This is a genomic window from endosymbiont of Galathealinum brachiosum (assembly GCA_003349885.1).
Classification (GTDB): Bacteria; Pseudomonadota; Gammaproteobacteria; order SZUA-229; family SZUA-229; genus SZUA-229.
Map to the genome: position 1 here is coordinate 692,054 of QFXC01000013.1, position 57,671 is coordinate 749,724.

Below are 57,671 nucleotides of genomic sequence, written 5' to 3' on the forward strand. Positions count from 1 at the left end.
ATTGGTAAGACTAAAAAGCTGATAGACAGATAGATGAGTCTGAACCGAGTTGCCCTCCGCAACTATAAACAGTAAACATCTCAGGCAGGTCTCCGGACTTATGAGGCTAAATAATATGAATCGCCTTCCCACATTTGTAGTGGCTTAGTCAGTTATTACACTAACTTTGACTCATGTTTACTCAATTACCGTTGCGGGGGCAGTGCCAGATTCTTTTACTCAAGGCAATAATCACTGGCTTCCCTATTATCCTGATTGCTCAGGACCTGAAACTGGGGCGACTATACCCCATGAATTTTAGAATAACAATTGAATTAGTACAGCTTATTAAGCATCTCCACTTTAACCCATTGTTTTAATTGATTTTATTTTTTATATTTTGAAAAAATCTCACATATTTTTTCGGCACCATCAAGAATTCGAGGCGTTTGTCTTACTATCAAACCGGCATCTATGGCATAAACATGATTATTTTTAACTGCCTCAATAGCTTCCCAACGCAGCCATTCACTTAACCAGTCTTCTCGCCCCTTTGCCATACCCGCCAATATTACATCTGGATTTTTTTTCATAACACTTTCCATATCAATAGTGGGTGCAATATTATCCATGTCTGCAAATACATTAACACCTCCACAAAATTCAATGACATCATTGACCAGATGATCTTTATTAATCGTCATCAATGGCTGGTTCCAGACCTGATAAAAAACTCTGATTTTGTCATTATCGCCAACTTTATCAGAATATTTTTTTCTAAGACTCTTAAGGCGCTTAAGATATTCATTTGCCTGCACTTCAGCAACATGTTCTGTTCCAAGCAACTTACCCAACACTCTTAGAGATTCTGCCACATCTTCAAACTCATCCGGTTCATTATTAAATATTGGTATACCCAGATCTTTAATGCCATTAATCATGTCGACCGGATTTCCACTTTTCCAGTAAATGATAAGCTCTGGCTGTAAAGCTAAAATCTTTTCTTTATCAACTTTTTTATAACTTCCTATTCTGGGTATTTTTTTTGCTCTCTCAGGATAATCACTAAAACTAACGGTACCTAATACCTGTTTGTCAGCTCCTGCCGCAAAAAGTAATTCAGCTACATGGGGCGCAAGACTAATAATACGTTTCACCGGTTTATCAAAAGTTATTTTTTTTCCGCTGTCATCAGTAACCACTATTTCTGATAATGCATTCGTCGATACAACGGAAAATATCAATATAAATATTACTTTCAACTTCACTAATTACTTCCAGATGCTTCTGATTTGAATTTATTACACAAAGACTATACGCTCCATGACTTTATCTCAAGTTGCTTTATTTAAATAACGGGACGTTACAACCTCACCATGACCTCTAAAACACTTATGATTCAGGGCACAACCTCAGATGCGGGTAAAACAATCCTCGTTGCAGGATTGTGTCGAGTATTAAAAAACCATGGCATTAACGTAGCGCCTTTTAAACCACAAAATATGGCATTAAATAGTGCAGTAACGGCTGACGGCGGTGAAATTGGCAGAGCACAGGCAGTACAGGCTCAGGCCTGTGGTATTGAGCCTACTACTGATATGAATCCTGTGTTGCTAAAACCCAATACAGATGTTGGCGCACAGGTAATTATTCATGGTAAAGCATTACAGGACATGGATGCTAAAACATTCCATAACTATAAATCAATTGCCATGAAAGCTGTTTTAGATTCACATCAACGTTTAAGCGACCAATATGAAGTAATTATGGTTGAAGGTGCCGGTAGCCCCGCAGAAATTAATTTACGTGATCGTGATATTGCCAATATGGGATTTGCTGAAGCCGTTGATTGCCCTGTCGTTCTAATTGCCGATATTGATAGAGGTGGTGTATTTGCGCACCTGATTGGTACTCTTGAATTATTATCTGAATCAGAACAAAACCGCATCAAAGGTTTTGTCATCAATCGTTTTCGTGGTGATATAACATTACTGCAGTCAGGCCTTGACTGGCTGGAAGAAAAAACAGGAAAACCTGTTCTGGGCGTTTTACCTTATTTGCACGGTCTGCATATTGAAGCAGAAGATGCTATTAATAATCTATCAGTTTGCACTGAAAACAAAGAAAAAACATTAAAAGTTATCGTGCCTGTTTTACCCCGCATTAGCAATCATACCGATTTCGATCCCTTACGCTTACACCCTCAGGTTGATTTTGAATACGTTTCACACAACTCACCGATCCCACCCTGCGACCTGATAATTTTACCCGGCAGTAAAAGTGTACGAGCTGATCTTGAATTTCTACAGAACAATAACTGGGCAGAAAATTTACAAAAACATTTAAGATATGGCGGAAAAATAATAGGCATTTGCGGTGGTTTTCAGATGCTTGGCAACAGTATTTATGATCCATCAGGCATTGAAGGAAAAGCCGGATTTGCTGATGGATTTGGTTTTTTTGATATGCAAACTGAAATACATAGAACAAAACAACTACATAATAAAACGGGAAGACTTTTTCTAAATAACACAAAAGTATCTGGTTATGAAATTCATGCTGGCATTAGTAAAGGTCCGGTTTTAGAACATCCGGCTATTATCACTAATAACGGTTCTGACGGTGCTGTTTCTTCAGATAATAATATTATGGGTAGTTATTTTCATGGTTTATTTAATGAGACTGAAGCTTGTAATGCGATTTTGGAATGGGCAGGGCTACGGGAGGTGGAGTCTGTGGATTATTTAGCTTTGCAGGAAAGGGAGATTGAGCGACTGGCTATTTCTATTGAGGAGCATTTGGATGTTTCTCGTATTTTAAAATTAATTTAATTGCACATTTATGATTTTTGGCTACTGGATTAGAGCGTGTAAACATACTAGTGGCCCAAACAACTAAAACACAATAGCCATCAAAACAACCACTTCCACAAACTCAATCGCTGCACCAATCGTATCCCCGGTCATCCCACCAATAAACTTAACCATCAAATACCGCAAATACCAGAGCACACAAGCTACAACCAGAATCAAAACTACAGCCTGCACAAAACCCAGAAAAAACAAACTAACAATAGATACAACACTCAACACAGTCCAGGCTAACTCTCGTGGTAAATACGCCGCCATAGCACTACCCAACCCCTGCTCTCTTACATAAGGCGTAGTTAAAAACAACGTTAAAGGAACACAACGAGCAATAACAGGTGCAGCAATTAATAGATAAATTTCATTATTTAAAATCAGGCTATTAATAGCCGAAAATTTTATTAACAAAACCAGCACCAGAACAATAACCGCAATGGGCCCAGCCTGTGGGTCTTTCATTATTTCTAATGCACGTTTTTTATCGCCATGACTACCCACCCATGCATCCGCACTATCCGCTAAACCATCTAAATGCAGCCCTCCGGTAATGATCACCCAGACAGATAAAATAATCGCCGCAACTAATATTGAGTTTTGTTCCGCTAACAATGAAGAAATAACAAATATACACAACCCGATAAGAAAACCTACAACCGGATACCAGAGCAATGACCTGGCAACGTTTTCATCTGTCCACTCAATATTAAAATTAAGTGGAAACCGAGTTAGAAACTGAAGTGCAATTAAAAAAGCGGTCATAATTAAAGTTTATTAACTTGCTGATTAATAAAATGCAGGCTCAAATTTCCGTCATAACTGGTAACTCTGGTTAAACCTGCATAATCAATATTTATTTTTTGAGACTTTTTAAACGTTATGGACAATATTTCTGAAATAATCTGCCTTATCACACCGCCATGTACGACCAGCAGAATATGTTCATTTTTATGTTTGTTCGCTACATGTTCAAACGCACTATTTACACGACTCTTAAAATCTGAAAATCCTTCTGCATTGGGTGGTGTATTGCTCTCAGGGTCTTCCCAGAACATACTCAGTTTTTCCTGATCGGTACGCCATAAATCTTCCGCGGTTAGTCCTTCCCAGTCACCAAAATCTATTTCACGTAAATCATCTTCTATCTCCAGGTCCAGACCATTTTCTTTTGCTAGTGTTTGTGAAAAATCTGCACAGCGTATTAAAGGAGAACTAATAATCCGTTGATATAACTGCCCTTTAACAGCTAACTGCATATGTTCCCAGCCCTGTTTACTAAGAGATGCATCCGTAGACCCCAGAAAACAGTTACCTTTAGTTGTTTCTCCATGACGTAATAAATCAATAGTTGTTAACTTCTGCATTATTTACATATTATCTTTATTTGAAACACTTGCCTGCTCAAATGTTGCCATATTATTATGCAGCACACAGGCCATTCTCATTAATGGAACAACGATAGCTGCACCGCTGGCTTCACCTAAACGCATATTCATATCAAGTAACGGTTTAACATCCATTACCTGCATAATCATCGCATGCCCTGGCTCCGCAGAAGCATGTGAAAAAAACATCCACTGTTTTACCTGAGGTTTTATCTTTATTGCCATAAGAGCTGCAACACTACTTATAAAACCATCAACTAAAACCGGTAAGGAGTTTTGTGCACAGGATATATACGCACCAACAAGCGCTGCAATTTCAAAACCGCCTACCGACTGCAAAACACCTACTGGTGATTTCATGTTATCTTTATGTAACTCAATACTTTTCTGTATTACAGAAGCTTTATATGAAACTCCATCTTTATCAAGCCCTGTCCCAGGGCCGGTTAATTTTTCAGCGCTTTCATTCAATAATGCACAGGCAATTGCAGTAGCTGATGTTGTATTTGCAATACCCATATCACCGCCAATAAATAAATCAGCTGATTCGTTTATCGCACGTTTAACCGACTCACTCCCCACATTCAAAGCTTCTAACAATTGACTCTGTGACATTGCAGGTCGTTTACTGAAATTTTGTGTACCCGGAGCAATACGTTGATTGTATACCGACAACATCTCCTCATGATCATTAACGGTACCCGCATTAATCACTTCAAGTTTAGCATCTAGCGTTTTAGCTAAAACACTTATTGCTGCGCCACCCCTGGCAAAATTTTTCACCATTTCCAGTGTTACCACCTGAGGAAATGCAGATACATTTTCCTCAGCAACACCATGATCTGCAGCAAATACAGCTATATGCACATTATTAACTGCAGGTTTATCAGTAAACTGCATTGCAGATAACTGTATAGCAATATCTTCCATTCTACCTAATGAACCCGGTGGTTTGGTTAAGCTATTCTGACGCTGCTTTGCAAGTATTTTAAATTTATTACTAACATCTTTAACCGGGTTATCTAACCAACTTTTTTCAACCATTTACATTCTTCTTTTGTTTTACTCTTATCGACACTCATTCGAAAGTTATTTATTTAAATAAAAATAACAGAGAACCATTATTTTAAAACTTGTGGCAGCCCCGCTGTTATAAATACAACACGTTCACAAACCTGTGCTATTTTCTGATGTAACCGTCCAGACTCATCCACAAATTTTCTACCCAGCTCACTCATTGGCACAATACCCTGCCCAACCTCATTACTCACGAGTATTAAATCAGATTTCAGCTCAGTTATAACGTTTATCAATTCATTCTGTTTCTGTAGAACAAAATCTTCATCATCTATTGCCATGCAGTTACTCAACCACAAAGTCAGGCAATCAATTAAAAGACAATTCCCCGGATTATTGTTTTCTATTAAAACATCAGGCAGGTTTACAGGCTCTTCAATTAACTGCCAGTGTTCGGGTCTCTGTTGCTGATGCAGGCGTATACGCTGGCTCATTTCCTCATCACCTGCTGTTGCGGTAGCTATATAAATGACCTTTTTATCACTCGCTTTTGCTAACTGCTCAGCATAGGTGCTTTTACCTGATCTGGCCCCGCCTAATATAAATTGCTTCATATTTGATACTTTTTAAAAATCTCACATTATTTTTTTATTATCAGGTCACTCTGATTTTTCGGGTTACACCCTGTTTTATCCTGATAAAAGCTTTTTATAATTTCAAAATCCGAATCAATATCGCCTGTTGTCTCTACCATTTTACCTACACCTATTTTCTTATTTTTATAATCAAGATATGCCAGTGCTATAGGCACATTCGCGCCATCAGCTATATGATAAAAACCTGTTTTCCATTTATCTGTCTTTGACCTTGTTCCCTCGGGCATAAGACCAAGAACAAAACACTCTCTGGAATTAAATAAATCAATATTTTTTTGAATAAAACCCGATGCTTTGCCCCTGTTAACTGGCACGCCACCCATTGCAACGAATATAGGTCCAAACGGCCCCCAGAACATACTGTGTTTTGCTACCCAGTTAAGCGGCATATTCATAGCCCACTTAGCTAACATGCCCATAATAAAATCCCAGTTACTCGTATGCGGGTACCCGATCAACACGTATTTATTAATGGCTGGTAACTGTTCATCCAGCTGCCAACCAAGCATTTTTAATATTATTCGACTTAAAAATCTCATTTTTTGTTATCAACTTAAACTTTTGTTTCTAATATTGGTCTTTATTCTTAGCGTGTAAATGATAAAATTTGCCGCAATCTTAAATTACAGCCTGTTATCGGAGAACACATTGTCGCAGCATAACGCTATTTCACAACTCAGAGAATATGTTGGCCAGCAAATACTTGGCCAGTCAACGCTTGTCGACCGACTCATTATAGCGCTTTTAGCAAATGGTCACCTGTTAGTAGAAGGCGCACCTGGCCTGGCAAAGACACGCGCAATCAAAGTACTGAGTGAAGGTGTTGAAGGAGAATTCCACCGGGTACAGTTTACACCGGACCTGTTACCAGCAGATTTAACCGGCACAGAAATTTATAGGCCTCAGGACTCTTCATTTCAATTTCAGAAAGGACCTCTGTTCCATAATCTGATTCTTGCAGATGAAATTAACCGTGCCCCCGCCAAGGTTCAATCGGCATTACTTGAAGCAATGGGGGAGCGCCAGATTACTGTGGGCTCCGTAACCTATGCCTTACCCGAGTTATTTCTGGTAATGGCCACGCAAAACCCGCTGGAACAGGAAGGCACATACCCCTTACCTGAAGCCCAGTTAGACCGTTTTTTAATGCATGTATTTGTAGATTATCCGAGCGCAGCAACTGAACGGGATATCTTACACCTGACTCGATCTGAAGCACGTCAGCGACTTAGCGAGCCCGCTAAACCTGAAAATATAATGCTGCAAACCGCTTTATTTGATGCACGTAATGAAGTGCTCGATATCTATATGTCAGATGAGCTTGAAAACTACCTGTTACAACTGGTACTCGCTACACGTGAACCGGGTAAATATGATGAGAAATTAGCCGACTGGCTGGAATATGGTGCATCTCCTCGTGCTTCAATCGCACTTGACCGCTGTGCCCGCGCACACGCCTGGCTTGCGGGCCGTGATTTTGTTGGCCCTGAAGATATTCAGGCTATCGCACATGATGTATTACGCCACCGCATTATTTTAAGTTTTGAGGCCGAAGCGGAAGGCATTACCAAAGATCACTTCATTGACGAACTAATATCACGTATCGCTGTACCTTAATGACAAGAGAAGCATCAAAAACTGAACTGACTGCTGATGATATTGTACGCATTAAGCAATCTACCCTGATTGGACTGAACCGGGATGCCCGACAACTTCCACTAAACTCCGCAAGTATTCGTGCCCAGTTTAACGGCCAGTATTTATCGACTTTTAAAGGTCGCGGCATGGAGTTTGATGAGTCACGTCCCTACCAGCCCGGTGATGATATTCGCTCAATGGACTGGAAAGTCACCGCTCGCACCGGCAAGGCACACTCAAAAGTATTTAGAGAAGAACGTGAGCGCCCTGTTTTATTATGGGTCGATTATCGGCAGCCCATGTTTTTTGGCACACAACAACATTTCAAATCTGTGCTGGCAGCTAAAATATCTGCACTACTTGCCTGGAGCACAGCACATCATGGCGATAGATTAGGCGGTCTTATCTTCTCGGAAAGCTCACACATTGAACTTCGCCCAAGTAGAGGTAAATCGGCAAGTTTGCACTTTATAAAACAGCTTGCCCAACATACCGCCTGGGATAATTCATTAAACACTCACGAACATAGCAAAAGTGCAGCCGATGCACTGGCTCGATTACAGCGAGTAAATAAACCCGGTTCTTTGATTTTTCTTATCAGTGATTTTCGTAATATGGATGATTTAAGCTGGTCACAGATATCCCGCTTAAACCATCACTCGGATATTATTTTAATTTCAATCCACGATCCGCTTGAGCAACAACTGCCTCCTGCCGGCAATTATAAAATCAGTAATGGCGAGACTGAGCTTAATTTAAATACCTATAATAAAAAGCAGCGTAAGGAATATCAAAATCGCTTTCTGAACCAGCAACTGGAACTGCAAAACACCTGTCGAAAACAGGGTATGCACTATTTAAGTGTATCCACCATTGATGACGTTTTACCTACACTGCAACAAAAACTAGGGATAAGTCCGATTGCCGGTAAAAACAGGGTGCGAAGAAAATGAACGAATTACCTCTTCGCGACATTCACCTGCCGGCAGAAATAAGCTGGTGGCCACTGGCTATTGGCTGGTGGTTATTACCAGTATTAATAACATTAAGCATATTTTTAATCATTAAATTCATAAAATATAAACGACTAAACAGAAAAGTTGCCTTTAGAAAAATTGCACTTAATGAACTCAATCAATTACGTTCAAAATTTAAAGACGAGAACAACTCAATTGAATTGATACGTTCTGTTTCATCCCTGTTACGGCGCATAGCACTAAGTTATTTACCTAGAGAAAACGCGGCCAGTTTAACGGGTAAAAACTGGGTATCATTATTAAACGATCTCAGCACACAAACTGTATTTACAGATAAAACCGGCTCACTACTTGAGCAGGGCCCATATATGAAACAATGTGAATTTAATCATAGCGAATTACTTTCAATATGCGAAACATGGATAAAAACTCTGCCAGAAACAAATAACACTGATAGCATTACAGGTGTTACATCGTGATATCCATAAGTAACATACAGTTTATCTGGCCCTGGATATTTATATTATTACCCTTGCCTCTTTTAGTACGATTAATATTACCCGACAGTGATAAAAATCAGGATGCGCCTTTACACATTCCTTTTATAGAAGACTTTAATTCCGCGCCCCAAAATGCCGGCTTTATAAACAAAAGTAAACTACTTACTGCACTGGCAGCACTGGCCTGGATTTTACTTATTTTTGCCGCTTCCCGTCCTCAGTGGTTAGGTGAGAGAATAGACATACCCGTAAGTGGCAGAGACCTGATGATGGCTGTCGATTTATCCGGCAGTATGGCCGCAGAAGATTTTGATATAAATGGCCAGACAATCAATCGATTACAGGCGGTTAAAATTGTTGCGGGTGAATTCATAAAACACCGTGAAGGTGATCGCATTGGTTTGATTTTATTTGGTCAACAGGCCTATTTGCAAACACCGCTTACATTTGACACACAGACAATTAATACTATGTTGCAGGAATCATTAATTGGCATTGCCGGAAAAATGACCGCTATTGGTGATGCGATTGGCCTTGCCATAAAACGGCTGAACGGAAAGAGCGCTGATAAACAGGTATTAATACTACTGACTGATGGTACCAATACTGCAGGTGAAGTTCCCCCGTTAAAAGCAGCAGAACTTGCAGCTAAGGAAAATTTAAAAATTTATACCATTGGCATCGGTGCAGCTTCCCGTGAAGTCGGTAGTTTTATGTTTAAACGAACCGTAAAAAACAATGAAATAGATGAAAAGACGCTTAACGAAATTGCTGAAATAACCGGCGGAAAATACTTCAGGGCACATAATACAAAAGAATTAAATAAAATTTATTCATTGATTGATGAGCTGGAACCGGTAGAGCAGGAAACACAGAGCTTTCGCCCTGTCATGTCTCTTTTTATGTGGCCTTTAACGGTTGCATTTATTCTCTCCCTGCTTATTGCAATAGCCCCTTTTATGAGTCAATTAACACATAAAGTAACGGGACTGTTTTCAAAGGGGGCTGCTAGCAATGGATAGTCTACTATGGATTCAGCAGTTTCATTTAATTCGCCCTTACTGGTTACTGGCTTTGTTTCCACTTGCCCTGTGCATCTGGTTATATAGTCGCACGCAAATTCATAGTCGTAACTGGGCATCCGTCATCGACAAGCGATTGCTGCCCCATTTATTACAGGGCGTAACTGAACAGAAAAAATCAAAGTCTATTATTTCCTTATTTCTGCCTTTGTTTGTTATCGGTTTCATCATTATTTTTGCGCTTGCAGGCCCAGCATTTGAAAAGCGGCCTCAACCGGTTTTTAAAACCCAGTCTGCACTGGTTATTCTTTTAGACTTATCCCGTTCAATGGATGCAACCGATATAAAACCCAGCCGATTAAGCCGGGCACATTTCAAGATAAATGATATTTTAGACTTACGTAAAGAAGGCCAAACCGCCTTAATTGCCTATGCTGCAAATGCCTATACGGTAAGCCCGCTAACCGATGATGCAGACACCATCGCCTCACAGATACCCGCTTTAGAAACACATATAATGCCCGCACAGGGCAGTCGCCTTGATATTGCACTTGATAAAGCATTAGCGCTTTTTAATAATGCAGGCCATTCTAGAGGTGATATTTTAGTTATAACTGATAGCATCAATTCAAATGACCAACATGCATTAAAAAGACTAAGTTCTAAAAACTTTAAGACATCTATTCTGGCTATAGGAACAACTGAAGGCGCTCCCATTGCCAGTAAAAATGGCGGTTTTGTAAAAGATAGTAGTGGATCAATCGTTGTGCCTAAATTAGATGTCAGTCACCTGAAAAGCGCAGCATTATCCAGCGGTGGGAAGTTTAGTTTATTAACCTCTAATGACAATGATATCACTCACCTATTGTCATCTATCGATATCAATAGAGACGCACCAAAGGATAATCAATCAGAAGAAAATGCCTTAAAATTTAAAACCGATACCTGGCATGAAGAAGGCCCATGGCTGTTATTACTGGTTATCCCTTTTGCGGCTTACGCCTTTCGCAAAGGTCTCATATTTGTACTGCTTATTTTCATACTACCCCTGCCCCAGCCTGCGCAGGCATTTGGCTGGTCTGATTTATGGAGTAACAACAACCAGCAAGGTAAAGCGGCCTTACAACAGGGAAATATTGAGCAAGCTGCTGAACTATTTAACAATCCCGAATGGAAATCTGCGGCTCAATATAAAGCAGGAGAATATCAGCAATCAGCTGATCTTCTAAAAAACATTGATACTGCTGATGCTAATTACAATCGAGGCAATGCATTAGCAAAAACAGGTAATCTGCAAGCGGCGATTAAAGCCTATGATCGAACACTAGAAATAGACTCACAGCATGAAGATGCTAAATTTAATAAACAGTTACTGAAAAAAGCCCAGCAAGACAAGAAAGATCAAGAGAAAAATAGCGATGAAGACAAAAGGGATGATCAGAACTCTGATTCTAAAGATAAACAGGATCAAAATGAGTCTGGTGAACAATCTGAAAATCAGGACTCGTCTCAGAATGACTCACAGAACGATTCACAGGAAAACTCTCAACAACAGTCAGAGAAAGACGATAAAAACAACAAATCAGATTCTGAGAACAAGCAAAAGAATAATGAAGAAAAAGAGAGCGAAGCTGAACAAAAAGAAGCATCAGAGTCCGAGAACGATCAGAAAAACAAAGAAGAGAATCAGGCCTCTCAGCCTTTAACTGAATCTGAAGACACCCCTGACCTTGAAAAACAGCAAACACAACAATGGCTTAAAAAAATACCTGATGACCCGGGTGGCTTATTACGCCGTAAATTTAAATATCAATATAGTCGCGAACAAAACCAGAACGAAAAAAATCCATGGTGATTTTCAAACGTTTTAAACACTATTATCAAAATATATTATGAAACTATTTATTAAAGCATTTTTCTTACTTTTATTATTAATCTCATTCAATGCACATGCCGTTGATATCAATGTGAAAGCTGACCGCACTCAAATTGAAATTAACGAAACATTTACACTTATTTTTGAGGCCGATGGCGACACCGACGACGAGCCTGACTTTTCACCTCTTGAAAAAGATTTTCAGATATTAGGTACAAGCACCGGCAGTAATATAAGCATCATTAACGGTGAATATAAACGTTCAAAAAAATGGAATATTTCCCTCGTTGCACGTCGTAAAGGCAATATAACAATTCCTCAAATATACTTTGGCAACGATGTAAGCCCGAGTTATCAGATAAGCATCAAAGAGCCACAAAAATCAACTGGCAAGCCAGGGGAAACACTAATTTCAGAACTGATTATTAGCTCTGACACTGTCTATCCGCAAGCTCAACTTATTGTGACCCAACGATTACTCAGCTCAAGTAATCTCGCTGGTTATGAGTTTGCCCCATTAAAAATTAGCGGCGTTGAAAACACAAAAGAAACACTGGGAGAAGTTAACCAATATCAAACCAAACTTGGTAATACGCCATATCTGGTGCTTGAACAGCGATATGCTATTTATCCTCAATCAGCAGGTAAGTTAGTAATTAACCCAAGCATTGCTACTGTTCGTGTAGCCATTCAAAATTCACGAGGCAACCGATCCACTTTCGATCCATTTCGTAGTAACACAAAAACCATACGTCGCTCATCAGACAAGAAAATAATCACAGTTAAATCGATACCCGATTCATTCAAAGGCAAACACTGGCTGGCGGCAAAAGAAGTTCAGTTAGTTGAAGAATTCCCTGAAGCAACAAGTTTTAAAGCCGGTGAACCCATTACCCGAACACTTTTATTAATTGCAGATGGCCAAAACGCATCTCAGCTACCTGAATTCAGCATTACCAATATAAAAGGACTTAAGCAATATCCTGATAAACCCTTACTGAAAAACAATTTAAGTGAAGATAGCATTACCGGCATTCAGCAAATTAAAGTTGCACTGATACCCTCATCTTCAGGTAGCTACACCCTGCCAGCTATATCAATACCCTGGTGGAATACTCAAACAGATAAATTAGAAATCGCCAGTATAAAAGCCCGAACATTTACGGTTGATAGTGCATCGTTTTCTGAAACAACAGACATAAAACCAGATCAACCGGAACCTGCGAGAATAACATCACTCCCTGAAAAAGAAGCCGACATCAGAACAGGCATGCCAGCAAACGTCACAAATCCAGCCGATAAAAGCCTGCCCTGGATCATTACTTCACTTCTACTGGCAACGGCTCTATTATTCACGCTATTTTTATTATGGAAAAGCAAACGCAGAAATTCTTCTCAGGTTAAAAACACTCAGACAGATAACACATCCCTGAAACAGGCCTTAACTAAGCTTGAACAAAGCTGTAATGAATCTGATGCAAAAGCCTCTAAGGATGCTCTGTTATTATGGGGTAAATCATTATTTGAAAATGAATCCGTTCATTCCATTGCAGACCTGTCCGGCAAAGTAGATAACGAACTCACGATTCATATAAACGCACTTAATTCATATTTGTACCGTGATAACAGTGACCAATGGAAGTGTAATGAGTTGTTTAATCTTTGTGTGAAATTCACTGAGAACTATAAAAGTAAACAGTCAACAACAGGCCATGAAGATAAACTCGAAAGTTTATATAAATAAATTAAGCTTAACAAAACATTAATAAGCTTGATGAAAACTATTTAAGTCAGCCATTGTCAAAAACACAATCTTTAACCTGAATTTACAGCAGAACATTATGAAGTTACCTGATTTTATTAAAAATACCCTTATTATTACATTACTCACATTCTCTACTTCATTGTCCGCAGTTGAGTTACCAAATTCCGAGTTATTAGGTAGTGACGGAAAAAAACACCACCTGAAAGACTATCTGGGCAAAGGTAAATGGACAACTATCATAGTCTGGGGCCCCAAATGCCCCGCCTGCACTGAAGAAATGCCTGAAATTCAGAGCTTATATGATGATAAAGACAAAACGGGTATTAATGTACTGGGACTTGCAGTCGACTTCCCCAGTTTTTCATATGCAAAGTTGAAACAGGTACAACAGTTCGAAGAGGACTATTTCATCACTTTTCCTAACCTGCTCATTAGCTCTGCACTATATTATGAGTTAGGCCTGGGCCCATTAAAGGGCACACCAACAGTTATACTCGTTTCCCCTGAAGGAAGTGTATCCGCCGTGCAATTAGGTGGCGTACCCAGAGACATCATAGAAAAATTTATCACCAAACAGAATGCAAAAGCGTTAAATTTATCTCAAAAACAATAAAACAGAACAAGCTTATGCCTCTGTAACGTATACTCTATGACTCTTCAAAGAAATGGATATCCGTTATGTCAGATAAACCAACCATGGGTGTTGAAGTTAATGTCCGTTCAAATGGCACACCCGAATTAAAAACAGCTCATTCTAAAGGCCCTGAAACTCAGGCTAACACCCCCTTTTGTATAGCGATACTGGGAGACTTCAGTGGTGGTTTAAAAAACACATCTGATCTTAAAAACAAACGGCGCCTAATTGAGATAGATCGGGATAATCTGGAAGAGGTTATGGCCGATTTTAAAATCAATTTGAATTTAAATTTATCTGATAGTGAAACAATCAATATAGCCCTTAACGAACTGGATGACTTCCACCCTGATGAGTTATATGAAAAACTCGAATCATTTAGTAAATTAAGAAGCTTACGTCGCCGCTTAAAGAGCAAGAACAACTTTGCTGATGCCGCTGCTGAAATACAGGGCTGGATACCCTATATTAAACAAACGCAAGCCACTACAGTTGAAAAGACCTCATCTGATAACAGCCCTGACTCGGCCATCAACTCTGACAACCTGCTAGATGACATTCTTGGTTCTCATCAGGAACAGTCAGGGAATAACACCGCGACAGAAGCAACTCATATTGATAAATTAATCAAAAGCATCGTAGCCCCTTATGTAGAAGCCGCCACTGACCCAAGACAGGACGACATGATATCGATGGTTGATAAAGCCACCGAATCTCATATGCGTGATATTTTACATCACCCTGATTTTCAGTCTATGGAATCGGCATGGCTTTCTTTATACTTTTTAATTAAACGCATTGAAACCGGTTCGAAGTTAAAATTATTTATTTTAGATATCACAAAAAAGGAATTACAGAACGACCTTGCTGTAGATGATATTTCAACATCAGGCGTTTACAAATTATTTTGCGACCCGGCTGAAGGAGATGCACCGTGGAGCGTATTACTGGGTAACTATAGCTTTACAGACAGCATTGAAGATGTTTTGTCACTCGTAAATATTGGTGCCATCGCTCAACAGACTAACGCGCCATTTATTGCCGCTGCTAATGAACACCTGGCCTGTTGTGAATCTTTTTCTAAAACACCTGATTATGAAGACTGGAACCATATAATCAGCGAAGGTACTCGAAAAGCCTGGGAGATGTTAAGGCAATCACCTGTAGCATCATACATAGGTCTTGCATTACCTCGTTTTTTACTTCGCCTGCCTTATGGAAAAAAAAGCAAACCAATTGATACATTCACATTTGAAGAACTGACTGATGAAAACGATCATGAATCTTATCTATGGGGAAATGCTGCTTTTATAAAAACAGAATGCCTTGCCAGAAACTTTTATAACAATCACTGGAATATGCGGTTAACCGAAGTTTTTCAAACCGATAATTTGCCCGTACATTATTTTCAGGATGATGGCGAGACTGTAAATAAACCCGTAGCTGAAATTATGCTGACTGAAAAAGGTGGTGAAATTTTAAATGACAATGGATTAATCTCTTTATGGTCTGTTAGAAACATGGACTGCATAAGATCAACAGACTATCGTTCTATTCATAAAAACTCTCTTAACATATCAGGACGCTGGGATTAGTTAAGCAATACAGTTATTTCTTAGCCAATTAACTTATTATGATAAATTTAAAAGCATTGATCTCAATTACTTTCATCACTTACGCTGGGTTTTCTCATTCTGATGAAACTGATTTTTATGAAAATTTAATTTATGACAATGTAATCCAGACTCATTATTCAGCACTCATAAAAAATGCTTCCGCAGACCCTGTAATAGACATACGCACTGACTCAGGAAAAACAGGATATATCACATATCGTTTTATCGCTGAAGTTCAACATATATTCAAAGGAGCATCAAATAATCAGATTGAATATCGTGTAACTTATGAAGCAGGTATTAAACCTATTATTAACAACAAAATACAGATCATTAGCCTTTGTCGTTCAGATGATAATACATTTTATGTGCCGGGAAATGGTTATAGAATTGATGCAACTGAAAAATTAATCAACATCGCTAAACAGGCAACGAACAAAAACTCTTCCCTTAAAAATATTTGTGAGGGCATTTAAAGATTCAAATATATAACTAAACTTTACCCTTCCACGGAATAAGTTTTCTTTCAGCAATACGCATCAACATATCAATGCTATACCCAATAACACCAATTAGAATAACCCCTATCAGAACAACATCTGTTTGTTGAAATTTTGATGCCGCAATAATCATTTTTCCTGCACCTTTTTCTGCTGCGACTAATTCTGCTGCAACCACTGTGCCCCAGCAAACGCCCATAGCAACTCTGGCCCCGGTAAATATTTCTGGTAATGAATTAGGAATAATTACTTTTGTTAACACCTGAAACCTAGATGCTCCAAGTGAATAAGCCGCATGCACTTTTGAAATATTGACACCGGATACCCCCGCGCGTGCAGCGATAGTCATAATCCATAAAGCCGCGAGAAACAGCAGGCTAATTTTTCCTGTTTCCCAGATACCAAACCAGATAATGATTAACGGAATAAGTGCCAGTGGAGGGATAGGGCGCATAAACTCAACAATCGGATCAAACCAGCCTCTGAACCAGCTATTCAACCCCATCGCATAACCGAGTGGGATACCCACCAGACTTCCCAGTAAAAACCCCGCTATAACTCTTAATAATGACCAGCCAAGATTCTCAGTCAATGTTACATTTTGATAACCATCTCGACTAATTTCAATCAGACGAGTAAACACCGCTTCCGGTGCAGGCAACCAGACAGATTCCATCTGCCAGCCTTTATCCGGCACAAAACTCAGACTGCCTTTGGTTGTCATTTTCACAACGCCATTATCAACTTCTACAGACTGTTTAGGCTCAATGGCCTGATTATTAATAGCAGTAACCCTGTAACCTTTTACCTTGCCACCTTCATCATTTTTCTGAACCTTGATAAGCGCGCTACGCCATGCCACTACTTTCATAACATCATCTTTAGCAAAACCTGCCTGAACTTTGTCAGTTATATCGGGTTTGCTAAATTTTTCATCATTATGTTTAACGCGTATATAAACGGTAGCATTGTCAGATTTGTTTTGCGCATTCGTTGCGGTATATATAAAAGAGGTATCGCCCGTAAACGGGCCGGGCACATGAACAGGTATAAGAGTTGAACCAGTAAATGCCGCCCATATAATAAATAAAACAATAATAGAAAAAACAGATGCAACCCGGTTTGGTTTTACTGAACTTTCATCCCCAAAAGTAACGGTTTTTCTATCACTTGAAGTTTTTTTAAAAAATGAATTCTGAACAAATGTATACGCAACATAGGCTAGAACAAACAAACTTATATAGATTGCGAGAATTAACATGGCTTATTCTTTTCTGCCCATAATGTCTTCTTCCATTTCCCATATCATGGAAAGAATCTCTTCTCGTTGTTTAGTGTAATCTTCACACTTTTTAACTTCACGTAAACCAGTTTCAATCGCACGCAGTGCAAAAGGCAAGTTATATTCCTTATGAATATGACCGGGCCGTGGTGCCATAACCAGAAGTCGCTCACCTAGCAGTAATGCCTCTTCAACCGAATGAGTTATGAGAATAATTGTCTTGCCGGTTTCTTTCCAGAGTTTGAGTATGAGGCCCTGCATTTTTTCCCGTGTTAATGCATCCAGTGCACCAAGTGGTTCATCCATTAAAATCACATCCGGATCATTGGCAAGACAGCGTGCCAATGCAACTCGTTGCTGCATACCACCAGAAAGTTCGTATACATTTTTATCTGCAAAACCATGCAATCCAACAGTTTCTAAAAGCTCATCAACAAGTTGGCGGCTCTGATCAGCCGAAACGCCTTTCATAGCAGGGCCAAAAGCAATGTTTTTACGCACATTCATCCATTCAAAAAGTGCGCCTTGCTGAAATACCATACCTCGTTCTGCACCTGGCCCGGTAACCTGTTTTTCATTAAGCGTTACCTGACCTGAGCTTGGCGCAAGAAACCCGGCAACAATATTTAAAAGGGTGGTTTTCCCGCAGCCTGAAGGCCCAAGTATTGAAAGTAACTCACCTTTATTTAAATCGAGTGAAACATTTTTTAACGCCTCAACAGATCCGCCATCCGGCAGATCAAATACCATTGAGACATTGTTTATTTTTAAACTGGAATTATTCAAAATAAGTTTCGTTATCTATTCAAACAAGTTACATTTTTGAAGCGGCTTCAAGGTAACTGGAATCCACTGCACTTTCATAATCAGACCGCGCTTTCGGTATAACGCCCTGCTTTACAAAAAAATCACCCACTTCTTTAAGAAATTTCTGTGTGCCACCGCCCAGCCATTTTTTACTGAGTTGCTCGTTAATACCTGGAAACTTAAATCCAGCCATTGTTTCTTCACCTGCTTCAATATCCATGCCCGCTGCTTTCGCAATCACCGGCAACATATCAGCTGCCCCGTTGGCAGCAAACCGGGCATTCATATCAGCCGTAACCTTAAGAAACTTTGCCAGTACTTCAGGATTTTCCTGAGCCCATTGCGATGAGACTGTCGTCGCATCAAACACCTGAATTCCCAGTTTTTCTTTTTCTGCTCCGGTCATAAGCACATTGCCATGCTCTTTCATACGAAGCAAAGCCCCTCCCCAGCCACAGACCATATCAAGATTACCGTTAGCAAATGCGGCAGCACTATCTGCAGGCGCCATATCTACAATTTTCATGGTCGATGTATTTACACCCAGATGCTGCATCTGTTTTAAGAAACCATAATGAACTGCCGTACCAAGTGGGATAGCAATCTGCTTACCCTCAAGCTCTTTTGCATTATCTTTATCTATTTCAAGACTGGAGCGGACAACACAGTTATCGTTTTCAGAATAAGATACCGCAACATCAACAACCTGTAGGTCCTGCCCCGCAGACGCCGCAATAACAAAGGGCGGAATCCCCTGAGAGAAAGATATTTGCACATCACCAGACGCCATTGCTGCTGACATAGCTGTTCCTGCGTCAAAAGACACCCATTTCACATCTAAGCCGAGTTCTTTATCGTAAATTTTCTTCACCTGGGCAAACTGACTGGGTGTAGGCCACTCAAGAAAATAAGCCACCGTTAGATCTGCTGCCCGAATTGTCGATGCATACATGAGTGAAACTGAGAAAATTATTGAGACAATGTAAATATTACGTAATAAAGCTTTAATTGATTTCATATTGTGACTTTCTAATTTAATAAAATAATTTTAATACATATTACATGAAAAAGTTTTAAAACTTTACTTATTAAGTCTATTCCACAGCCTATTTCTTACATAAGCCTGATATGCCCCATAACAACAATCCCGCAATGAGCAGAAGCATTTGTAATGAAGCATATGCGGTTATACTTTGAGGGAGTGATGGCAGCATCAAACCAGCAACCAGACCCGACATCATTATTTGCGAAAAGCTCTGAACAGCAGAGGCTGCGCCCCTGTTATCTGGAAAACAGTCTAATGCCAGTATCCCTAAACCCGGCATAGACAACGCGACACCAAATGCGTATATAACGATGGGTGCAATTATCCAGATTGGTTCAGGTAAAAACAAACTCGACTGAGTAGAATTTGCATGGATAACACTGGAATGCATAACATTAATTACCATACCAATAAACATAATCACAAATGCCAGATTAATCGTTTTCACACTTGACCAGTGCCGGGTCAGTTTACCCGCTAAAAATGAACCCACAATAATACCCGCAGTCATGGGCACAAACTGTATCCAGAAATCTGTGCTTTCGAGTGACAGAAAATCAAACATCACCGTGGGTGCCCCGGCAATATATACAAACAGCCCACCAAAACTAAAGCCCAGTGAAATCACAATAGTTAAGAAACGAAGATGCAATAACGTTCGTGCGTAAATTCTTAATACATGAAATGGATGAAAAGACTGTTGCTTAGATTTATGTAATGTTTCACTCAGTATAAAACTGGATAACAGCAACATGGTGACGCCATATAAACATAAAAAATAAAATATACTGCGCCAACCGAATAACTCATGTAATAAACCGCCAATAATCGGCGCAATCGCCGGTGCTAGAGCAAATAACATCAACACATAAGCCATAACCCGTTGAGCATTATTACTGTCATAAACATCTCGCACCATTGCACGACCGGCTACCAGCCCCCCACTTGCAGCCATACCCTGAAAAATGCGAAATAATAAAAACTCAGAATAGTCAGTTGCTAACGCACAACCCAGCGATGCAATTGAATAAAAAAAAAGAGAACCCGAAATAACATGTTTACGACCCAGCCTGTCAGATAACGGCCCCCAGAACAAACTGGATATGGCCGTTGCGATCATATAAAAAGCAATAGACTGGGAAAGTTGAGACCGACTACTGCCAAACTCAGCTTCAATAGAAGGGAAAGAAGGTAAATAGGTATCAATGCTGAATGGACCAATCATCGACACAAACGCGACGATGACAACCATTGCTATTAAATTATTATCCTGTTTCACAAAGCTCTCTTAATTTTTATAACATAAGAAAAATATTATTTCTTATGGGCTTTACTTTTAAACTCTCTCTTTTTATCCGTTAATGCCTGAAGAAAAAGCACAATATCTTCAACCTGTGAGTCCGTTAGTTTTTTATCCAGTTGTAAATACGCCATTTCTTTTACCGCATCATTTAGCTTTTCAATTTTTCCATCATGAAAATATGGAGCAGTTAACGCCACATTTCGAAGCGATGCGACTTTAAATGTCAGCCGGTCATCTTCATCGCCAGTGAGCGCAAATAAACCAGTATCACTCTGATTCTCATAGGGGTTTTCTTTGCCCAGGGTTTCATAGGTCTCACCACCCAGTAATTTTCCATCATGACATGATTTGCAATCAAGTTTGATAAATGACTTTAGGCCTCGCTGTTCCGACTGATTTAATGCACTTGCGTCCCCATTCATAAAATCATCAAAACGTGAAGGGGTAATTAAGGTGCGCTCGAATGCAGCTATAGCTTCTGCAATATTCTGATAGGTAATAGCCGGTTTATCTTTTGGGTAAACACTGGAAAACAATTTTTGATACTCGGTTATACCGCGTATTTTCTTTTCGACCGTTTGCTCATCCGGCATCCCCATTTCCACCGGGTTGAGAATCGGGCCTTTCGCCTGCTCGACTAAATCTTTTGCTCGACCATCCCAGAACTGACTATCCTGCCAACCCGCATTTAACACGGTCGGGCTATTACGTGTTCCAAACTCACCTTTTGCACCGGGGGACGTAGACAGGTTATCCACACCCGCCATTCCATTTTCAAGCTCATGACAGGATGCACAGGCCTGTGTATCATTAATTGAAAGGCGTTTATCAAAGAAGAGTTTTTTACCCAGGGCTATGCGTGCTGGCGTATCATTTTCAGCGCCGGGCATGCTGGCAGGCAATGGCGAGAAATAACGATTTGCACTGCGCATTAATCGATCAGTTTTATCCGCAAATGCACTATTTGTAAATATCAGTATAAAACCCAATGTAAACGCGGGCGTAAACCCTGTGATTTTTTTCATATTCATACGTCATATCCAAGTTTAAGAAAATACCCATAATCTATCATTAGTTGCTTTCAATTTGTAACATGCGCAATCAACGACTAACATTATCATATCAGCTCACAGAACCTATAAACATGTCTAAATATATAGAAATTCAATGTAATGAAGCAATGAAAGACATCATCTGTAGCTCATTAAGAAACTTTGCTTATCTGGCTTACCCTAAAGCTCATAATTCTGAGTGTAATCTGGTTGCCAGTGATGCATTGCTGAATGCTGCTGATTACTTTGAAAAACACTTTTCCGAGTGTGGCGCAGGTTTATTAAACAGGCGAATGCGCATGATGGTAAAAACAGCCATTGAAACACATTACAAAATTCTTTCTGAACTTAAAAATCACTCAACCGAAAAACAATGTGAAGTTATGCTTAAAGTTTGCAAAGGCGATCTGGTAAACAACGAGGAGCTGATAGAAGCTGAACAACTTGATCAGCAGTCTTAATTTGGCCGTATATAGTAAACTTTAATTATATTTACCAAGCGCTTTATTCAGGCCACTCTCCACCTTATCATTAAAACAAGCAAATATAATATGCTGTAATATCGTATTCTGTTTCGAAGCTTTTACTTCATCAACCGCAATTTCACAGGCACGTTGAACTGGAAAACCATAAACACCACAACTAATCGCCGGAAATGCGAGAGATGACAATTCATTCTCAATAGCCAGATTTATACACTCACGATAACAGGATGCCAGTAACCGCTCTTCACCATTACCACCACCCATCCAGACCGGACCCACGGTATGAATCACAAATTTTGCGGGCAAGTCATAAGCTTTTGTCATTTTTGCATAACCCGTTTCACAGCCGTTGAGTGTACGACATTCTGCCAGCAATTTTTCTCCCGCTGCACGATGTATTGCGCCATCTACACCCCCACCCCCAAGCAGTGAATTATTCGCCGCATTTACAATAGCATCAACTTTGAGCCGTGTGATATCGGTTTGTAGAATATCTATTTTCATATCACTGGCACACCAATTAGATATGGGTGTATAACTAAAACAAATACGGCATAAGCAACTAGACCTGCAATAAAACTACCAATATCATTTTTTACCGGGTACTTTTCTGTTTGCAGTAACGCCCCTCTTAAATTTGCCGACACTATCGCAAACAAAGAATAAATAGCAAACGAGCCAAACAGAGTTATTGATGCGAGATCACCGTTTGCGAATAAATGAACACATGACCAGAGAAACACGCCAAAAAGCATCGGGTGGCGTATGAATCGCTTAATATTTGATTTCATATCCGCCGCAACAAACAAATAAAAAACAAGCAGCATAGTCACTATGACTACCTTTCTACTCCAATATGGTGGCTCCCATATCGGTTGATATTCTGCCTCGGACATACCATATATAATTAGAACCAGACCCAGTAGTGCCGTAATAGAATACAGTCCTTTATACCTGGCCTCCCCTAAACCATTTATCGCTTTCTTTCGAAAGTTTACAAAACTGGGCACCAGATGCACCCCAAAGAAGATTGTTATTCCGAGCAGTAAAATATCCATATTTCCTCTTGCAGTTAATAGTGAGTTAATTATTCGGAATTAAATATTAATCGGTTATGAATAATATACTCTATTATTGAAGTATACTGTTTTTTGAACCGGTAAATTCTCGACTTTAATATACTAGAGGTTGAATAATGCAACTATCTTTAAAACACAGGGCTTTCACGTTACTAGTGACTACTTTGATTATCGCTGGCAATATTGGCTGTGCTCAAGTTCGTAAACTAACTTATTCAGAAGACTTTACTTATGTAGAAGACAGGGAAGTAAAGAGCCTAATGAGAAAGATGAGCAAGGGTGTTGAGAGACTCGGACAGATTGCCGAAAAAGCATCTACAAATAACAGGACTCAACAACAACAGATTATTTCGGAACTAGGTGATTTACAAAGCATCGCTGCTCGACTCAGCGCCGGCCATACACAAACCAATCAATTATTTATAAGAGATCATATTGAGCAGTTTATTACTGACATTGGAGAAGCCAAGATGTTTGCGAAAACGACTCCGCCTGATTATTCAAAAATTGGAGATATTGTAAATAGTTGCGAAGAGTGTCATACGTCGCGTTAAAAAACAGAACTGATTAGTACCAGATAATTATTAACTCTAATATTACAGGTCATTATTCAGCCGGAATAGCAAAGAAAATAATATATAGAAGAATCAGTGCAACACTCATGAATAACATACGTCTCCATACAGTCATGCGTGAATCTGGTGAGCAGTCACGATAACAAAAATTAAGCGCAAGCAGTGCCTGTAAAAAATAATAAAAGGCGAATGCACGAGATGCGAGGGTGATAATTTCAATTAAATCAACGGCCCAAACCAGTAAAACAGCACAAATTGATATACCCAGATAACTAATGCGTGTAGATAGTTTTTTACCACTATTCTCACTTAACAACCCACCACCACCACCTGTGTCAGCAACTGCTGCACTAAACTGACTCATCAATGCCGCACCTATCAACATAAAGGGCAATACCAGTGCTGCCTGACCCGTTACATCAACAATTTTGGCTAATTGGACATGTTGAAGATCAAGATACTGAACAACGGGTAAAAAGAGGATGACTGAAACTACATAGAGTATCCCTGAAATGATTTGTGCTTTTTTCATTGTCGCTACGCGCACCTCCGGACTGTATTTTTCACCAAGGAAACGCGACGTTTCAAAACCTTGCACGACCAGTAATGCACCTGCAAGTATACGTACCTGCGTGCTAACATCACGTTGTGGATAATCGAAACTTAAGCTTCCACCTGATGTATAAAACACATAAGAAAAAGCACCTAAACCCAATAATAATGACACCACAATAGAAAGCTGCACAGTCATTGATACAGCTTCTAGTTTTTCCAGCCCACCTAGTCCGCGTTGATACCCAACGAACGAAATAAAGAGAATAATGACTGTAGTTAACCATCGTTCAGCATCAATATTGTCGACACCGAGATAGCTCAATAAAAAGGAAGATAGAAGCGACAGATAAAATGCAACGGCGACCATATAGGCAAGAACCAGCGCTATATCACCCAGATACTCTACCTCTCTTGTTCTTTGTGATAATGAACCATCCTTTATCCGTGGTTCGACATGCATAATATTAAATCGTATTACACTACCTATGGCGTACGCTAGTATGACTATACCGGTTACAGCCACAGGTGAAAGTATACCGACAACACTGGCCAGTAACGGAGACATAATCAGGAAACCACTACCGATAATTGATGATAACGGTGTCAGGGTTGCCTGCCATGACTCGCTTTTTTGGAAATTGGGTCTTCGAAGGTAATAAATAGTAAACAATGCTGCGAGAATTAATCCCGAATTGAGAATCATGCTTGAGGCACTGAGTAATGAATCGGTGTTCATAGTTCAACTCTAGTTGTAAAAAATTAGATTACAATAAGTCCAATGCAATTATTATTGGCTATTCCCCAGTAATTAGCATCAAAGCTTTGATGAAGCTCTTACATATAATGCTCTTAGCACCCTCCAATAATAGAGGTAGACTAGTATTTATTATTTTGATCAGTATTACACTTTAAACAGTGCTATTCAAGAAAACCGTTAATCCTATTCTGCCCCTGATTTATTCTTAATTGTTATTACGTCAACTGTAAGAGACTCTACATTTTTGTTCTCACGCAAAGCGTGAAAATGATATCACCTCTAACTCTGCACTTGAACAAAGAGTTTATTTACAACCTGTTTTTGAGGGATTGATTTCTATTTCATCTAATACAACCTGACTTAAACCATTTTTTAATAATTTTATAAATTCTGCTTCTGCCACTGGTCTGGAATATAAATAACCCTGAGCATAATCACTATTTATCTGTCTTAATTTATTATCTACATCTGCGGTTTCTATTCCTTCCGCTATTACATTCATACCCAAATTATGGGCCAGACTATTTAAGGTGGAAACAATTTCAAAACTTTTTTTGTCTTCACACATGGTACCGACAAATGTCTGATCTATTTTTAAAGTATCGATAGGAAAATGGTGAAGATAACTAAAGCTTGAATATCCAGTTCCAAAATCATCTATTGCTAATGTCACTCCCAGTTGTTTTAAGTTTTTTAATGCTTCTAATGCCCGGTCTGGATTTGCCATTAATAATGTTTCGGTTATTTCAAACTTCACATTCGCGGGCACTATTTTTAAATTATTAAGTACATTTGAAATATCTTTAATTAAATCAGGGTGCTCAAACTGCCTTGCTGACAAGTTGATACTGACATATAAAAAAGAACCCTTACTGCCTGATGTTTTTAAAAACCGAATTAAGGCTTCGCAGGCTTCTTCAATAATCCACTGCCCTAGTGGCACTATTAACCCACACTCTTCTGCTTTGGGTATAAAATCGGCTGGAGACACAAAACCTAAGACCGGATTATTCCACCTTATTAACGCCTCACAACCCGCTATATGATTATTTTTTATATCAATTATCGGCTGGTAATAAAGCTCAAACTCATTATTTTCTATTGCATTGCGTAAATTATGTTCAAGATTTAATGTGCTTACGGTAGACATCACCTCATCTGGGTGTGCCACATGATTTTCATCACTGTGTGTGCTGGTATTCACTGCACCCATTATTCTGTCTTGCATTTCTATATATTGCTTCATTAATGATTTAACAATATTAGTTGTATTGTTAAACATTGACTGATATTCATCTTCAGATGCATGGTGTGTTATGCCTTCTACTACATGCATCATTCGAGCATGCATATCACGGTATCGCTCCATTATCACCTGCAGGAAAAATCGTACGGTTGGATCTGATATATCAATTTTATGTTTTATATATTCACGGGGTATAACAATAAGCTGTGAGTCTTCAATAGCAATTGCCGTTGCATTTCTCACGTGATCATCAATGAGCGCCATCTCACCTAATAAATCACCATCCGTTAACAATGCAATAATGAGTTTTTTTTCGTCTTTAATTATTGAAACTTCAACCATACCTTTTTCAATAATATAAGCGCAGTCTGCAGGGTCACCATCAGAGAAAATAAGAGAGTCGAGGGGGTAGTCTTTTTTATATTCAGTACTTATCATTTTACTAAACCACAACTGAACGGGTACAAGCTAGAAATCTATTTATCTAATTTCCAATTAAAAGTATAGCAAAGCTTTTTTAAAAAATTGTCGTCTATAATCATAATATATGGACATACAAGAACAAGAACAGTCATAGAATACATTTATGGTTATGATCATGAAAAATGATATCAAGTCTGCCGTTTCTGAATTAATTCATAAAGAGATGGAATTATCATCATTACCGGATATTTATATTCGTGCTTCAGAAGTACTTGACGACAAAAACTCTACCAATGAACAAATAGCTGCGGTTGTTCAAATCGACCCGGTTATATCAGCCCGTTTACTCAAAGTTGTTAACAGTTCATTTTTTGGTTTTGAGCATAATATTGCCAGTGTATCTCAGGCAGCCGCAATTCTTGGCCGAGCAACCTTACGAAATATGATTTTAGGCGCTGTAATATCAGGCGTTATATCCCGTATAAGTATTGATGTTTTCCCCATGGATGATTACTGGAATCACAGTGTGCGCACTGCCGTACTCACAAAACTACTGGCAAACCAGTTAAAAGGTCTGGATGCTGAGGCGCTTTTCATTGCGGGTTTAATTCATAATATCGGTAAACTGGTCATTGCACATGAGTTACCTAACGAATCGATGAGCATACAGCGCCATATTATTAATGATCAGCTTGAGACCCATATAGCTGAAATACAGTTACTTGGTTTTGATCACTGTGAAGTAGGGGCTGCTTTAATCGCTTACTGGGGGTTACCTGATATTTTTATCAATACGACCCGTTATCACAATTACCCGTCAGATACTGTTGATTACAAAATAGAAACGCTTGTAATATCAATTGCCTGCACCATTTCACACCTCTCATCAAGTGCTCAGGAGATTGATTTAGATACATTAATTGATGAGCATGAACACTGGTTAACTAGTGGGTTAACTAAAGAACAAATTATAGATACTGTTGAAAACCTGGAAGAGCATTTCAAACTGGCGATTTCTATTTTGTGATTCAGGGCCGCATTATGATGACTTATCCTGATGATGTTTGCATTTTTCTACGGCTCGCTTCTATAAATCGGCAGCTTAAACTACCCACTACGACATTAAGATGCCAGAGCATTACCCCTCACCTGTTTGGTGTTCGCGTATGATTTATTACTCGCTTTCCAGCCAAACTGACCACTCCATTGCCCATTCTTAAAATCTATATTTAACCAGCCCGGCACATAAGCTCCCTGTTTTTTTATGGTGAAATCTGTCACAGGGGGTGGACCAATATAATCACCAACCGGACAGCTTTTCGTCATTACCGTATTAAAGCGCACATAAACATTATCAGTTAATGACTGAGCATTCCGCAATACATCTGCGAGCTCATCTGCGGATAAATGCCACGCGCCTTCAATCTCCTGCTCACTATAAAATGCCAGTCGTTTGCCTAACAGGCAGCTGAAATAGATTTGAATTTCAATCACTAATACTGATGTCAGTTTCCGGCTCTGCTCTCTTGCCGCATTTGAGAGTTTTATATCGACCGTTTTATTATGGAATGTCAGCTGCTCACTCATACAACCTGCCCTTATTTATGTGTTCATTATCTGGCGTTTAATTCATGTTTTATCTTATAGCCTAACCTATCAAGTCAAATTTGTTTAGTAAACTTCTAAAACTAACTATATAATATTCATATATGAATAGCATGGATTGGGATGGGATACGATTTTTTTTGGCCGCTGCTGAAACTGGCAGCCTGTCTGCGGCTGCAAAAAAACTTGCAACAAACCAGCCCACCGTTGGGCGACATATCAATAGTCTTGAAGAATCTCTAGGTGTTAAATTATTTCAGCGCTCTGTTAAAGGATTGAGCCTGACAGAAGAAGGTAAGCGAATTCATGAAGAATCACAGCAAATCCAAAGCAGTGTCGTAAAAATTCAAAGAACAGTTCAAGCTGAAAGCGAAACCATAAGCGGCACCGTTAAACTCTCGCTGCCCGAAGGCATATGCCATGAAGCAATTATGCCTGTATTAGGTGTTTTTTATAAACAGTACCCTGACATTAAACTTCAACTAGATCTTTCATCTTCAAGTGCAAACCTGACTCGCGGTGATGCTGATATTGCAATTCGATTATTCAGACCCAAACAGGCCGATCTGGTGATTAAAAAATTAGGTGATATGCAAATGGGCTTATTTTCGTCAGATGAATATTCCAGAAACTTCGGTTCTCCCATCACCTTAGATGAACTTAAAAATCACCGGATCATTTCTTATGGTGATTTATTACATAACCTGCCTGAAAATCAATGGCTACTCAAACACTCAGATAAAACCTTAAACATAACAACTAGTGACAGCACAATTGCACGACTTAAAGCGACATTGTCGGGTTGCGGCATTTCGATACAGCCCGTTTTTTTTAAACGGGCTAATAACCCGTTAGTTCCCGTATTAGTATCTGAAAAAATACCCAGCCATGAAGTGTGGCTTGTTTATCACAAAGACTTAAGGCATTTATCTCGTATGCGTGTGGCGCTTGAGTTTTTATCTGCACACATGATTAAAATTTTAAGCCCGTAAAAAAATCAGATTATTTATTTTCTAAATAATCCTTATAATTCTTTTCATAATCATTTAAATTCTCCATTAATACTTTTCTATATTCCTGCGTCAAAAACTCAACTGCCAACTCTTTATCTTTTGCAAAATCTTCCAGATTTTTTGCTGTAGAGGCATACATAAATGAATTAAAACGAGCGGCTGAAAATAAAATAGATGTACTTACTTTTCCATTTTTATGTTTATCACACTGCTCATTGGCAAGCTCAATAAACTTATCTGTTATTTCCCAGAATTCTTCATCTCGGGTTTCTTTGGTCATAGGGGAGTTTCTCTTTTATAGTGTTTTGTATAAGCATTTATACAGCTTTATTTTAACTGAGCAAATATTAAATCATTTTCCGATTTTATTCTTTAGTGATTTTTATTTGGCTACAGATAAGCAATCTACTTCGTACGTTTCTGATTTGCAGGAGTACAGGCACATATCCATCGGAGAATTTGCCGTCCACTTCATATGGATTTAGGGTGCAATGTCCCCGATGAATATGTAACTCGGAGATAAAATCTAGCCGCCGGTATAAGACATAAACCTTAATACTTTTTCAGGATTTTCATTAAACTCATGTTTTTCTGGTTTCAAATCTATTGCTGTGCGAATGGCCTGTTCCAGCTCTTCATCTGTAATGCCTGCACGTAATAATGGACGTAATTCAAAATTATCCTCCTGACCCAGGCAGGTATAAATTGTGCCGTCTACAGACAGGCGCACCCGATTACAGGTTTCACAGAAGTGTTGCGATAAAGGCGTAATAAAACCAATATTAATATCGGTTCCCTGCACATTCATATAACGTGCCGGGCCACCACCGGGCATAACACCCGGTACCAGGTCAAAACTTTTTGCCAGGCGTTGCTTTATATCCTGAAGGTTTACAAATTTATCGGTGGCTTTACGTCCCATATCACCCACCGGCATGGTTTCTATAAAGCGTAGTGTAAATCCGTGTTTCGCACAAAACTCAACCATGCTTTCTACTTCATGATCGTTTGTATCTTTCATTAACACCATATTTACTTTTATAGGACTAAGGCCAGCCGCTTTCGCGGCCATTAAACCATCAACAACTTTTTCTAACTTGCCACCGGTTAATTCTTTAAACGTATCTGCATTTAAACTATCAAGGCTTACATTGATACGGCTGATACCCGCCGCTTTTAATTCCTCTGCATGTTTATTCATGCGAGTGCAATTAGTACTCAGTGATAAATCTTCTAAACCGGGAAGTGCAGATAATCGATGCGCAAGTTGTGGCAGGTTTTTTCTAACTAGCGGTTCGCCACCAGTTAAACGTATGCGGCGTGTGCCCATTCTTGCGAAAGCAGCTACCACTCTTTCAATCTCATCAAAGGTCAGCCACTCATCTGGCTCATGAAAATCTTTAAAGTGCTTAGGCATGCAATACGTACAGCGCAGATCACATCTGTCGGTAACGGATATACGAACATAATCTATGCTTCGTCCAAACTGATCTATTAATGCTGTTTCTGACATGACTGTCTACCTTGCGTAATACCTGCACATGAGTATGACCTGTTGAAGGTTGAAATGTTTCGACTCATTCTATAAGTATAAACAGAACAGATCATTGGGCCTGATCAAGAACGAGATACATATATAATATAAGATAAATCAAATATACGCTACATTACTCAGTGTAAGGTTATGTCACCGTTTGTCGAGTTAATTTTTTCAGCATAAATAACCTCTCACTCAAACGAACTATTACCGTTAGTTATAAAAACTCGTAAAAACAATGAGTTAGATAAAATAAAACTTTATTGCAATAGAAGCATATTGCGCTAAAACGCAGCCACAGCAGGCTTTCAACTATGTGAAGCGGATATTTCTATGCTATACCTCATATCCATTTAGTAATAATCAAATTTAAGCTAACTATTAAATTTAATAATATCCTATATAAGTATTTTATGATTAACTTAACAATCCTGATTAGCTTTATTGATTTCGATCAATATAATCGTTCGACACTTTAAAACAGGACTTTAGTATGACATCCAGTGTGATACATGATGCGACCAAACAACCCGTTGGCCGTATTGAAACCAAAAATACTACCTGCTATATGTGTGCTTGTCGTTGTGGTATTCGCGTAACATTGCGAGACAACGAAGTACGTTACATACAGGGCAACCCTGAACACCCTTTAAATAAGGGCGTAATCTGCGCTAAAGGCGCATCAGGCATAATGAAGCAGTACTCACCTGCTCGTTTAACGAAACCGTTATTGCGCAAGAAAGGCTCTCTACGTGGCGACTCTGAATTCGAGGAAATTTCCTGGGATAAAGCGTTCGACATTATGGAAGATCGCCTGGCAAATATTCGTGCTACAGATCCTAAAAAATTCACCTTAATCACTGGTCGCGACCAGATGCAGGCATTAACCGGTATGTTCGCGAAGAACTACGGTACGCCTAACTACTCGGCACACGGTGGTTTCTGCTCGGTTAATATGGCTGCCGGCATGATCTACTCTATCGGTGGTTCTTTCTGGGAATTTGGTGGTCCTGATCTGGAACGCTCCAAGCTGTTCATTATGATCGGCACAGCGGAAGATCATCACTCCAATCCGATGAAAATTGCCCTGTCTGAATTTAAACGTAACGGTGGTCGTTTTATTTCGATCAATCCGGTACGCACGGGTTACTCTGCGATTGCTGATGAATGGGTGCCAATTAAACCAGGTACTGATAATGCGTTAATTTTAGCGATCGTACGTGAGTTAATTGAAACCGGTTTATATGACCGTGAGTTTGTTAAAGATTACTCTAACTCAGGTCAGCTGGTTAACTGTGATGAAAATTCAGAACAGCACGGCATGTTCTATCGCATGGATATCAATGACCCTGAAGAGGGTTGTTTCGATCACCAGAATCAAATGTGGTGGGATCGTCATACAGACAAACCTGTTCGTACACACACTGAAGGAACCGATCCATTCTTAATGGGTGAGTTCACTATGGAAGATGGCACGCCGGTTAAACCTGCATTCCAGCTTCTTAAAGAATCAGTTGAAGAATACACACCTGAATGGGCTGCTTCTGTTACGGGCATTCCAGCTGAAACAATTCGTCGTCTGGCCCATGAAATGGGCATAGTGGCACGTGATGAGAAAATTGAATTACCGATTGCCTGGACTGACACATGGGGTCGTGAACATGCTTCTGTAACCGGTAACCCGGTTGCCTTCCACGCAATGCGTGGCCTGGCTGCTCACTCTAATGGTTTCCAGACTATTCGTGGTTTATCTATCTTAATGTCGATACTGGGCACCATTGATCGCCCGGGCGGATTCCGCCATAAAGCACCATTCCCGCGCCCAATTCCACCCTGCCCTAAAACACCAAAAGGGCCAGAAGGCGTTAAACCCAATACACCATTAGGCGGTATGCCACTTGGCTTCCCCGCATCACCTGAAGATTTATTTATTGACGATAAAGGTGAGCCGGTTCGACTGGATAAAGGCTTCTCATGGGAGTTCCCATTATCTGCTCACGGCTTAATGCACAATGCTATCACCAATGCATGGCGCGGCGACCCGTACAAAGTTGATACGATGATGATTTTCATGTCTAACATGGCATGGAACTCAACCATGAACACCACCGATGTTCGTGGCATGTTGAACGACAAAGATGAAGATGGTGAATACAAAATTCCATTCTTAATTGTCTCTGATGCATTCCACTCAGAAACCGTTGCATTTGCTGATCTGGTGCTTCCAGATACAACTTATCTTGAGCGTCACGATGTTATGTCAATGCTTGATCGTCCTATTTCAGAATTTGACGGCCCGGTTGATTCAGTTCGTGTTCCGGTTGTTCCACCTAAGGGTGATTGCAAACCATTTCAGGAAGTTTTAATTGAACTGGGTTCACGTTTGAAATTACCCGTATTCGTTAATGATGATGGTTCACGTAAATATCGTAACTACCCTGAGTTCATTACCAACTTTGAAACTGAGCCGGGTTCTGGTATTGGTTTCCTTGCTGGCTGGCGCGGTAAAGGTGGCGAGAAATTCATGAAAGGTGAACCGAATCCGAACCAGTGGGAAATGTACGAAAAGAATAACTGTGTTTACCAGTATCACTTACCGGTTTCTTATCAGTACATGCGTAACTGGAACCAGGGTTACTTAACCTGGGCACAGGATCACCGTTTAACACGTTACGATGAACCGATTAATATTCATATTTATTCTGAAGTTCTGCAGAAGTTCAGATTAGCTGCACAGGGTAAACGCCCTGGTCGTCAGCCACCTGATCATTTACGTGCACGTGTTGAAGAACACTTTAATCCGCTACCTTTCTACTCTGAAACATTAGAAGGTAAGTTAACGGATAAACAGAAGTACCCGATTAATGCATTAACTCAGCGTCCGATGGCGATGTATCATTCATGGGATTCTCAGAACGCCTGGTTGCGTCAGATTCATGCACATAACTATATGCATGTGCATCCATCGTTAGGTGAGAAACATAACTTTAAAGATGGCGACTGGATTTACGTTGAATCAATGCACGGTAAAGTACGTTGCATGGCCCGTTTCTCTGAAGCGGTTGAGCCGGGCACTATCTGGACATGGAATGCGGTAGGAAAAGCAAAAGGCGCCTGGAACTTAAGTGATGATGCAAATGAATCACAACAGGGCTTCCTGCTTAACCACTTAATTGCGGAAGAGCTGCCTAAGAATGAATGTGGTGAACACATATCTAACTCTGACCCGGTAACGGGACAGGCTGCATGGTATGACGTACGTGTACGTGTTTATAAAGCAGAAGATGATGCGGACCACACACTGCCTCAGTTTAAATCAATGAAAGTTTTACCGGGTATGAATATACGCCGTAAATGGCAGGGTTTCTTTGCCGGTAAATTTGACAAGAAGGGAGCTAAATAATGACTCAGCTAGCTCTGATAATAGACCTGAATGTTTGTGTAGGCTGTAGTGCCTGCGTAACATCCTGTAAAGAATGGAATACATCTGGCCCTGCGGGTTTTATGTCTGATGACAACCCATACCAGAAAGATCCAACCGGTACTTTCTTTAACCGTGTACAAACTTATGAAGTGGGTGAGTTTCCAAAAACGGAAACGGTTCACTTTCCAAAATCATGTTTACATTGTGAAGAGCCTCCCTGCGTTCCTGTGTGCCCAACGGGTGCCAGTTACAAACGCGAACAGGATGGTATTGTTCTGGTTGATTACGATAAGTGTATCGGCTGTAAATATTGTTCATGGGCCTGCCCTTATGGCGCTCGTGAAATCGATGAACACCAGAAAGTAATGAAAAAATGTACTTTATGTGTTGATCGTATTTATGATGAATCTTTACCCGAATCTGAGCGCAAGCCGGCCTGTGTATTAGCCTGCCCGACTAACGCACGTTTATTTGGTGATGTACATGATGCTCATTCAGATGTATCTGAATTAATTCGTGATGCAGGTGGTTACCAGCTTATGCCTGAATGGGGCACCAAGCCTTCTAACCATTATTTACCTCGCCGTAAAAACAAAATTACGATTCATAAAGATGAACTGGTTCGTGTTGATAATCCGCTTAATAAAGAGCAGAAAGAACACCATAAACCGGTTGATGGTTCGGTACTTGATGATAACTCATTCATCTAACCCCATCGCGAGCTAAAGCTGCGCTCCTACATCAAGTAATTAATACATGTAGGAGTTAGCTTTAGCTGACGATCGGTGTACCCAAACTTTATGTATACGCAAATAATTTAACAAACTAAGGAGAGAATTATGCATCCCGCATTTTCTGTCATATTTTTAACAACATTAATCGGTGCAGGACAGGGTTTATTTCTGGCGCTGTTTTCAACACAGGTTTACTCTGAATTTGATCTGTTACCCGGTATTGGTGACACCAACTTCTACGGTATCGGTGCAGCTATCTCACTAGCGCTATTAATAGGTGGTTTAGTTTCATCAATATTTCATTTAGGGCACCCTGAACGCGCATGGCGCTCGGCTGCACGCTGGAAAACTTCATGGTTATCTCGTGAAGTTATTGCATTACCCACTACAATGGCTGCCGTTTTCGCATATGGCCTTATCCATCTTATGGGGCTTGATAGCATTGCTTTCACTCATGGTGAAATCAATTTAAGCATGAGTCTGTTTGTTGGGGTTTTTGCTGTTATCGCCACCTTTGCATTATTTCTTTGCACTGCAATGATTTACGCCTGCATTAAGTTTTTACAGGAATGGTCTAGCCCATTAACTGTTATTAACTACTTTCTGTTTGGAACTGCTTCGGGTTTTACATTAGCAACTGCACTATCAAGTTACCTCGGCCTTACTGAACAGACACTGTTTCTTGGTGGCTGGGCAATTGCATTGACGGTTCTTGTTTTTATTACCCGCTCTGCATCTCTTTACCGAAATAGCCGCATAAAACATAAATCATCTATCCAGACCGCAATTGGTGTTCGCCATAACAAAATTGAGCAGAAATCACAGGGTGCGATGGGTGGCTCATTTAATACTCGCGAATATTTTCATGGCAAGACAGCGATGTTTCTAAAATCCATTAAATTTATTTTTATGATTTTAGTATTCCCTGTTCCTTTGGTTATGCTTTCTGCTGCAATGTCTAATGGAAATACAGAGGTATTACTGGCTGCATTCCTGATTCAGTACCTCGGACTGGTAGCTGAACGCTGGCTCTTCTTTGCACAGGCAAATCATCCACAAAATATTTACTACCAAACTGTCTAGTCAATCCCAGAAAACACAGCATAACTCTATGCTGTGTTTTTTTTCGCCTGTAGATTGTGTATGATGCGCTTGTGCGAACTATTCACTGAATAAACAATCACACATATGTAATAACACTCTTTAATCCAGGAAACACTATGTTAAAAAAGATAGCATTTGCAATTACTCTTCTCGCTATATCAGCACAAAGTCACTCTCGTGGCATTGATATCAAGCTTGCAGATGAAATGGCTGAATTCACCTACCTGACAGAATCATCAACATTTGGCTACGGCGGTGCAGATATTGGTTTTGGTATATTGTTTACGGAAGATGATGATTATCAGATAAATGCTGGCATTATGGTTACTGGTAACCCGGCCGGAAATAACAAAGCACTTCAGTTTGGTGTTGGTGGTAAGCTGGTATTTGTAACACTGGATGCAGCAAATGAAGATGCGGGCGCTGTCGCGATTGCAGGTCAGTTACGCTATATCATTGCATCAGAAATGCCTATCGCATTTGTAGTCGGCGCCGCTTTCGCGCCTAGCGTTACCTCGTTCAGTGGTGCTGACCAGTACAGCGAATTCGAATTTGCTATCGAACTTGAAGTAACCCCAAGCGCAAGAGCATATTTAGGATATAGAAACATTGAGTATGAATTTGATGGTGGCGGAGAATTTGAATTAGACGATGGCGCACATATTGGCGTTAAATTTGAATTTTAAAACCCAGATGTAACAGTTTGTTAGTGCATAACAAAATTACGCACTAACAAACTTAAAATTTTCCTGATGCCTGTAAATCCGCATGATAGGACGATCGAACCATAGGCGCACTCGCAACCTGCTCAAACCCCATCTCTTCTGCCAGGACTTTATACTCTTCAAATTCATCAGGCGTCACAAAACGCTTAACCGGCAAATGATGCAATGTTGGCTGCAAATACTGCCCCAGTGTTAACATCGTGACACCATGTTCACGTAAATCTTTTAACACATCGAGAACTTCTTCTTTTTCTTCACCCAGACCTAACATCAAACCTGATTTAGTCGGCACATCTTTACAGACGTCACCAAAGGTTCTTAATAAATCTAACGAGCCCTGATAATCTGCACCGGGACGACACTCTTTATATAATCGAGGCACTGTTTCTAAATTATGATTTAACACATCAGGTGGTGATATTTTCAAAATATCCATAGCAACATCAACACGACCACGAAAATCAGGTATCAGCGTTTCAATTTTTATCTGTGGATTCTGTGCACGAGTTTTTTCTATGCATTCTACAAAATGAGCTGCACCGCCATCACGTAAATCATCTCGATCTACTGAGGTAATAACAACGTATTTTAATTGCATTGCCTGAATTGTATCTGCCATATTTTGTGGCTCTTCTGTATCAAGCGGTAAAGGCCGACCATGGCCCACATCACAGAACGGACAACGGCGAGTGCATATTTCACCCATAATCATAAATGTAGCTGTGCCATGACCAAAACATTCACCTAAATTGGGGCAGGATGCTTCTTCACAAACGGTAAATAATTTTTGCTCACGTAGAATTTTTTTAAGACGTTTTACATTTGGATCAGTTGGCGCTTTAGCTCTAATCCATTCAGGTTTGCGCGGCATTTTTTCAGTTTTTTCTATCTTCACAGGAATACGCGAAACTTTTTCAGCACCGGTCTGCTTTACACCTGCAACAACTTTATTCTTGCTCATAATTTCTGTTCACTAATATTTACAATATTTAACTGCAGACATAATTCACTCATTATCTTCCAGGTAACCTGCTGCATACTCATGGGTCTACCCAGTTTCTTCAAGCTAGTCACTTTTAAATCAGAATATCCACATGGATTTATTCTATCAAAATCTGACAGATCCATTTCCACATTCAAACTAAGCCCATGGTAACAACCCTTTTGCTTAAACCTTAAACCCAGTGCGGCAATTTTTTCACCATCAACATATACACCCGGGGCTTTAGGGTCTGCATTCGCTTCTATTCCTAATTTGGCTAAAAATTTAATAACTGCAGTTTCTAATGCGGTAACGATCTGGCGCACCCCCATGCCTTTACGTTTCACATCAATCATTACATACGCAATTAATTGACCGGGCGCATGATAGGTAACCTGGCCACCTCGGTCAGACTGGACGACTGGAATATTTTCCGGGTTGAGTAAATGCTCAGATTTACTATTGGTACCTAAAGTAAAAACTGCGGGATGCTCTAAAAACCAGATTTCATCTGCAGTATTTTCATCACGCTGAGCATTGAACTCCTGCATTTTTACCTGAGTTTCTGCGTAGTCTTTAACGCCGAGATATTTGATGATTGCAAATTGATCTAGTGGCTGTGACATTATAATTGAAAAGGGAAAATAAAACTTACAGGCAATATAAAACGTGATCGCACGCTGTCAGCTCAATATACAAATTATCAAGATGATCTTTACTATGAGCAGTGAAAGTAATTGTGATACTGGTAAACTTACCCTTACTACTCTGATTAAATTTAACCGCTCCTTCAGATAATTCATTCACATGACGATTTACTATTTCCAGCACGGCTTTTTCGAGTTCATCACCCGTACGGCCCATCGCTTTAATAGGAAATTCACAGGGAAACTCAAAACAGGTTTCCTGCTCTTCATCATAAAACACATCTTTTGGATCTATCTTTTTTCTGCTCATGCCTTAATACCGTTAACTCGATTCACCAGACCTGAGTTTTACTTTATAAGCCTGATAAATATCTATCATCTTCTCCCATATGGGGCCAGACTGACCATTTGCAACAGGTTTACCATTAAGTAAGACAACCGGCATTATTTCCTTAGTTGAGCTGGAGAACCATATCTCGGAGGCAGATAATAATTCCTCTTCGGTAAAATCACGCTCTTCATAAGCCACGCCATTTTCGGCCGCTAATTCAATAATCAGATCACGAGTAATACCAGGCAATAAACGAGAGCCTGTAGGCGCTGTCACCAGCATGCCGTTTATCACTGCAAACACATTACTGGCTGCACCTTCGGTCACCAGCCCGTCATTAATTAAAATCGCTTCTGCCGCTTCATTATCATGCGCCTGCTGACGCAATAATATATTACCTAACAGTGAAATTGACTTAACGTTACAGGCCTTCCAGCGAATATCATCCAGTGTAATAGCTGCAACACCAGAACGTAACTCTTCCTTATCCACCGGTACCATCTCACTAACCATCATAAACACGGTCTGATTAACTTCATCAGGAAAACCATGATTACGTTTTGCTGCAACACCACGTGTTACCTGTAAATAGACATATTTATCTTCACCAGGTCCGGTATTCGGGTTATCCGCTAAGAGTTTTTCTGTTATTTCCAGCCATTGCTCATTTGACAGGGGATTTTCAAGACGAATAGCATCCAGACTATTCTGTAAGCGCTGCATATGCTCCTGCATTCTCAACAGACGACCACCATAAGCGGGAATGACTTCATACACACCATCTGCAAACAAAAAACCTCTATCAAGCACAGAAATCTTTGCCTGATCAAGAGGTAGATACTCACCATTTAAATAAACAATAGACATGTATATAAACCTGATGTTTTAAATTTTACTTAAATAACTGAATAATGTGATCTTTACCACGTTGCCACAAACTACCTTCACCAATTGACTGTAATGCGATTAATGGTTGTGAAATTATTTCTTTACCTTCTAATTTTATACTAACAACGCCAAGCTGTTGACCTTTTTTAACAGGTGCTTCAATACTATTGTTAACATCAATCACCGCATCCAGTTTTTTGTATTGTCCTCTTGGAATAGTAACAACCAGATCTTCGCTTAGACCCAGATCCAGGTTTTCACTCTCTCCCATCCAGATACGGGCTTTATTAAGTGTTTCACCTGCACTGTACAATTTATTACTTTCATAAAATCGAAAGCCATAACTCAATAATGACTGGCTAACATTTTCTCTGGCTTTTTCACTTTTAGTTCCCAGAACAATCGAAATCAAACGCATATCTTTACGCTGAGCCGATGCAACCAGACAATAACCTGCAGATTCTGTATGACCGGTTTTAAATCCATCTACACTTTTATCACGCCACAATAATTTATTACGGTTATATTGTTTAATACCATTGTAAGTAAACTGCTTTTCTTTATAGCGCTGATAATGCTCTGGAAACTCTCTAATTATTGCACTTGCCAGTTTTGCCAGATCGGCCGCTGTTGTTATATGATTTTTATTGGGCCAGCCTGTTGCATTAACAAAATTAGTGTCTGTCATTCCCAGTTGCTGCGCATACTGATTCATATAATCTGCAAATGTAGATTCACTGCCCGCAATATGCTCTGCCAGTGCAACGGTTGCATCATTACCCGATTGAATAATCAGACCTTTCAATAAGTTTTCAACAGATACTTTTTTACCCACTTCAATAAACATTTTTGAGCCTTTCATTTTCCAGGCTTTTTTACTGATAGTGACATCTTCTTCAAGCGTCAGTCGTCCAGATTCGATTTCCTTATAAATAACATATGCTGTCATTAATTTGGTAATACTGGCCGGCTCAACTTTTTTATTAATGTTTTTTTCAGCTAATATTCGACCGCTATTAAAATCAACCAGAAGAAAACTTTTAGCGGCAAGCTTAGGAGGGGAAGGCACTGGCGCAGCCTGCACCACAGCAAATAGAGTACCAACAACTAATATTAACGTTGTAAAAAGCGCGTTCATTGTAATTTTTTTCATCTTAATATTTTTTAGCCTGTCTTTTCTGTGGAGTTAGTCAACAATGACACGGGCCTTATCCAGGCCTATTTCATTTAATTCATTTATAACCTGATATGCCAGATCAACATTTGGAATAGGCCCTATACGAACCCGGTATAATTTTTTACCATCATTTTCAATTACGTGCACTCGTACACTGGGTATCTTTTTATCACGCAAATTACCCGCCATCTTTTCAGCAGCCGACTCACTTCCCATTGCTGCTACCTGCACATGTATTTTACCACCCGTATTAATTTCCTCTGGCAAAACAACTTCACTGGTTTTCAAATCTAGCGCTGACGTATTAATTACACGAAGGCTAACTGGCCCAGTGCCGGTTGCAGAAATACCCAGTTTACGAGCTGCGGCATAAGATAAGTCAATAACCCTGCCTTCATGAAAAGGCCCGCGATCATTCACTTTTAAAATAACTTTTCGCCCATTTCCGGTGTGCGTGACTTCAACATATGTGGGAAGCGGCAACGTTTTATGTGCCGCAGTCATTGCATACATATTGTATGGCTCTCCACTGGAAGTTTTTCTACCGTGAAATTTTGTACCATACCAGGATGCAATACCCTTCTGCGTAAAACCATTAGAGCTTTTTAAAACATGATAGGTTTTACCACGCACCGTATAACTTGGCATATTGCCATAACGACTTAATGGTTCATTTGCAGGAATGGCATCCGGCGTATCATCTCGAATGTAATCATCCGGCGCACTATCACCTGTAACACAACCGACTAGATTGAGACTGAACGCCAGTAAAAGAAAACGGTAAAAAACTTTATTTATTGGCATTTAACTGCGCATTATACTTTTCTGATACGGCCTGACTAAGCTGATATACAGCCATTGCATACAGTGGGCTGTGATTGTATCGGGTAATGACATAAAAGTTATTCAGTGTCATCCAGTATTCGTCACCCTGTTTGCCATTCAGCTTTAGTAAAGTCGCCCGTTCTGTACTATTAAATTGATCAACCGGTACTACACCCGCTTTTTTATATTCAGCTACGGTTTTTTTAGGCTTAACGTCTTTACTGCCTAATTTTTTAGATGCTTCCTTAACCGATGCTCGACTCGCAACAGGCTGATTTTTCACCCAACCATGTTTTTTAAAATAATTAGCAACACTTCCAATTGAGTCTTCAGAACCTTTCCAGAAATTACGTACACCATTGCCATCAAAATCAACAGCATAATGCCTGAAACTACTCGGTATAAACTGAGGCATTCCCATTGCACCAGCATAAGATCCTTTTAGAGAAACCGGATCAAGTTTTTCTTCTCGAGTCATCAACAAAAATTGCACTAACTCTTTTCTAAAAAACTTTTCTCTTCTGTCTCTTCTTTCCTGTGTGGTGTTTTCAATAGGGTAATCAAAGCCTAATGTTGTCAGCGCGTCCAGCACTAGATAGTTACCCGCTCGTTTACCGTAATATGTTTCCACGCCTATTATTGCAACTAGAAACTCAGCTGGCACACCATATTCTTTTTCAGCTCTTGCTAAAACAGCAGCATTATCACGCCAAAACTTTACACCTTTATTAATACGACTATCAGTCATGAAAATCTTGCGGTATTTACCCCAGGTTAACTCACCTTCCGCAGTGCGTGAAATCGCTTTAATTGCTGTTTTCTGTTTTTCAACACCGGACATCCACTTACTCATAAGCGTTTTATCGAAGCCGTGCTCTTTATGCATCTTTACAATAAACTGCTGCACATCTTCTCGCTGAGTGTAACTGGCATTAACACTAACGGGCAGTAAACAAAGAAATAATGTACTTACAGTGAGTTTTTTTAACATTGATAATTTTTTCATATATATTTTAATTTCTATTGGCTTATCGGCATTGACTTACTTGGACCATAATTTCCGGTGAGAGTTTATTGACATTAACATGCCAAAACTGGCCATTAATGTCACCATTGAGGTTCCACCATAACTGATCAATGGCAATGGTACCCCAACCACCGGCAAAATACCTGATACCATTCCCACATTTACAAATAAATAAACAAAAAAAGTCAGACTTAAACTACCACCCAACAGGCGCGCATAGGTATCCTGCCCCTGCACTGCAATCATTAATCCGCGAATAATTATAAATCCATATAACACCAGCAATAACAAACCACCTAACAGGCCGAATTCTTCTGCAAATACAGCAAATATAAAGTCTGTTGACTGCTCGGGTAAAAAATTGAGATGAGACTGACTACCGTTAAGCCAGCCACGCCCATAAACTCCGCCAGAGCCAATTGCAATTTGCGACTGAATGATATGGTAACCCGCGCCAAGTGGGTCACGCTGCGGATCGAGCAGGGTCATAACACGACTCTTCTGATAATCATGCATAAAATGCCATAATACCGGTAACATTGATGCGGCCAGCACACTCATACCAATCATAAGACGCCAACTTAAGCCTCCCAGAAACAGCACGAAAAAACCTGCTGCAAATATAAGTAGCGAAGTACCAAGGTCTGGTTGTCTGGCAATCAAAAACGTGGGCACCAGTATTAAAACCACCGCAACACCCAGTGTGCTCCATGAAGGTGGCAACGGTTTTTCCGCAAAATACCAGGCTATCATCATAGGGGTTACCAGCTTCATCATTTCAGATGGCTGAAACCGTATAAAACCCAGATCTAACCAGCGCTGCGCACCTTTACCCATATCACCCATCACCAGCACAAGCACGAGTAGAATCACCCCGGCTATATACATCCAGGGAGACCAGAAACGCAATGTTGACGAAGGTATTTGGGCAATAATCAACATCACAAATACAGCCAGGCCTATTCGCGTAAGCTGGCGATTCATCAGCGCTGATGATTCATCACCGGCACTATATAACACCACTAGCCCCAGCAACATCAGGATTCCTATGCCAAGCAGCAGAACATGATCCATGTGCAACAAACGTAAAAGCCGCAAACTGAAACTGGGGTAATAATACTTATCCTGAATTTTATTCACTTACTGATATTTCCTTTCTTATTGCGTTCCCATTCATCAATAACCTTACGTGCAATAGGAGCTGCCACACTACTACCATGACTACCATTTTCAGCAATCACCGCCACGGCAATTTCTGGATTTTTATAAGGAGCAAAAGCAATAAATAAGGCGTGGTCACGTAATTTTTTGGCAATTGTTTCTTCGTCATACTCTGCATCCTGTGCAATACCAAATACCTGTGCTGTACCTGTTTTTCCTGCAATTTTGTAATTCAGCCCATAACCCGAGCTTCTCGCTGTTCCTCTTACACTATGAACCACACTTACCATACCTTTTATAGCGTGCCGCCAGTTACTTTCACGCTTAAGTTTAACCGGCTCCTTTGCGGCCCAGTTAATTACCACTTTCTCCTCATTACCCGGCTCACCGATCTTCTTTAACAGATGAGGTGGATGCACCTCACCACGCATACCAAGAATAGAGGTTGCACTTGCCAGCTGTAACGGTGTAGCTAACATATAACCCTGTCCTATTCCCGTTATAAGCGTTTCTCCCGGAAACCAGATTTTATTCTTTACACGTTTTTTCCACTCTCTTGATGGCAACAACCCCGAGCGCTCCCCGAGTAAGTCAACACCGGTTTTCTCACCAAAGCCAAACGGTTGTAAAAAATCATGAATACGATTAATACCCATACGATAAGCCAGCTCATAATAATAAACATCACAGGACTGCTCGATTGATTTATTCAAATCAACAAGACCATGCCCTTTCTTTTTCCAGTCTCGATACTTACGATCGTCATTAGGTAACAGGTAATGCCCTTTGCAATCAATAGTCTCCTTATGCCCTATTGATCTGCTCTCCAGACCACCCAGGCCTACAAAAGCTTTTACAGTTGATCCCGGAGGGTACTGTCCCTTAATTGATCGATTAAATAAAGGCCGGTCAGGCGAGTCACGTAATCGTTTGTAATCTTTGTGACTAATTCCATGAACAAATAAATTGGGGTCAAACGATGGCAAACTAACCATCGCCAGTATTTCGCCTGTATGCGGCTTCATTACCACTACTGATCCATTAAAACCTTCTAGCGCTTTCTCCGCCACTTTCTGTATGCGTGCATCAAGCGTCAGCCATAAATTATTACCCGGTAACGGGGGTATTTTATCCAGTACGCGCAACTCACGCCCCTGAACATTAACCTCTATATTTTCATAACCAACCAATCCGTGAAGCTGATCTTCATAATAACGCTCAAGCCCGTTCTTCCCGATATGAGTTGTACCTTTATAATTTGTTTCATCAACACGCTTTAATTCTTTTTCATCAATACGCCCTACATACCCCACCACATGAGCCATGCTTTTTGCCAGCGGATAGTAACGCCCCAGCCGAGCATTAACTTCCACACCGGGAAACCGATGCCTGTTCACCGCCAGCCTGGCGACTTCTTCTTCAGATAACTTGGTTCGCAACGGAATCGCTTCAAATTTTCGACTACGCTTTAGCAACCGATCAAAACGTTTCAAAACATCTTCATCCAGCGCAACAATCCGCCCCAGCTCAAACAATGTTTCCCGCATATTTTTAATTTGTTCGGGAATAAGCTCTAACTGATATGAGGGTCTGTTTTCAGCCAGAACCACACCATTACGGTCATAAATCAACCCCCGGTTAGGCACTAATGGAGTAAGGCGTACGCGGTTATTTTCTGACAGTGATGAAAAATGACTAAACTCAAAAAATTGCAAATAAACCAGACGAGACAACAGCACCAGCAATAACAGCACACTAAATATCGCAGCCACCAGTGCTCGCCGCTTAAATAGCAGTGCTTCTAGCGTATGGTTTTTAATTACTGCACGACGAGACATTTAGTAAACTACAAAGCCTTTATGTTCATATTAAGAACATGGAATAACGTTTATCTTTTTGAATACTATTCATACTGGAGAAATACAAATAGTTAACCCAGTGTACGATTATAACGATTAATACTACCAAGAATTTCTTCATGGGCACGATCTGTACCGACCCAGCTCTCAACTTTTACCCACTTTCCTGATTCCAGTGCTTTATATTGCTCAAAAAAATGCGTGATCTGGCCTAACATATCATCATGTAAATCCTGAGGTGACTCCACATCATCATACAGTTTAGTCAGCTGCTTAACGGGAACCGCAAGTATTTTATGATCTTCACCTGCTTCATCCACCATTTCCAGCATGCCAATAGGTCGACAACGAATAACCGAACCAGAGATAAGAGGCACAGGTGTTACCACTAGAACATCAACCGGATCACCATCTTCGGAAAGCGTATGGGGAAGGAACCCGTAATTACACGGATAAAACATGGCCGTTCCCATAAACCGGTCAACCGTCAGCGTTCCACTGTCCTTATCAACTTCATACTTTACCGGCGGTCCATGAGCCGGTATCTCAATAACAACATTAATATCACGGGGTACATCTTCACCTAATGGGAGATTATCAAGATTCATATGATTCTTACCTTATGATTGCAACTCATGAGAGTTTTTTCAGAATTATTTCTGATAATTTTGGATTATATCAAGAAGCAGCACCAGAGAATACTCGACATCTTCTGCGCATTGATTACAATCCCTTGACTATTAAGCCATTAATCTAGAAAAATCCTGAACAACCTGTAACAGGGGGGAGAAAAAGGATATGAGACTCGTACTACTAGGGGCACCCGGCTCCGGTAAAGGCACACAAGCCAAATTATTAGTTGATAAATTAAATATTCCACAAATATCAACCGGTGATTTACTACGCGCAGCTGTAGAAGCACAAACGCCACTAGGCAGACAGGCCAAGACCATTATGGATGCAGGCCAACTCGTTCCTAATGATCTGGTACTGGGCATGATTCGAGAACGCCTGAATAGCCCTGATGCTATGAACGGATTCATTCTGGATGGTTTCCCCCGTAATCTGGAACAGGCTCAGGAACTAGACCAATTACTGACAGGCATGTCCATGCCAATTCAGAAGTCTATTTTAATTGACGTAGATTTCGATATTCTTATGCAACGACTCACCGGACGATTAACCTGTGAAGACTGTGGCGAAGTATTTAATACCTTCACTAACCCACCGGCACTTGATGAAGAATGCGATAAGTGCGGAGGCAAATTACATCACCGCTCTGACGATAATGAAGAAACTATTGGTAAACGCTTACGGGTGTACGAGACACAGACCCAACCCGTTGCTGATTTTTATAAGAATCAGGGCAAACTATCTGTAGTAGAAGGTAAAGGCGATATTAAAGATATCTTTGCCGACATGCAGAAAGCTTTAATCAGCGCTCGCCCTGCAACCGGTTTAAATTCAACGGCAACAGCTGAGCCAGTAAAAGCGCCAGAAGCAAGGCCGGCTCCGACTGAAATCCCAGTAACTGAAAAGCCGACACCGATGGAAACCCCCATAGCTGAAAAACCGGTGATTGAACCAGTTAAGACAATTGAGCCTACACCTGCTCCAGCTTCCACGAAAAAACCGGTTATCCTTAAGAAGACCAAACCAGCAGCCGGGAAAAAGACAAAAGTCAAAAAAGCAGTTACGAAGAAAGCACCTGTTAAAAAGGCTACAAAGAAAGCGGCTTCAGGCAAATCGGCGATTAAAAAGAAGAGCGCTGCAAAGAAAAAGCCGATTATTAAAAAGAAACAGAGCAAACCCGTAAGTGACCAGGACCTACTTAAGCAATTAAAAGCAGAGCTGAAATTAGTAAATGCTGAAATTACTTTAACTGAAAAACGGAACAAGACACTTACCAGCATTGAACTGAATAAGGACTTGATTCGTAAGCAATTTTCAGAAAAACTTCAAAGAGATATGAAGAAAGCCCTGAAAAAAATCAAATAATTTGACCACTTAACCTGCAAACTAGACAAAGGCCGCCCGCTATTAGCGGTCTTTGCCTTAGTGTAAATATATTCGACAAGCCACTTATTCATATCTTGTTGTTTTTTATTAAAAAAAACAACTTTAAATCACTGCCTCAGATAAGTGTAAACTAATTCGTCACATGAGGGATTACGCATAACCAATTGTTTTTTATGAATTTTATTTAAAGCGCCCTTGAGGTGCACACACAATTATTTACACTAAATATTTAGCAATTTCATCATGTTTTTATAACTTATTGTTTCCTAAACGTTTATCCAAAGTGGAATACTCTATGCTTTAGCTAACCCTTACCTGCATCATACCGAGCCATTCATTTGGGTGAGCAGTTAAAATGATAAAAAAACATGGAAGATACGACTCACAGACTAAACTATGAGCGATATTTGCAAACGGAGCCACGCAATTTTAAGTTTAACTTTGTTAATGGACGTTTATTATGTGGTCAAATACTATACCCGCATCAGGAAGAATGCTGTGCCTGATATTTGCTCTAAGCCCCCTCTGTGTCAACGCTGAAATAACAACACACACAACAGCATTAAACACATCATCTGTTATTAACCAGTCGAACCCGCTAATGGTTTACCAGCAGGCTCTGGATTATTTACTGGGCCGAAATGGTGCCGTAAAATCAGCCGAAAAAGCAGCCGGCCTGTTTAAAACACTAGCCGAACAAAACTGGAGCTCAGCTCAGCATATGTTAGGAAACATGTATTTACGCGGCAAAGGTGTGGAAAAAAATGATTTACTTGCATACAAATGGTTAAGCCTGGCCTCAAAAAACAATTTACAACTAGCTAAAGCTATTCACAACAAACGTCGTCAATTATACGAAAACCTACAAAATAACCTTTCCTTACAGTCACTCAACAAGGTCGAGACATGGATTACCGAATGGGAACCCACTAAAACCAGAACACAGTTAAACTAAAAAGACTGCACTTCGTAACGAAAAAGACACCCTCTCAGGGTGTCTTTTTTATCAATATCTTTCCACCACATCACTGATGTGATTTATGCATCTTTCTCAGCTTCAGCTGCAGCTGCAATATCAGCCTTTACTTTTTCCATATCCAGCTCTTTCACCTGCTGTATAACCTGCTCAAGACCCGCCGCAGGTAACATACCCGCCTCAGAAAAGAGCACTATCTGCTCACGAAAAATCATCAATGTTGGAATTGAGCGTATCTGAAAATGGGCCGCAATCCCCTGCTGATCTTCAGTATTCACCTTGGCAAACACAATATCAGGATGCTTTTCTGAGACCTCTTCATAAATAGGACCAAAAGACTTACAGGGACCACACCATGGCGCCCAAAAATCGATAATAACAATATCATTATCAACTACAGTTTTTTCCAGCGATTCTTCGTTTAACTCAACAGTTGCCACAGGTTTATCTCCGATAGATAGTGAGGGACAGATGGATCCTGCAGCAGTATCTACCGACCGGACCCTATAATTTTATTTTCTAAATATTAACATTAACTTATATTGAGATCGAGCTAGATTATTCAAGGTTATTCATGTTTTTTAAGCAAATATAATCTTTAATTAGAAGTACAGCTCCTTTATAAGCAACCATATGCCAACACAAACCTGCCATAATCCGAATTTAACACTCGTCATAGATCAGGGATCACATGCAAGCCGCATCGTATTATTCTCTGAAACAGGTGAGCTGATCTACCTGAAATCTATCCGTATTTCTACTCACTCTACAAAAGAATCCATTCATCACAATATTTATGAGCACGATGCAAACGAAATACTGCTATCTATTCAGACTTTACTAGAAAACATCCCTTCAGAGTTAAGCCACAATATTACATGCTGCGGTTTGTGCACACAACGCTCAACGATTGTTGCCTGGCATAAAACAAGTGGTGAGACACTATCACCGGCAATAAGCTGGAGAGACACACGCTGCCAGCCATTAATAGACAAACTCACGCCGTCCGCGAATGAAATCAGGAAAATATCCGGCTTGCCATTATCAGCTCATTATTCAGCAGGAAAAATGAGCTGGTTATTAAACAACAATAAAACAGTTAAAAGCGCATGTGATAACAGTCAACTCTGTATCTCTCCTCTTGCCAGCTACCTGATATTTCACCTACTCAAAGAAAAAACCATAAAAATTGATCACAGCAATGCTCAACGCTGCCAGCTATTCGACATTCAGAAACTGAGCTGGTCTGATAAATTATTATCGCTCTATAAAATTGAAAAAAACATCCTCCCGAAATGTGTACCCGTCATTTATAACTATGGTGAGCTTAAATTCAATAATATTCCATTAACTACCGTATGCGGTGACCAGAATGCTGTTTTATACGCATACCCTGCTTTGCCTGAAAGCACAGCCCTGATCAACATAGGTACAGGCGCATTTATATTATCAACATCTTCCGAGTCTCATACAAATTCGCCCAGATTACTACACACTATCGCTAGCAGTGACACCGAAAAGGCCAACTACATTACAGAGGGTACCGTTAATGGCGCGGGGTCGGCAATTAGCTGGGCTCAAAAAAAATACCCCTGTGAAGACGTTTTTACTCAACTCCCTGACTGGTTGGAAAAGGTTAAATCTCCACCTGTTTTTATTAACAGCATCTCTAATTTAGGGTCTCCATGGTGGTGCAATGCAGGCGAACCGGCTTTTATCGGAAAACATAAAGCTCAGCAAGCTGAACGTTATGTCGCCATTATAGAAAGCATCCTGTTTCTAATACAAAGCAACCTTCAATGTTTAACCATAACGCCAGACAGCCTTTTTATTAGCGGAGGTTTATCTCAGCTCGATACCTTATGTCAGAAACTTGCAACCCTGGCAGGGATAAAGGTTTACCGATTTACCAACACAGAGGCAACAGCAAGAGGATGCGCATGGCTTGCCAATCAGCTATTAGAAAACAATAACTTAAGCTGGAAAACGCTGGAATTTTCTGAATATTTTTACCCGGAGAAAAAAACGCCTGAAGACAGTGAAATAGGTGACAGATACGAGCAGTTTGTCGGAGAGTTAAACAAGCGCTGCAACAGTGACTAAACTTAAGATAAACAGACATGAATTATATTGGGTTTTAACATGGCAATACCACACCTTGTTGCACACCGCGGCCTTATGGAGACATACCCTGAAAACACACTGGTTTCACTGGAATCAGCTTTACTAAGTGGTGCCGACTATATTGAGTTTGACGTTCAGTGCACCGCAGATGGACAACTGGTTGTATTTCACGACACCGAGTTATTACGCACTACCGGGATAAAGGGGAATCTTTTCGAAATGAGCTATGAAGAACTGAAAAATATTCGAGCTCATGAACCGGAACGATTTTCACTCGCTTTTTTCAACCAACATATTCCGCTATTAAGTGATGTTGTGCAGCTATTACAACGCTACCCTCGTGCAACTGCATTTGTGGAAATAAAAGAAGAAACGTTAGAACAATATGGTACCAGTCAGGTTATGCCTGATCTTTTAAAAATACTGGATATTATTCACTCCCAATGCGTCATTATTTCATATGATGAAAGCGCTATTGAATACACAAAAAATAACAGTGATTTCCTAACTGGCTGGGTATTACATGATTATGATGACGCCAATCATGTCATTGCAAAAAGATTAAAACCTGACTATCTAATTGCAAATCATCGAAAAATACCAAAAAACACAGACCCATGGCCTGGCAGTTGGCACTGGATGGTTTATGATATTACCGACCCTGAACTGGCATTACATTATGCTAGCCATAACATCCCTCTGATTGAAACACGAGATATCAGCAGCATGTTAGAACATCCGATACTTGCATTGAATTTATCAAACAATCTGGCGAATAATTAATTGCATTTTTATACACCGGACATTTTCTTGATAATATTAAGTTATTTTTAACATAATGCCCGAAACCCCATACTACGATATTGTTATAATAGGTGCAGGAATACAGGGCTCTGGCGTAGCTCAGGCAGCGGCAGCCAGTGGTTATAAAACACTGGTTATAGAAAAGTTACCGCAAGCCGGTCTTTGCACGTCAAGCAAATCAAGCAAACTAATCCATGGAGGCCTTAGATACCTTGAAAGCGGTCAATTTAAGCTGGTTAGAGAGTGCCTCCAGGAAAGAAAAATTCTATTAAAAAATGCGCCACAACTGGTAAAACTAATACCATTTTATATTCCCGTTTATTCTCATAGCATCCGTCCTGCCTGGTTAATCTGGATCGGCTTACTAATTTATTCTTTATTTAGTTTAAAAACCTTTTCTATTGTGAAAAAAAAGGATCAGCATTACCTTGATGGATTAAAACTGAAGAACATTAAAACCATCTTCAAATATTACGATGCACAAACCGATGATAAAAGACTAACTCAGGCAGTTATAACGTCTGCAAAAAACATGGGGGCCGACGTCTTGTATGACACTGATTTCATTAAGTCATACGCTGAAGAAAGCATTCACAATGTAAGCTACAAATCAAACAGACAATATCACAATATTAAATGCCGATGTCTGATTAACTGCACTGGCCCCTGGGTAGACTCGACGCAAGACAAGATTTCACCCCCATTAAAACTTCCTGATACTGAGCTAGTGGCAGGCACGCATATTATCATCAATCGTCCAATCAAACAGGGTGCATACTATATAGAAGCCGCAGATAAAAGAGCTGTTTTTGTTATGCCATGGAAAGACTCTCAAACACTTATTGGGACAACAGAAAGGACACATACAGACGACGCAGACAACTTAATGCCAACTGAAAATGAAGTATTTTATTTACTTGAAACTTACAATCACTACTTTAACGAAAAGTTAACACTCAACGACATTACTCAATCTTTTTCAGGCTTAAGAGTGCTACCCGTCAGTAACACCGCATCATTTAACAAATCAAGAGAAAGCTTAATTATTCATAATTCAAAAACGCCTGCCCTGATCACTCTGGTTGGCGGAAAACTGACGGCCTATCGCGCAAGCTCTGAAGAGGTAATATTAAAAATAAAAAAACTTTTAGGGGATTCGAAAAATAAAAAACATTACGACACGAAAAACATTAAGCTATAGGGGGTTAAATATATTTAATTTCTCTAAAAAATATCTTTATATTCAAACCTAACCTGTAAAAACTGATCTATATTTTCAAAAAACACATTTATCAACAATGGATCAAAATGCTTGCCAGATTGATTTTTTAATAATTCGAATATTTTTTCATCATCCCAGGCTTTCTTGTAACAGCGGTCTGAGCCCAGAGCATCAAACACATCAGCCAATGCAGTTATTCGACCATATATGTGAATATCATTTCCACTTGCTGCTTCAGGATAACCCGTACCATCCCACTTTTCATGATGCTCGAGAGCAATGATTGCAGCTGTACGCATTAAAGGCCGGTCACTATGTTTTAACATATCATAACCAATTACCGCATGCGTTTTCATTACTTCAAACTCATCTTCTGTTAATCGTCCCTTTTTATTTAAAATAGCATCCGGAATACCCACTTTACCAATATCATGCATTGGTGACGCCATTGCAATGACATCTGCTTCAACTTCATTTAAACCAGACATGCAGGCCAGTAACCTCGAATACTCTGCCACGCGCTTTACATGCAAGCCCGTTTCCTTAGATCTGGTTTCACCGATAGACCCCATTGTAAAAATTACTTCTTTTTGAGTTTCGATTATTTCTTTATTTAAAACTTTAAGCTCTGCTAATGCATTATCAATAACAATCTGCTGAGAGTCTTCAAAAGCCTTTAATTTCAAATGTGTTTTTACTCTCGCTATCAGTTCAGCCGCATTAAATGGTTTGGTAATATAATCCTGCCCACCCGCCTCAAATGCTTCTATCAGGCTTTCTTCATCTGTTTTTGCTGTGATGAAAATAATTGGAATTTCATTTTCAGGCTGCCTGTTCTTTATCTGGCGACAAACATCATAGCCATCCATTCCCGGCATCATAATATCTAACAGAACAAGATCAAAACGCGACTCATCTATTTGGCCTAACGCCTGCTGCCCATTAGTTGCATACGAGATATCATATTCCTCATCTCCCAGTAAATTAGCAATAACCTGAATATTTTTAGGAACATCATCAACTATTAATATCTTAAATCGTTTTGTCATTAACGTTCTCCGACAATTTATCAATGCCTGATAATATTTTACTTATTAATTTTTGAGCTTCCTCTATATCGAAAATCTGGTTTGCATTCTTCAGATTATCCAGCATATGATTCAAACCTTTTAATTTAAAATTAACAGCTACTTCCTGTAATTCATCAAGCAACAGATCAAGCCCGCCAAAACTACCTCTGTTTTTAGCTATTTCCAGCGGCTGCTTATATTCTAAAAGAGCATCAGAAATTTCATTGCTCGCATTGCTTATCTCTTTATAAAATAGATCTGTAAAATCAAGATTATCGTCAATATTTTCTTTAACATCCTGCACTTCAATAAATTTTGAAAGCGCCTGTATCAGTGTGTTTTTATTTAATGGTTTGTACAAGACCATATCAAACAATGATCTTTTCTTTTCTGACTTTTTATCTTCTACAACAGATGCTGTAATTGCAATTACAGGTATTTCTTTTATGGCAGGCGTATTTTTAATAATTTCAGTCGCCTCAATCCCATTCATATTAGGCATACGTATATCCATAAGAACTACGTCAGGCTTTTCAGACCTGGTCAGATCCAGCGCCTCAACACCGTCTTTGGCTATTACCAGTGTAAGCGGCTGCTTATCAAGATACTCACACACCAATTCTCTGTTTAATTCTATATCATCCACCACAAGAACTTTTGCTGGTTTAAATATAAGTTCATTAGATATTTTCACCGTATCCTTTAATGAAACCTCATCGACTATTTCAGGACTATGTAATATCAGTTGAAAAGCACTACCTTTTTCCATTTCACTTTCAACCGTGATTGAAGCTCCAAGTTTCTCAGCAAGGCGCGTACTAATAGCCAGACCCAAACCAGCACCTCCAAACTCACGCGTACTCTGATTATCCTGTTGCTCAAAAATATTAAATATATTTTCCTGATCTTCTTTTGCTACGCCTATTCCGGTATCTTCTACTCTGATTATCATACTAGAAAACATATCATCCGCTGTTACACGTTTATATTCAGCATAAATATTTATTTCCCCTTTACGCGTGAATTTTATAGCGTTATTCAACAAATTAAAGAGTATCTGTCTTAACCTTACCTCATCCGACATTATGATTTCTGGAACTGAATCTTCAATATGTAATTTAAGAGTCAGGCCTTTCTCTTTTGCAGAAATCTGAAAAACCTGATATATATCTTCCATTAACTGCTTGATATAAACTCTATCAAGCTTTATTTTCATTTTTCCTGCTTCAATTTTCGACAAATCAAGAATATCATTTATCAAACTTAACAAATTTCGACTTCCTGACTGAATCGACTTAACATACCCTTCTTGCCGACCACTCAATTCACTCGATGAAAGCAAATCAGTAAAACCTATAACTGCATTCATTGGTGTTCTAATTTCATGACTCATATTTGCCAAAAACAGGCTTTTTGCATAACTCGCCGCTTCAGCTTTTTCCTTAGAGTGCTCAAGCGCTACATTAATAGATTTCAATTCACGGGTTCTTTCATTTACTTTTGCTTCAAGCAAATCATTAGCCAATTGCAGGTTTTTCTGCGCCTGCTTTCTTTCTGTAATATCACGCACAGACGCAAGAACAAGTTGATTCCCATCAATATTTAAATAACCCAGACTCAGTTCAACCGGAAACACATTCTGATTCTTCTTTATTTGTTCGCTTTCGACAATAACATGACTTTTTTCAGACAGTTTACTTAGCAACTTCTCCATCGCTTCTTTGTCATTATATTTTGCATCAATATCCGACATACCCATACATAACAACTCATTTCTCTTATACCCCAATGATACACACGCCGCATTATTCACATCAATAATTTCACCATCAGAACCAATTACGTACAGGGCATCTGTAGACTGCTCTACAACTTCTCTAAATTTATTTTCACTCTCTATTATTTCATTATTTCTTTTCTGTAACTGAATCAACATTTTATTAAATTCATCAGTTAAAATCCCAATCTCATCTTCACTTTCCTTTTCGGCACGCAATGCATAATTTTGTTGCTGTGTGATTTTTAAAGCAGTATCGGTTAAATGCTCGATTGGTTCAGATATGATTTTCTGTAATTTTAATGCGAAAAAATAAGCTAAAAATGACCCGAGTATTATTATAAAAACAACACCCACAACTGAATCCATAATAAATTTCTTTATCAATGAATCATCTGACTCCATGTATAAATAACCCACTACCTCACCATCAAAAATGATCTTCTTAGTGACATGTGAATTTTCATTCCTTATTCTTTTGTTATTTATTTGCTCATACGTGACAGCTCCTTTATCTCTGTCTCTTGAATGAACAACAAAAATTGATTTTTTCTTGTCATATAATATGGCTCTTACTATCTGCTTTTTTGAACGCAATGCGGCAAGAAATATTGATGCACCTACATCATCTTCAAACACCAGGTAACCGGAAGATGTTTCAGCCACAATATCTGCCATAACCTGCAAATCAACCTTTTGCATCTTATTCAGATTAATAAATTCATTAATTAGTATACTTGCACCAACAGTTCCTAGACCGATCAGACTTACGGCCATAATAATTACCATTAGTTTTTGCTTGATTGATACTGGCGTGTATATACGCCTAATAGATTCGGAAAATGTGACCATTACTCTTTTTTCTTGTGTTTTTTCTGTGCAAACAGGGTTATCAACCATATTAAGTATAGGCTATTAATTAATTCCCGCTTCCACTACAATTCACTACAATTTTATTCAAGGTATAGATTATGTCTTCACTTCAGGCTTTAATATTTGATGTAGATGGAACACTGGCTGATACTGAGCGAGACGGTCATCGCGTCGCTTTTAATCAAGCATTTGAGCACGCTGGTCTTGACTGGAACTGGTCAGTTGAACTTTATGGCAAACTACTGGCTGTCACGGGCGGCAAGGAACGAATGGCCTACTATCTTGAAAAGTTCAACACATCATTTCCAACGGATGATAAAACACCACAAATGATTAAGGAATTGCATCAATCAAAAACTGATTTTTACACAAAGTTATTATCTACTGGTGCTATTCCCCTGAGACCAGGCGTTAAACGACTTATACATGAAGCTAGAAAACAGGGCCTGCGAATAGCAATCTCCACTACGACTACTCCAGCGAATGTTACAGCCTTGCTTGAACATGCGCTTGGCGAAGGCTCTACAGACTGGTTTGAAGTAATTGCAGCTGGAGACATTGTACCGGCCAAAAAACCTGCAGCTGACATTTATGTCTGGGCACTTGAACAACTTAAATTAAAACCTGAGGACTGCCTGGCATTTGAGGACTCTCTAAATGGCGTAAAATCTTCACTTGGAGCGAACCTTAAAACTATTATTACAATTAATGGTTATACAAAATCTGATG

Annotated in this window: 55 protein-coding genes and 1 riboswitch (1 of these 56 cut by a window edge); of the genes, 24 read left to right on the plus strand and 31 right to left on the minus strand. The window is 39.7% G+C overall.

The features are described 5' to 3' along the window. Positions 1–65 precede the first annotated feature (65 nt). Positions 66–285, minus strand: a riboswitch (cobalamin riboswitch). A gap of 80 nt (positions 286–365) precedes the next feature. Further along, on the minus strand, positions 366–1,247 hold the full coding sequence (locus tag DIZ80_16055) for a cobalamin-binding protein (GenBank protein RDH81585.1): 882 nt from the start codon (positions 1,245–1,247) through the stop codon (positions 366–368). Positions 1,248–1,355: 108 nt separating this feature from the next. On the opposite strand from DIZ80_16055, the gene DIZ80_16060 reads away from it, so the two are divergent. Further along, complete coding sequence (locus DIZ80_16060) at positions 1,356–2,810, plus strand: cobyric acid synthase CobQ (protein ID RDH81586.1); 1,455 nt, start codon at positions 1,356–1,358, stop codon at positions 2,808–2,810. Between the two features lie 63 nt (positions 2,811–2,873). Here DIZ80_16060 and DIZ80_16065 read toward each other — a convergent pair whose 3' ends face one another. From DIZ80_16065 to DIZ80_16085, 5 genes are all read right to left on the minus strand, one after another. Further along, positions 2,874–3,605: an adenosylcobinamide-GDP ribazoletransferase gene (locus tag DIZ80_16065; protein RDH81587.1), complete on the minus strand. Its 732-nt coding sequence runs from the start codon at positions 3,603–3,605 to the stop codon at positions 2,874–2,876. A 2-nt stretch (positions 3,606–3,607) separates the two neighbouring features. Then, positions 3,608–4,207 carry a histidine phosphatase family protein gene (locus tag DIZ80_16070; GenBank protein RDH81588.1) on the minus strand — a complete coding sequence of 200 codons (600 nt, stop codon included), beginning with the start codon at positions 4,205–4,207 and terminating at the stop codon, positions 3,608–3,610. Between the two features lie 3 nt (positions 4,208–4,210). After that, complete coding sequence (cobT, locus tag DIZ80_16075; GenBank protein RDH81589.1) at positions 4,211–5,272, minus strand: nicotinate-nucleotide--dimethylbenzimidazole phosphoribosyltransferase; 1,062 nt, start codon at positions 5,270–5,272, stop codon at positions 4,211–4,213. A gap of 77 nt (positions 5,273–5,349) precedes the next feature. Next, positions 5,350–5,859, minus strand: coding sequence for a bifunctional adenosylcobinamide kinase/adenosylcobinamide-phosphate guanylyltransferase (locus DIZ80_16080; protein ID RDH81590.1), 510 nt, complete (start codon positions 5,857–5,859; stop codon positions 5,350–5,352). 26 nt (positions 5,860–5,885) lie between these two features. Then, complete coding sequence (locus tag DIZ80_16085) at positions 5,886–6,440, minus strand: glycerol acyltransferase (GenBank protein ID RDH81591.1); 555 nt, start codon at positions 6,438–6,440, stop codon at positions 5,886–5,888. A gap of 58 nt (positions 6,441–6,498) precedes the next feature. Between DIZ80_16085 and DIZ80_16090 the strand changes: the two genes are divergently transcribed. From DIZ80_16090 to DIZ80_16130, 9 genes are all read left to right on the plus strand, one after another. Beyond that, on the plus strand, positions 6,499–7,518 hold the full coding sequence (locus tag DIZ80_16090; GenBank protein ID RDH81592.1) for an AAA family ATPase: 1,020 nt from the start codon (positions 6,499–6,501) through the stop codon (positions 7,516–7,518). Further along, complete coding sequence (locus DIZ80_16095; GenBank protein ID RDH81593.1) at positions 7,518–8,492, plus strand: DUF58 domain-containing protein; 975 nt, start codon at positions 7,518–7,520, stop codon at positions 8,490–8,492. The genes DIZ80_16090 and DIZ80_16095 overlap by 1 nt, the downstream gene beginning before the upstream one ends. Continuing rightward, positions 8,489–8,995 (plus strand): DUF4381 domain-containing protein, encoded by a 507-nt coding sequence (locus tag DIZ80_16100; protein ID RDH81594.1) that lies wholly within the window; start codon positions 8,489–8,491, stop codon positions 8,993–8,995. Before DIZ80_16095 ends, DIZ80_16100 begins: the two co-directional genes overlap by 4 nt. Positions 8,996–9,009: 14 nt before the next feature. Beyond that, positions 9,010–10,038: a BatB protein gene (locus DIZ80_16105; GenBank protein RDH81726.1), complete on the plus strand. Its 1,029-nt coding sequence runs from the start codon at positions 9,010–9,012 to the stop codon at positions 10,036–10,038. Next, positions 10,031–11,893 (plus strand): hypothetical protein, encoded by a 1,863-nt coding sequence (locus DIZ80_16110; protein RDH81595.1) that lies wholly within the window; start codon positions 10,031–10,033, stop codon positions 11,891–11,893. Before DIZ80_16105 ends, DIZ80_16110 begins: the two co-directional genes overlap by 8 nt. Before the next feature lie 37 nt (positions 11,894–11,930). Further along, a complete protein-coding gene (locus DIZ80_16115) occupies positions 11,931–13,658 on the plus strand; it encodes a hypothetical protein (protein RDH81596.1) in 1,728 nt (575 codons plus the stop codon). A 97-nt stretch (positions 13,659–13,755) separates the two neighbouring features. Continuing rightward, complete coding sequence (locus tag DIZ80_16120) at positions 13,756–14,292, plus strand: hypothetical protein (GenBank protein ID RDH81597.1); 537 nt, start codon at positions 13,756–13,758, stop codon at positions 14,290–14,292. Positions 14,293–14,357: 65 nt separating this feature from the next. Then, positions 14,358–15,908 (plus strand): hypothetical protein, encoded by a 1,551-nt coding sequence (locus tag DIZ80_16125; protein RDH81598.1) that lies wholly within the window; start codon positions 14,358–14,360, stop codon positions 15,906–15,908. Between the two features lie 38 nt (positions 15,909–15,946). Continuing rightward, positions 15,947–16,405: a hypothetical protein gene (locus tag DIZ80_16130; protein RDH81599.1), complete on the plus strand. Its 459-nt coding sequence runs from the start codon at positions 15,947–15,949 to the stop codon at positions 16,403–16,405. Positions 16,406–16,421: 16 nt separating this feature from the next. On the opposite strand, the gene DIZ80_16135 is transcribed toward DIZ80_16130, so the two are convergent. The 5 genes from DIZ80_16135 to DIZ80_16155 all read right to left on the minus strand — a co-directional run bounded on the left by DIZ80_16135 (position 16,422) and on the right by DIZ80_16155 (position 21,891). Next, positions 16,422–17,690: a taurine ABC transporter permease gene (locus DIZ80_16135; protein ID RDH81600.1), complete on the minus strand. Its 1,269-nt coding sequence runs from the start codon at positions 17,688–17,690 to the stop codon at positions 16,422–16,424. 3 nt (positions 17,691–17,693) lie between these two features. Next, positions 17,694–18,461, minus strand: a complete 768-nt coding sequence (locus tag DIZ80_16140) for a taurine ABC transporter ATP-binding protein (GenBank protein ID RDH81601.1) — start codon at positions 18,459–18,461, stop codon at positions 17,694–17,696. A 64-nt stretch (positions 18,462–18,525) separates the two neighbouring features. Beyond that, entirely contained in the window at positions 18,526–19,536 is a 1,011-nt protein-coding gene (locus DIZ80_16145) for a taurine ABC transporter substrate-binding protein (GenBank protein ID RDH81602.1), read from the minus strand. 88 nt (positions 19,537–19,624) lie between these two features. Continuing rightward, on the minus strand, positions 19,625–20,842 hold the full coding sequence (locus tag DIZ80_16150; protein ID RDH81603.1) for a Bcr/CflA family drug resistance efflux transporter: 1,218 nt from the start codon (positions 20,840–20,842) through the stop codon (positions 19,625–19,627). 35 nt (positions 20,843–20,877) lie between these two features. Beyond that, positions 20,878–21,891, minus strand: coding sequence for a cytochrome-c peroxidase (locus tag DIZ80_16155; protein ID RDH81727.1), 1,014 nt, complete (start codon positions 21,889–21,891; stop codon positions 20,878–20,880). A 119-nt stretch (positions 21,892–22,010) separates the two neighbouring features. On the opposite strand from DIZ80_16155, the gene DIZ80_16160 reads away from it, so the two are divergent. After that, positions 22,011–22,379, plus strand: coding sequence for a hypothetical protein (locus DIZ80_16160; GenBank protein ID RDH81604.1), 369 nt, complete (start codon positions 22,011–22,013; stop codon positions 22,377–22,379). A 21-nt stretch (positions 22,380–22,400) separates the two neighbouring features. Here DIZ80_16160 and DIZ80_16165 read toward each other — a convergent pair whose 3' ends face one another. Further along, a complete protein-coding gene (locus DIZ80_16165; GenBank protein RDH81605.1) occupies positions 22,401–22,907 on the minus strand; it encodes an O-acetyl-ADP-ribose deacetylase in 507 nt (168 codons plus the stop codon). After that, positions 22,904–23,461, minus strand: coding sequence for a hypothetical protein (locus DIZ80_16170; GenBank protein RDH81606.1), 558 nt, complete (start codon positions 23,459–23,461; stop codon positions 22,904–22,906). The genes DIZ80_16165 and DIZ80_16170 overlap by 4 nt, the downstream gene beginning before the upstream one ends. Positions 23,462–23,598: 137 nt before the next feature. On the opposite strand from DIZ80_16170, the gene DIZ80_16175 reads away from it, so the two are divergent. After that, positions 23,599–24,036 carry a hypothetical protein gene (locus tag DIZ80_16175; protein ID RDH81607.1) on the plus strand — a complete coding sequence of 146 codons (438 nt, stop codon included), beginning with the start codon at positions 23,599–23,601 and terminating at the stop codon, positions 24,034–24,036. A 52-nt stretch (positions 24,037–24,088) separates the two neighbouring features. On the opposite strand, the gene DIZ80_16180 is transcribed toward DIZ80_16175, so the two are convergent. Together DIZ80_16180 and DIZ80_16185 are read right to left on the minus strand one after the other, a co-directional pair. Then, on the minus strand, positions 24,089–25,348 hold the full coding sequence (locus DIZ80_16180) for a hypothetical protein (protein RDH81608.1): 1,260 nt from the start codon (positions 25,346–25,348) through the stop codon (positions 24,089–24,091). A 325-nt stretch (positions 25,349–25,673) separates the two neighbouring features. Beyond that, positions 25,674–27,053 carry a hypothetical protein gene (locus tag DIZ80_16185; protein ID RDH81609.1) on the minus strand — a complete coding sequence of 460 codons (1,380 nt, stop codon included), beginning with the start codon at positions 27,051–27,053 and terminating at the stop codon, positions 25,674–25,676. 148 nt (positions 27,054–27,201) lie between these two features. Between DIZ80_16185 and DIZ80_16190 the strand changes: the two genes are divergently transcribed. After that, entirely contained in the window at positions 27,202–28,065 is an 864-nt protein-coding gene (locus DIZ80_16190) for a hypothetical protein (GenBank protein RDH81610.1), read from the plus strand. Between the two features lie 95 nt (positions 28,066–28,160). Here the strand turns inward: DIZ80_16190 and DIZ80_16195 are convergent, their stop codons facing one another. Then, on the minus strand, positions 28,161–28,625 hold the full coding sequence (locus DIZ80_16195; GenBank protein ID RDH81611.1) for a hypothetical protein: 465 nt from the start codon (positions 28,623–28,625) through the stop codon (positions 28,161–28,163). A gap of 122 nt (positions 28,626–28,747) precedes the next feature. On the opposite strand from DIZ80_16195, the gene DIZ80_16200 reads away from it, so the two are divergent. Continuing rightward, the gene (locus DIZ80_16200) at positions 28,748–29,635 is read left to right on the plus strand and encodes a hypothetical protein (GenBank protein ID RDH81612.1); all 888 of its coding nucleotides are present in this window, start codon (positions 28,748–28,750) and stop codon (positions 29,633–29,635) included. 10 nt (positions 29,636–29,645) lie between these two features. Here DIZ80_16200 and DIZ80_16205 read toward each other — a convergent pair whose 3' ends face one another. Continuing rightward, on the minus strand, positions 29,646–29,936 hold the full coding sequence (locus tag DIZ80_16205) for a DUF3144 domain-containing protein (GenBank protein ID RDH81613.1): 291 nt from the start codon (positions 29,934–29,936) through the stop codon (positions 29,646–29,648). 246 nt (positions 29,937–30,182) lie between these two features. Continuing rightward, positions 30,183–31,169 (minus strand): GTP 3',8-cyclase MoaA, encoded by a 987-nt coding sequence (moaA, locus tag DIZ80_16210; GenBank protein ID RDH81614.1) that lies wholly within the window; start codon positions 31,167–31,169, stop codon positions 30,183–30,185. 517 nt (positions 31,170–31,686) lie between these two features. Here moaA and DIZ80_16215 point away from each other — a divergent pair. From DIZ80_16215 to DIZ80_16230, 4 genes are all read left to right on the plus strand, one after another. Continuing rightward, positions 31,687–34,596 carry a formate dehydrogenase gene (locus DIZ80_16215; GenBank protein RDH81615.1) on the plus strand — a complete coding sequence of 970 codons (2,910 nt, stop codon included), beginning with the start codon at positions 31,687–31,689 and terminating at the stop codon, positions 34,594–34,596. Beyond that, positions 34,596–35,327 carry a ferredoxin gene (locus DIZ80_16220; protein ID RDH81616.1) on the plus strand — a complete coding sequence of 244 codons (732 nt, stop codon included), beginning with the start codon at positions 34,596–34,598 and terminating at the stop codon, positions 35,325–35,327. The genes DIZ80_16215 and DIZ80_16220 overlap by 1 nt, the downstream gene beginning before the upstream one ends. A 129-nt stretch (positions 35,328–35,456) precedes the next feature. After that, a complete protein-coding gene (locus DIZ80_16225; protein ID RDH81617.1) occupies positions 35,457–36,434 on the plus strand; it encodes a DMSO reductase in 978 nt (325 codons plus the stop codon). Positions 36,435–36,571: 137 nt separating this feature from the next. Next, positions 36,572–37,141 carry a hypothetical protein gene (locus tag DIZ80_16230; GenBank protein ID RDH81618.1) on the plus strand — a complete coding sequence of 190 codons (570 nt, stop codon included), beginning with the start codon at positions 36,572–36,574 and terminating at the stop codon, positions 37,139–37,141. Positions 37,142–37,193: 52 nt separating this feature from the next. Here DIZ80_16230 and lipA read toward each other — a convergent pair whose 3' ends face one another. The 10 genes from lipA to DIZ80_16280 all read right to left on the minus strand — a co-directional run bounded on the left by lipA (position 37,194) and on the right by DIZ80_16280 (position 46,685). Continuing rightward, positions 37,194–38,141, minus strand: a complete 948-nt coding sequence (lipA, locus tag DIZ80_16235) for a lipoyl synthase (GenBank protein RDH81619.1) — start codon at positions 38,139–38,141, stop codon at positions 37,194–37,196. Next, positions 38,138–38,788 (minus strand): octanoyltransferase, encoded by a 651-nt coding sequence (locus DIZ80_16240; GenBank protein RDH81620.1) that lies wholly within the window; start codon positions 38,786–38,788, stop codon positions 38,138–38,140. The genes lipA and DIZ80_16240 overlap by 4 nt, the downstream gene beginning before the upstream one ends. A 25-nt stretch (positions 38,789–38,813) precedes the next feature. Continuing rightward, positions 38,814–39,119 carry a DUF493 domain-containing protein gene (locus DIZ80_16245; protein ID RDH81621.1) on the minus strand — a complete coding sequence of 102 codons (306 nt, stop codon included), beginning with the start codon at positions 39,117–39,119 and terminating at the stop codon, positions 38,814–38,816. A gap of 12 nt (positions 39,120–39,131) precedes the next feature. Then, the gene (locus DIZ80_16250; protein RDH81622.1) at positions 39,132–40,013 is read right to left on the minus strand and encodes a D-amino acid aminotransferase; all 882 of its coding nucleotides are present in this window, start codon (positions 40,011–40,013) and stop codon (positions 39,132–39,134) included. A 19-nt stretch (positions 40,014–40,032) separates the two neighbouring features. Next, complete coding sequence (locus tag DIZ80_16255; GenBank protein ID RDH81728.1) at positions 40,033–41,166, minus strand: serine-type D-Ala-D-Ala carboxypeptidase; 1,134 nt, start codon at positions 41,164–41,166, stop codon at positions 40,033–40,035. A gap of 48 nt (positions 41,167–41,214) precedes the next feature. Continuing rightward, complete coding sequence (locus DIZ80_16260) at positions 41,215–42,009, minus strand: septal ring lytic transglycosylase RlpA family lipoprotein (protein ID RDH81623.1); 795 nt, start codon at positions 42,007–42,009, stop codon at positions 41,215–41,217. Continuing rightward, a complete protein-coding gene (mltB, locus tag DIZ80_16265; protein RDH81624.1) occupies positions 41,996–43,036 on the minus strand; it encodes a lytic murein transglycosylase B in 1,041 nt (346 codons plus the stop codon). The genes DIZ80_16260 and mltB overlap by 14 nt, the downstream gene beginning before the upstream one ends. 36 nt (positions 43,037–43,072) lie before the next feature. Next, positions 43,073–44,131, minus strand: a complete 1,059-nt coding sequence (locus DIZ80_16270; GenBank protein ID RDH81729.1) for a rod shape-determining protein RodA — start codon at positions 44,129–44,131, stop codon at positions 43,073–43,075. A 62-nt stretch (positions 44,132–44,193) separates the two neighbouring features. Further along, complete coding sequence (mrdA, locus tag DIZ80_16275; GenBank protein RDH81625.1) at positions 44,194–46,056, minus strand: penicillin-binding protein 2; 1,863 nt, start codon at positions 46,054–46,056, stop codon at positions 44,194–44,196. A gap of 92 nt (positions 46,057–46,148) precedes the next feature. Further along, positions 46,149–46,685 carry an inorganic diphosphatase gene (locus DIZ80_16280; GenBank protein ID RDH81626.1) on the minus strand — a complete coding sequence of 179 codons (537 nt, stop codon included), beginning with the start codon at positions 46,683–46,685 and terminating at the stop codon, positions 46,149–46,151. Positions 46,686–46,875: 190 nt separating this feature from the next. On the opposite strand from DIZ80_16280, the gene DIZ80_16285 reads away from it, so the two are divergent. Further along, complete coding sequence (locus DIZ80_16285) at positions 46,876–48,075, plus strand: adenylate kinase (protein ID RDH81627.1); 1,200 nt, start codon at positions 46,876–46,878, stop codon at positions 48,073–48,075. Positions 48,076–48,556: 481 nt separating this feature from the next. Further along, the gene (locus DIZ80_16290) at positions 48,557–49,051 is read left to right on the plus strand and encodes a hypothetical protein (protein ID RDH81628.1); all 495 of its coding nucleotides are present in this window, start codon (positions 48,557–48,559) and stop codon (positions 49,049–49,051) included. Between the two features lie 83 nt (positions 49,052–49,134). Here DIZ80_16290 and trxA read toward each other — a convergent pair whose 3' ends face one another. After that, complete coding sequence (trxA, locus tag DIZ80_16295; GenBank protein RDH81629.1) at positions 49,135–49,512, minus strand: thioredoxin; 378 nt, start codon at positions 49,510–49,512, stop codon at positions 49,135–49,137. A 193-nt stretch (positions 49,513–49,705) separates the two neighbouring features. Between trxA and DIZ80_16300 the strand changes: the two genes are divergently transcribed. Genes DIZ80_16300 through DIZ80_16310 form a run of 3 tightly spaced genes read left to right on the plus strand, consistent with a single transcriptional unit; the run spans position 49,706 to position 53,201 of the window. Further along, positions 49,706–51,175, plus strand: a complete 1,470-nt coding sequence (locus DIZ80_16300; protein ID RDH81630.1) for a hypothetical protein — start codon at positions 49,706–49,708, stop codon at positions 51,173–51,175. A gap of 39 nt (positions 51,176–51,214) precedes the next feature. Beyond that, positions 51,215–51,979 (plus strand): glycerophosphodiester phosphodiesterase, encoded by a 765-nt coding sequence (locus tag DIZ80_16305; GenBank protein ID RDH81631.1) that lies wholly within the window; start codon positions 51,215–51,217, stop codon positions 51,977–51,979. A gap of 55 nt (positions 51,980–52,034) precedes the next feature. Next, entirely contained in the window at positions 52,035–53,201 is a 1,167-nt protein-coding gene (locus DIZ80_16310; GenBank protein RDH81632.1) for a hypothetical protein, read from the plus strand. 23 nt (positions 53,202–53,224) lie between these two features. Here DIZ80_16310 and DIZ80_16315 read toward each other — a convergent pair whose 3' ends face one another. Further along, positions 53,225–54,271: a two-component system response regulator gene (locus tag DIZ80_16315; GenBank protein RDH81633.1), complete on the minus strand. Its 1,047-nt coding sequence runs from the start codon at positions 54,269–54,271 to the stop codon at positions 53,225–53,227. Next, positions 54,255–56,969: a hypothetical protein gene (locus DIZ80_16320; protein RDH81634.1), complete on the minus strand. Its 2,715-nt coding sequence runs from the start codon at positions 56,967–56,969 to the stop codon at positions 54,255–54,257. Before DIZ80_16320 ends, DIZ80_16315 begins: the two co-directional genes overlap by 17 nt. 71 nt (positions 56,970–57,040) lie before the next feature. Here DIZ80_16320 and DIZ80_16325 point away from each other — a divergent pair, with 71 nt between their 5' ends. Next, positions 57,041–57,671, plus strand: partial view of a phosphatase gene (locus DIZ80_16325; GenBank protein RDH81635.1) — the 5' portion only. The gene runs 131 nt beyond the window's last position; 631 of the gene's 762 nt are visible here — the first part of the coding sequence; its start codon is at positions 57,041–57,043; the stop codon falls past the right edge of the window.

Coding starts and splice junctions, on each gene's coding strand:
- DIZ80_16270 (RDH81729.1), bottom strand. CDS start 44,131: ATGGATCATGTTCTGCTGCTTGGCATAGGAATCCTGATGTTGCTGGGG.
- DIZ80_16165 (RDH81605.1), bottom strand. CDS start 22,907: ATGAAAATAGATATTCTACAAACCGATATCACACGGCTCAAAGTTGAT.
- DIZ80_16290 (RDH81628.1), top strand. CDS start 48,557: ATGTGGTCAAATACTATACCCGCATCAGGAAGAATGCTGTGCCTGATA.
- lipA (RDH81619.1), bottom strand. CDS start 38,141: ATGAGCAAGAATAAAGTTGTTGCAGGTGTAAAGCAGACCGGTGCTGAA.
- DIZ80_16205 (RDH81613.1), bottom strand. CDS start 29,936: ATGACCAAAGAAACCCGAGATGAAGAATTCTGGGAAATAACAGATAAG.
- DIZ80_16100 (RDH81594.1), top strand. CDS start 8,489: ATGAACGAATTACCTCTTCGCGACATTCACCTGCCGGCAGAAATAAGC.
- DIZ80_16260 (RDH81623.1), bottom strand. CDS start 42,009: ATGCCAATAAATAAAGTTTTTTACCGTTTTCTTTTACTGGCGTTCAGT.
- DIZ80_16130 (RDH81599.1), top strand. CDS start 15,947: ATGATAAATTTAAAAGCATTGATCTCAATTACTTTCATCACTTACGCT.
- DIZ80_16120 (RDH81597.1), top strand. CDS start 13,756: ATGAAGTTACCTGATTTTATTAAAAATACCCTTATTATTACATTACTC.
- DIZ80_16255 (RDH81728.1), bottom strand. CDS start 41,166: ATGAACGCGCTTTTTACAACGTTAATATTAGTTGTTGGTACTCTATTT.
- DIZ80_16145 (RDH81602.1), bottom strand. CDS start 19,536: ATGAAATCAATTAAAGCTTTATTACGTAATATTTACATTGTCTCAATA.
- DIZ80_16195 (RDH81611.1), bottom strand. CDS start 28,625: ATGAGTGAGCAGCTGACATTCCATAATAAAACGGTCGATATAAAACTC.
- DIZ80_16110 (RDH81595.1), top strand. CDS start 10,031: ATGGATAGTCTACTATGGATTCAGCAGTTTCATTTAATTCGCCCTTAC.
- DIZ80_16065 (RDH81587.1), bottom strand. CDS start 3,605: ATGACCGCTTTTTTAATTGCACTTCAGTTTCTAACTCGGTTTCCACTT.
- mltB (RDH81624.1), bottom strand. CDS start 43,036: ATGAAAAAATTATCAATGTTAAAAAAACTCACTGTAAGTACATTATTT.
- DIZ80_16135 (RDH81600.1), bottom strand. CDS start 17,690: ATGTTAATTCTCGCAATCTATATAAGTTTGTTTGTTCTAGCCTATGTT.
- DIZ80_16315 (RDH81633.1), bottom strand. CDS start 54,271: ATGACAAAACGATTTAAGATATTAATAGTTGATGATGTTCCTAAAAAT.
- DIZ80_16280 (RDH81626.1), bottom strand. CDS start 46,685: ATGAATCTTGATAATCTCCCATTAGGTGAAGATGTACCCCGTGATATT.
- DIZ80_16215 (RDH81615.1), top strand. CDS start 31,687: ATGACATCCAGTGTGATACATGATGCGACCAAACAACCCGTTGGCCGT.
- DIZ80_16160 (RDH81604.1), top strand. CDS start 22,011: ATGTCTAAATATATAGAAATTCAATGTAATGAAGCAATGAAAGACATC.
- DIZ80_16080 (RDH81590.1), bottom strand. CDS start 5,859: ATGAAGCAATTTATATTAGGCGGGGCCAGATCAGGTAAAAGCACCTAT.
- DIZ80_16140 (RDH81601.1), bottom strand. CDS start 18,461: ATGGTATTTGATCTGCCGGATGGCGGATCTGTTGAGGCGTTAAAAAAT.
- moaA (RDH81614.1), bottom strand. CDS start 31,169: ATGTCAGAAACAGCATTAATAGATCAGTTTGGACGAAGCATAGATTAT.
- DIZ80_16245 (RDH81621.1), bottom strand. CDS start 39,119: ATGAGCAGAAAAAAGATAGATCCAAAAGATGTGTTTTATGATGAAGAG.
- DIZ80_16220 (RDH81616.1), top strand. CDS start 34,596: ATGACTCAGCTAGCTCTGATAATAGACCTGAATGTTTGTGTAGGCTGT.
- DIZ80_16175 (RDH81607.1), top strand. CDS start 23,599: ATGCAACTATCTTTAAAACACAGGGCTTTCACGTTACTAGTGACTACT.
- DIZ80_16180 (RDH81608.1), bottom strand. CDS start 25,348: ATGAACACCGATTCATTACTCAGTGCCTCAAGCATGATTCTCAATTCG.
- DIZ80_16090 (RDH81592.1), top strand. CDS start 6,499: ATGATAAAATTTGCCGCAATCTTAAATTACAGCCTGTTATCGGAGAAC.
- mrdA (RDH81625.1), bottom strand. CDS start 46,056: ATGTCTCGTCGTGCAGTAATTAAAAACCATACGCTAGAAGCACTGCTA.
- DIZ80_16095 (RDH81593.1), top strand. CDS start 7,518: ATGACAAGAGAAGCATCAAAAACTGAACTGACTGCTGATGATATTGTA.
- DIZ80_16240 (RDH81620.1), bottom strand. CDS start 38,788: ATGTCACAGCCACTAGATCAATTTGCAATCATCAAATATCTCGGCGTT.
- DIZ80_16310 (RDH81632.1), top strand. CDS start 52,035: ATGCCCGAAACCCCATACTACGATATTGTTATAATAGGTGCAGGAATA.
- DIZ80_16190 (RDH81610.1), top strand. CDS start 27,202: ATGGTTATGATCATGAAAAATGATATCAAGTCTGCCGTTTCTGAATTA.
- cobT (RDH81589.1), bottom strand. CDS start 5,272: ATGGTTGAAAAAAGTTGGTTAGATAACCCGGTTAAAGATGTTAGTAAT.
- DIZ80_16300 (RDH81630.1), top strand. CDS start 49,706: ATGCCAACACAAACCTGCCATAATCCGAATTTAACACTCGTCATAGAT.
- DIZ80_16060 (RDH81586.1), top strand. CDS start 1,356: ATGACCTCTAAAACACTTATGATTCAGGGCACAACCTCAGATGCGGGT.
- DIZ80_16225 (RDH81617.1), top strand. CDS start 35,457: ATGCATCCCGCATTTTCTGTCATATTTTTAACAACATTAATCGGTGCA.
- DIZ80_16320 (RDH81634.1), bottom strand. CDS start 56,969: ATGGTTGATAACCCTGTTTGCACAGAAAAAACACAAGAAAAAAGAGTA.
- DIZ80_16155 (RDH81727.1), bottom strand. CDS start 21,891: ATGAAAAAAATCACAGGGTTTACGCCCGCGTTTACATTGGGTTTTATA.
- DIZ80_16200 (RDH81612.1), top strand. CDS start 28,748: ATGAATAGCATGGATTGGGATGGGATACGATTTTTTTTGGCCGCTGCT.
- DIZ80_16115 (RDH81596.1), top strand. CDS start 11,931: ATGAAACTATTTATTAAAGCATTTTTCTTACTTTTATTATTAATCTCA.
- DIZ80_16305 (RDH81631.1), top strand. CDS start 51,215: ATGGCAATACCACACCTTGTTGCACACCGCGGCCTTATGGAGACATAC.
- DIZ80_16125 (RDH81598.1), top strand. CDS start 14,358: ATGTCAGATAAACCAACCATGGGTGTTGAAGTTAATGTCCGTTCAAAT.
- DIZ80_16285 (RDH81627.1), top strand. CDS start 46,876: ATGAGACTCGTACTACTAGGGGCACCCGGCTCCGGTAAAGGCACACAA.
- DIZ80_16230 (RDH81618.1), top strand. CDS start 36,572: ATGTTAAAAAAGATAGCATTTGCAATTACTCTTCTCGCTATATCAGCA.
- DIZ80_16070 (RDH81588.1), bottom strand. CDS start 4,207: ATGCAGAAGTTAACAACTATTGATTTATTACGTCATGGAGAAACAACT.
- DIZ80_16170 (RDH81606.1), bottom strand. CDS start 23,461: ATGGATATTTTACTGCTCGGAATAACAATCTTCTTTGGGGTGCATCTG.
- DIZ80_16185 (RDH81609.1), bottom strand. CDS start 27,053: ATGATAAGTACTGAATATAAAAAAGACTACCCCCTCGACTCTCTTATT.
- DIZ80_16085 (RDH81591.1), bottom strand. CDS start 6,440: ATGAGATTTTTAAGTCGAATAATATTAAAAATGCTTGGTTGGCAGCTG.